Annotated in this window: 56 protein-coding genes and 1 tRNA gene (2 of these 57 only partly in view); 37 read left to right on the top strand and 20 right to left on the bottom strand. The window is 66.9% G+C overall.

Translation table 11 applies throughout. The annotated features are described in order from the left end of the window. Nucleotides 1-502 carry the final stretch of an NAD-dependent succinate-semialdehyde dehydrogenase gene (locus tag EGT50_RS09555; protein ID WP_127953470.1) on the top strand. 962 nt of this gene lie to the left of the window's left edge, so only the last 502 of its 1464 coding nucleotides appear in the window; the start codon falls outside the window, past its left edge; the stop codon is at nt 500-502. 40 nt (nt 503-542) lie between these two features. On the opposite strand, the gene EGT50_RS09550 is transcribed toward EGT50_RS09555, so the two are convergent. Then, nucleotides 543-836 carry a chorismate mutase gene (locus EGT50_RS09550; protein WP_127953467.1) on the bottom strand — a complete coding sequence of 98 codons (294 nt, stop codon included), beginning with the start codon at nt 834-836 and terminating at the stop codon, nt 543-545. A 336-nt stretch (nt 837-1172) separates the two neighbouring features. Here EGT50_RS09550 and pcrA point away from each other — a divergent pair, with 336 nt between their 5' ends. Then, nucleotides 1173-3587 carry a DNA helicase PcrA gene (gene pcrA, locus EGT50_RS09545; RefSeq protein WP_127953464.1) on the top strand — a complete coding sequence of 805 codons (2415 nt, stop codon included), beginning with the start codon at nt 1173-1175 and terminating at the stop codon, nt 3585-3587. 65 nt (nt 3588-3652) lie between these two features. On the opposite strand, the gene EGT50_RS09540 is transcribed toward pcrA, so the two are convergent. Next, on the bottom strand, nt 3653-4711 hold the full coding sequence (locus EGT50_RS09540) for a M23 family metallopeptidase (RefSeq protein ID WP_127953461.1): 1059 nt from the start codon (nt 4709-4711) through the stop codon (nt 3653-3655). Nucleotides 4712-5135: 424 nt separating this feature from the next. On the opposite strand from EGT50_RS09540, the gene sucC reads away from it, so the two are divergent. Both sucC and sucD read left to right on the top strand, forming a co-directional pair. Beyond that, a complete protein-coding gene (sucC, locus tag EGT50_RS09535; protein ID WP_127953458.1) occupies nt 5136-6305 on the top strand; it encodes an ADP-forming succinate--CoA ligase subunit beta in 1170 nt (389 codons plus the stop codon). Between the two features lie 15 nt (nt 6306-6320). Continuing rightward, nucleotides 6321-7223 carry a succinate--CoA ligase subunit alpha gene (gene sucD / locus EGT50_RS09530; protein WP_127953455.1) on the top strand — a complete coding sequence of 301 codons (903 nt, stop codon included), beginning with the start codon at nt 6321-6323 and terminating at the stop codon, nt 7221-7223. Between the two features lie 70 nt (nt 7224-7293). Here sucD and EGT50_RS09525 read toward each other — a convergent pair whose 3' ends face one another. Beyond that, complete coding sequence (locus EGT50_RS09525; protein WP_127953452.1) at nt 7294-7929, bottom strand: IMPACT family protein; 636 nt, start codon at nt 7927-7929, stop codon at nt 7294-7296. A gap of 151 nt (nt 7930-8080) precedes the next feature. Between EGT50_RS09525 and EGT50_RS17360 the strand changes: the two genes are divergently transcribed. The 4 genes from EGT50_RS17360 to purH all read left to right on the top strand — a co-directional run bounded on the left by EGT50_RS17360 (nt 8081) and on the right by purH (nt 12885). Next, nucleotides 8081-9025, top strand: a complete 945-nt coding sequence (locus EGT50_RS17360) for a DUF5336 domain-containing protein (protein ID WP_127953449.1) — start codon at nt 8081-8083, stop codon at nt 9023-9025. Between the two features lie 70 nt (nt 9026-9095). Then, a complete protein-coding gene (locus EGT50_RS09515) occupies nt 9096-10595 on the top strand; it encodes a cell division protein PerM (protein WP_127953447.1) in 1500 nt (499 codons plus the stop codon). A gap of 78 nt (nt 10596-10673) precedes the next feature. Further along, nucleotides 10674-11294, top strand: a complete 621-nt coding sequence (gene purN, locus EGT50_RS09510; RefSeq protein WP_235870662.1) for a phosphoribosylglycinamide formyltransferase — start codon at nt 10674-10676, stop codon at nt 11292-11294. Continuing rightward, the gene (gene purH / locus EGT50_RS09505; RefSeq protein WP_127953444.1) at nt 11287-12885 is read left to right on the top strand and encodes a bifunctional phosphoribosylaminoimidazolecarboxamide formyltransferase/IMP cyclohydrolase; all 1599 of its coding nucleotides are present in this window, start codon (nt 11287-11289) and stop codon (nt 12883-12885) included. The genes purN and purH overlap by 8 nt, the downstream gene beginning before the upstream one ends. A 6-nt stretch (nt 12886-12891) precedes the next feature. Here the strand turns inward: purH and EGT50_RS09500 are convergent, their stop codons facing one another. Continuing rightward, nucleotides 12892-13857, bottom strand: coding sequence for an alpha/beta hydrolase family protein (locus tag EGT50_RS09500; RefSeq protein ID WP_127953441.1), 966 nt, complete (start codon nt 13855-13857; stop codon nt 12892-12894). 85 nt (nt 13858-13942) lie between these two features. Here EGT50_RS09500 and EGT50_RS09495 point away from each other — a divergent pair, with 85 nt between their 5' ends. Together EGT50_RS09495 and EGT50_RS09490 are read left to right on the top strand one after the other, a co-directional pair. Further along, nucleotides 13943-15337 carry an ATP-binding protein gene (locus EGT50_RS09495; RefSeq protein ID WP_408014625.1) on the top strand — a complete coding sequence of 465 codons (1395 nt, stop codon included), beginning with the start codon at nt 13943-13945 and terminating at the stop codon, nt 15335-15337. A gap of 24 nt (nt 15338-15361) precedes the next feature. Then, complete coding sequence (locus EGT50_RS09490; protein WP_127953438.1) at nt 15362-17305, top strand: vWA domain-containing protein; 1944 nt, start codon at nt 15362-15364, stop codon at nt 17303-17305. Nucleotides 17306-17331: 26 nt separating this feature from the next. Here the strand turns inward: EGT50_RS09490 and EGT50_RS09485 are convergent, their stop codons facing one another. The 5 genes from EGT50_RS09485 to rpmB form a co-directional block, all read right to left on the bottom strand. Then, nucleotides 17332-18258 carry an AEC family transporter gene (locus tag EGT50_RS09485; protein WP_127953434.1) on the bottom strand — a complete coding sequence of 309 codons (927 nt, stop codon included), beginning with the start codon at nt 18256-18258 and terminating at the stop codon, nt 17332-17334. 123 nt (nt 18259-18381) lie between these two features. Continuing rightward, nucleotides 18382-18636 carry a 30S ribosomal protein S18 gene (gene rpsR, locus EGT50_RS09480; protein ID WP_127945452.1) on the bottom strand — a complete coding sequence of 85 codons (255 nt, stop codon included), beginning with the start codon at nt 18634-18636 and terminating at the stop codon, nt 18382-18384. Nucleotides 18637-18646: 10 nt separating this feature from the next. Then, nucleotides 18647-18952: a 30S ribosomal protein S14 gene (gene rpsN, locus EGT50_RS09475; RefSeq protein ID WP_127953432.1), complete on the bottom strand. Its 306-nt coding sequence runs from the start codon at nt 18950-18952 to the stop codon at nt 18647-18649. 4 nt (nt 18953-18956) lie between these two features. Then, nucleotides 18957-19121, bottom strand: a complete 165-nt coding sequence (gene rpmG, locus EGT50_RS09470) for a 50S ribosomal protein L33 (protein WP_127945447.1) — start codon at nt 19119-19121, stop codon at nt 18957-18959. Between the two features lie 4 nt (nt 19122-19125). Continuing rightward, the gene (rpmB, locus tag EGT50_RS09465) at nt 19126-19362 is read right to left on the bottom strand and encodes a 50S ribosomal protein L28 (protein WP_127953429.1); all 237 of its coding nucleotides are present in this window, start codon (nt 19360-19362) and stop codon (nt 19126-19128) included. 131 nt (nt 19363-19493) lie between these two features. Here rpmB and mrf point away from each other — a divergent pair, with 131 nt between their 5' ends. The 8 genes from mrf to EGT50_RS09425 all read left to right on the top strand — a co-directional run bounded on the left by mrf (nt 19494) and on the right by EGT50_RS09425 (nt 25970). Next, nucleotides 19494-20765 (top strand): ribosome hibernation factor-recruiting GTPase MRF, encoded by a 1272-nt coding sequence (mrf, locus tag EGT50_RS09460; protein WP_408014624.1) that lies wholly within the window; start codon nt 19494-19496, stop codon nt 20763-20765. Continuing rightward, on the top strand, nt 20762-21031 hold the full coding sequence (locus EGT50_RS09455; protein ID WP_127953423.1) for a type B 50S ribosomal protein L31: 270 nt from the start codon (nt 20762-20764) through the stop codon (nt 21029-21031). Before mrf ends, EGT50_RS09455 begins: the two co-directional genes overlap by 4 nt. A gap of 3 nt (nt 21032-21034) precedes the next feature. Continuing rightward, the gene (gene rpmF, locus EGT50_RS09450; RefSeq protein WP_127953420.1) at nt 21035-21208 is read left to right on the top strand and encodes a 50S ribosomal protein L32; all 174 of its coding nucleotides are present in this window, start codon (nt 21035-21037) and stop codon (nt 21206-21208) included. Nucleotides 21209-21408: 200 nt separating this feature from the next. After that, the gene (locus EGT50_RS09445; RefSeq protein ID WP_127953418.1) at nt 21409-22095 is read left to right on the top strand and encodes a response regulator transcription factor; all 687 of its coding nucleotides are present in this window, start codon (nt 21409-21411) and stop codon (nt 22093-22095) included. Beyond that, nucleotides 22095-23564, top strand: a complete 1470-nt coding sequence (locus EGT50_RS09440) for an ATP-binding protein (RefSeq protein ID WP_408014623.1) — start codon at nt 22095-22097, stop codon at nt 23562-23564. Before EGT50_RS09445 ends, EGT50_RS09440 begins: the two co-directional genes overlap by 1 nt. Nucleotides 23565-23726: 162 nt before the next feature. Further along, complete coding sequence (locus EGT50_RS09435; protein WP_127953415.1) at nt 23727-25154, top strand: trypsin-like peptidase domain-containing protein; 1428 nt, start codon at nt 23727-23729, stop codon at nt 25152-25154. A 95-nt stretch (nt 25155-25249) separates the two neighbouring features. Then, nucleotides 25250-25744, top strand: a complete 495-nt coding sequence (locus EGT50_RS09430; RefSeq protein WP_235870661.1) for a MogA/MoaB family molybdenum cofactor biosynthesis protein — start codon at nt 25250-25252, stop codon at nt 25742-25744. 10 nt (nt 25745-25754) lie between these two features. Next, the gene (locus EGT50_RS09425; RefSeq protein ID WP_127953412.1) at nt 25755-25970 is read left to right on the top strand and encodes a hypothetical protein; all 216 of its coding nucleotides are present in this window, start codon (nt 25755-25757) and stop codon (nt 25968-25970) included. Between the two features lie 73 nt (nt 25971-26043). Here EGT50_RS09425 and EGT50_RS09420 read toward each other — a convergent pair whose 3' ends face one another. The 3 genes from EGT50_RS09420 to EGT50_RS09410 all read right to left on the bottom strand — a co-directional run bounded on the left by EGT50_RS09420 (nt 26044) and on the right by EGT50_RS09410 (nt 27867). Beyond that, nucleotides 26044-26736 carry an SAF domain-containing protein gene (locus EGT50_RS09420; protein WP_127953409.1) on the bottom strand — a complete coding sequence of 231 codons (693 nt, stop codon included), beginning with the start codon at nt 26734-26736 and terminating at the stop codon, nt 26044-26046. Nucleotides 26737-26840: 104 nt separating this feature from the next. Beyond that, a complete protein-coding gene (locus EGT50_RS09415) occupies nt 26841-27149 on the bottom strand; it encodes an FmdB family zinc ribbon protein (RefSeq protein ID WP_127953406.1) in 309 nt (102 codons plus the stop codon). A gap of 91 nt (nt 27150-27240) precedes the next feature. Beyond that, entirely contained in the window at nt 27241-27867 is a 627-nt protein-coding gene (locus EGT50_RS09410) for a 5-formyltetrahydrofolate cyclo-ligase (RefSeq protein ID WP_127953941.1), read from the bottom strand. Between the two features lie 59 nt (nt 27868-27926). Here EGT50_RS09410 and EGT50_RS09405 point away from each other — a divergent pair, with 59 nt between their 5' ends. The 3 genes from EGT50_RS09405 to EGT50_RS09395 are packed head-to-tail and all read left to right on the top strand — an operon-like array spanning nt 27927 to nt 30805. Further along, a complete protein-coding gene (locus EGT50_RS09405) occupies nt 27927-28850 on the top strand; it encodes a UTP--glucose-1-phosphate uridylyltransferase (protein ID WP_127953404.1) in 924 nt (307 codons plus the stop codon). Nucleotides 28851-28902: 52 nt separating this feature from the next. Beyond that, nucleotides 28903-30162 carry a molybdotransferase-like divisome protein Glp gene (gene glp, locus EGT50_RS09400; protein ID WP_127953400.1) on the top strand — a complete coding sequence of 420 codons (1260 nt, stop codon included), beginning with the start codon at nt 28903-28905 and terminating at the stop codon, nt 30160-30162. Nucleotides 30163-30169: 7 nt separating this feature from the next. Further along, nucleotides 30170-30805, top strand: a complete 636-nt coding sequence (locus EGT50_RS09395; protein WP_127953397.1) for a GNAT family N-acetyltransferase — start codon at nt 30170-30172, stop codon at nt 30803-30805. Between the two features lie 72 nt (nt 30806-30877). Here EGT50_RS09395 and EGT50_RS09390 read toward each other — a convergent pair whose 3' ends face one another. Beyond that, a complete protein-coding gene (locus EGT50_RS09390; protein WP_127953394.1) occupies nt 30878-31591 on the bottom strand; it encodes an MspA family porin in 714 nt (237 codons plus the stop codon). A 414-nt stretch (nt 31592-32005) separates the two neighbouring features. Here EGT50_RS09390 and sepX point away from each other — a divergent pair, with 414 nt between their 5' ends. Both sepX and EGT50_RS09380 read left to right on the top strand, forming a co-directional pair. Further along, nucleotides 32006-32833: a divisome protein SepX/GlpR gene (sepX, locus tag EGT50_RS09385; protein WP_127953391.1), complete on the top strand. Its 828-nt coding sequence runs from the start codon at nt 32006-32008 to the stop codon at nt 32831-32833. 167 nt (nt 32834-33000) lie between these two features. Further along, a tRNA-Ala gene (locus EGT50_RS09380) sits at nt 33001-33076 on the top strand. An 81-nt stretch (nt 33077-33157) separates the two neighbouring features. Here the strand turns inward: EGT50_RS09380 and EGT50_RS09375 are convergent. Continuing rightward, on the bottom strand, nt 33158-33574 hold the full coding sequence (locus EGT50_RS09375) for a helix-turn-helix domain-containing protein (RefSeq protein WP_127953388.1): 417 nt from the start codon (nt 33572-33574) through the stop codon (nt 33158-33160). A gap of 232 nt (nt 33575-33806) precedes the next feature. Between EGT50_RS09375 and EGT50_RS17000 the strand changes: the two genes are divergently transcribed. Together EGT50_RS17000 and EGT50_RS09370 are read left to right on the top strand one after the other, a co-directional pair. Next, nucleotides 33807-33950, top strand: a complete 144-nt coding sequence (locus EGT50_RS17000) for a hypothetical protein (protein ID WP_164873360.1) — start codon at nt 33807-33809, stop codon at nt 33948-33950. 114 nt (nt 33951-34064) lie between these two features. Then, nucleotides 34065-34904 carry an SDR family oxidoreductase gene (locus tag EGT50_RS09370; protein WP_127953385.1) on the top strand — a complete coding sequence of 280 codons (840 nt, stop codon included), beginning with the start codon at nt 34065-34067 and terminating at the stop codon, nt 34902-34904. 95 nt (nt 34905-34999) lie between these two features. On the opposite strand, the gene soxR is transcribed toward EGT50_RS09370, so the two are convergent. After that, nucleotides 35000-35455: a redox-sensitive transcriptional activator SoxR gene (gene soxR, locus EGT50_RS09365; RefSeq protein ID WP_127953938.1), complete on the bottom strand. Its 456-nt coding sequence runs from the start codon at nt 35453-35455 to the stop codon at nt 35000-35002. A 92-nt stretch (nt 35456-35547) separates the two neighbouring features. On the opposite strand from soxR, the gene EGT50_RS09360 reads away from it, so the two are divergent. Further along, the gene (locus tag EGT50_RS09360; RefSeq protein WP_164873372.1) at nt 35548-36774 is read left to right on the top strand and encodes an arginine deiminase; all 1227 of its coding nucleotides are present in this window, start codon (nt 35548-35550) and stop codon (nt 36772-36774) included. Nucleotides 36775-36782: 8 nt separating this feature from the next. Here EGT50_RS09360 and arsC read toward each other — a convergent pair whose 3' ends face one another. Further along, nucleotides 36783-37148, bottom strand: coding sequence for an arsenate reductase (glutaredoxin) (gene arsC / locus EGT50_RS09355; RefSeq protein ID WP_127953382.1), 366 nt, complete (start codon nt 37146-37148; stop codon nt 36783-36785). Between the two features lie 71 nt (nt 37149-37219). Between arsC and EGT50_RS09350 the strand changes: the two genes are divergently transcribed. The 3 genes from EGT50_RS09350 to EGT50_RS09340 all read left to right on the top strand — a co-directional run bounded on the left by EGT50_RS09350 (nt 37220) and on the right by EGT50_RS09340 (nt 38860). After that, nucleotides 37220-37906: an NAD(P)-binding oxidoreductase gene (locus tag EGT50_RS09350; protein WP_127953379.1), complete on the top strand. Its 687-nt coding sequence runs from the start codon at nt 37220-37222 to the stop codon at nt 37904-37906. 41 nt (nt 37907-37947) lie between these two features. Beyond that, nucleotides 37948-38307 (top strand): GntR family transcriptional regulator, encoded by a 360-nt coding sequence (locus EGT50_RS09345; RefSeq protein ID WP_127945402.1) that lies wholly within the window; start codon nt 37948-37950, stop codon nt 38305-38307. Nucleotides 38308-38431: 124 nt separating this feature from the next. After that, nucleotides 38432-38860 (top strand): DoxX family protein, encoded by a 429-nt coding sequence (locus EGT50_RS09340; RefSeq protein ID WP_127953376.1) that lies wholly within the window; start codon nt 38432-38434, stop codon nt 38858-38860. A 75-nt stretch (nt 38861-38935) separates the two neighbouring features. Here the strand turns inward: EGT50_RS09340 and EGT50_RS09335 are convergent, their stop codons facing one another. Next, nucleotides 38936-40495, bottom strand: coding sequence for a dolichyl-phosphate-mannose--protein mannosyltransferase (locus tag EGT50_RS09335; protein ID WP_408014622.1), 1560 nt, complete (start codon nt 40493-40495; stop codon nt 38936-38938). Nucleotides 40496-40518: 23 nt separating this feature from the next. On the opposite strand from EGT50_RS09335, the gene rsmI reads away from it, so the two are divergent. Both rsmI and EGT50_RS09325 read left to right on the top strand, forming a co-directional pair. Further along, nucleotides 40519-41349, top strand: a complete 831-nt coding sequence (gene rsmI, locus EGT50_RS09330) for a 16S rRNA (cytidine(1402)-2'-O)-methyltransferase (RefSeq protein ID WP_127953374.1) — start codon at nt 40519-40521, stop codon at nt 41347-41349. Nucleotides 41350-41793: 444 nt separating this feature from the next. Beyond that, the gene (locus EGT50_RS09325) at nt 41794-45849 is read left to right on the top strand and encodes an nSTAND1 domain-containing NTPase (protein WP_127953371.1); all 4056 of its coding nucleotides are present in this window, start codon (nt 41794-41796) and stop codon (nt 45847-45849) included. Here the strand turns inward: EGT50_RS09325 and EGT50_RS09320 are convergent. The 3 genes from EGT50_RS09320 to metG form a co-directional block, all read right to left on the bottom strand. Further along, nucleotides 45770-47065: an aminodeoxychorismate synthase component I gene (locus EGT50_RS09320; RefSeq protein WP_127953367.1), complete on the bottom strand. Its 1296-nt coding sequence runs from the start codon at nt 47063-47065 to the stop codon at nt 45770-45772. The genes EGT50_RS09325 and EGT50_RS09320 overlap by 80 nt on opposite strands. Nucleotides 47066-47146: 81 nt before the next feature. Continuing rightward, entirely contained in the window at nt 47147-48337 is a 1191-nt protein-coding gene (locus EGT50_RS09315) for a DUF2786 domain-containing protein (protein ID WP_127953364.1), read from the bottom strand. 70 nt (nt 48338-48407) lie between these two features. Then, nucleotides 48408-49985, bottom strand: coding sequence for a methionine--tRNA ligase (gene metG, locus EGT50_RS09310; protein WP_127953361.1), 1578 nt, complete (start codon nt 49983-49985; stop codon nt 48408-48410). Between the two features lie 20 nt (nt 49986-50005). Between metG and EGT50_RS09305 the strand changes: the two genes are divergently transcribed. From EGT50_RS09305 to lppU (EGT50_RS09280), 6 genes are all read left to right on the top strand, one after another. Further along, on the top strand, nt 50006-50845 hold the full coding sequence (locus EGT50_RS09305) for a TatD family hydrolase (protein WP_127953358.1): 840 nt from the start codon (nt 50006-50008) through the stop codon (nt 50843-50845). Nucleotides 50846-51075: 230 nt separating this feature from the next. Next, nucleotides 51076-52203 (top strand): resuscitation-promoting factor, encoded by a 1128-nt coding sequence (locus EGT50_RS09300; RefSeq protein ID WP_127953356.1) that lies wholly within the window; start codon nt 51076-51078, stop codon nt 52201-52203. Nucleotides 52204-52212: 9 nt separating this feature from the next. Then, nucleotides 52213-53340, top strand: coding sequence for a resuscitation-promoting factor (locus EGT50_RS09295; RefSeq protein ID WP_127953353.1), 1128 nt, complete (start codon nt 52213-52215; stop codon nt 53338-53340). Nucleotides 53341-53369: 29 nt separating this feature from the next. Then, nucleotides 53370-54269: a 16S rRNA (adenine(1518)-N(6)/adenine(1519)-N(6))-dimethyltransferase RsmA gene (rsmA, locus tag EGT50_RS09290; RefSeq protein ID WP_127953350.1), complete on the top strand. Its 900-nt coding sequence runs from the start codon at nt 53370-53372 to the stop codon at nt 54267-54269. A gap of 125 nt (nt 54270-54394) precedes the next feature. Next, entirely contained in the window at nt 54395-54985 is a 591-nt protein-coding gene (gene lppU / locus EGT50_RS09285) for an LppU family putative lipoprotein (RefSeq protein WP_127953348.1), read from the top strand. 241 nt (nt 54986-55226) lie between these two features. After that, on the top strand, nt 55227-55468 hold the beginning of the coding sequence (gene lppU, locus EGT50_RS09280) for an LppU family putative lipoprotein (protein ID WP_127953345.1). Its footprint extends 355 nt past the window's final position; 242 of the gene's 597 nt are visible here — the first part of the coding sequence; it begins with the start codon at nt 55227-55229; its stop codon lies off the right edge, out of view.

Genomic DNA, 55468 nt, shown 5'->3' with positions numbered 1-55468 from the left:
GGCGAAGCTGGGGCCCGGAATCGACCCCGAGACGACACTCGGGCCCCTGATCAACGCCGACCAGCTCGCCACCGTCACCGAACTGGTCGACGACGCGGTACAGGCCGGTGCGAAGATCCTTCTCGGCGGGACAGCTCCCGGCGGCCCGGGTTGGTTCTATCCCGCGACCGTGCTGGCCGACGTGCCCGCGTCGGCGCGGATACTGCGTGAGGAGGTGTTCGGTCCGGTCGCGGCGATCTCCGGTTTCGACACCGAAGAGGAGGCGATCGCGGCCGCGAACGACACCGAGTTCGGGCTCACCGCGTACATCTATACCCGCGACCTCGATCGTGCGCTACGGGTCTGCGACGCCCTCGAGACCGGGATGGTCGGCGTCAACCGTGGCGTCATCTCCGACACCGCGGCGCCGTTCGGTGGCGTCAAGGAGTCCGGTTTCGGTCGGGAGGGCGGTAGCGAGGGCATCGCAGAGTATCTCGACACCAAGTACATAGCGCTCACCTGACCGGATCGCCGGATCGGGAGTCCAGTGAAGGAGGCTCTGGTCAGTGCCCCAGCCGCCCGCGTCCGAGGCGCAGCAGCAGCATCGCGAGGGTGTGGCCCTCCTGGCCGAGCTCGCTGAAGCGCTCGATGACCTTCATCTCGCGGCTGTGCACCAGACGCGGGCCACCGGACGCCATGCGGGTGCGGCCGATCATCTGCGAGACCTCGCTGCGCCGCTTGATGGCGGCGAGGATCTCGGCGTCGAGCCTGTCGATCTCCTTGCGGAGTTCGTTGATTTCGGCCTTGCTCGACGGCACCGGTGATTGGGATGAAGGAGTTGCGGTTCGGCTGCTCATGGTTTTCTCCTCGTGTCAGAACTTTGGTTCGTTCGAGTCCCTCGGACCGTTACGAATCCGGGTCCCGTTCACACAAGAACGCCCCGGGATCCGGTGTGGACCTCGGGGCTCGCGGGGGATCAAGCCGCGGGCACCGTCGGTCGGTACCCGCTGAGAAATCGCCGGTGCTCCTGGGGCGAGCACCATCGGGCACTCGGCTGGGGTTCCTGCACAGCGGAGATCATCGCTCCAGTTTGCCACGCGAACGAGTCCAACCCAAGCGGGTTGGCGCGTTCTCTCCCAGTGGCATCGGTCTTGTGCCACGGTGTCGGCTTTCGCCGGTAGCGTTGACAGACGATGAACACGATTTCAGGCTCCCCGGCGGTGCCTTCGTCTGCGTCCCTGCTCGAAGGTCTCAATCCCCAGCAGCGGGAGGCCGTCCTGCATTCGGGATCGCCGCTACTCATCGTCGCGGGCGCAGGGTCCGGCAAGACTGCCGTCCTGACCCGCCGTATCGCTTATCTGCTGGCCGAGCGGGGTGTGATGCCGGGGCAGATCCTGGCGATCACGTTCACCAACAAGGCTGCCGCAGAGATGCGCGAGCGGGTTGCGGGATTGGTGGGTCCGCGCGCAAACAGCATGTGGGTGTCGACGTTCCATTCGAGCTGCGTGCGCATCCTCCGTGCCCAGTCGGGTCTGCTGCCCGGCTTGAATTCGAACTTCTCGATCTACGACGCGGATGACTCGCGCCGCCTGCTGACGATGATCTCGAAGGATCTCGACATCGACACCAAGCGCTACTCCGCGCGACTGTTCGCCACCAAGATCTCGAGCCTCAAGAACGAGCTGATCGGCCCGCAGGAGGCAGCGGCAGCCGCCGACCGTGGCTCAATTGACGGAGAGTCCAACGACCTCGACAAGCTCGTAGCACGCGTGTACGCGCAGTACCAGGAGCGCCTACGGGCCGCGAATGCGCTCGACTTCGACGACCTGATCGGTGAGACGGTCTCGCTGCTGCAATCGCACCCACAGGTCGCCGAGTACTACCGGCGCAGGTTCAGGCACGTGCTCGTCGACGAGTACCAGGACACCAACCACGCCCAGTACGTGCTGGTGCGTGAGCTGGTAGGCGAGGTGACCGACGACCCGGATGCCGTGACGCCGGCCGAACTGTGCGTCGTCGGCGACGCCGACCAGTCGATCTACGCATTCCGGGGCGCAACGATCCGCAACATCGAGGAGTTCGAGCGGGACTACCCCCAAGCCCAGACCATCCTGCTCGAACAGAACTACCGGTCGACGCAGAACATCCTGTCGGCCGCCAACTCGGTCATCTCCCGCAATGCCGGGCGTCGTGAGAAGCGGCTGTGGACCGACTCCGGCGAGGGCGAACTGATCATCGGCTACGTCGCCGACAACGAGCACGACGAGGCCCAGTTCGTGGCGTCCGAGATCGATCGTCTGGTCGACGCCGGTGAGGTGAAGTTCAACGACGTCGCGGTGTTCTACCGGACCAACAACTCGTCACGCTCGCTGGAGGAGATCTTCATCCGCCTCGGCATCCCCTACAAGGTGGTCGGGGGAACGCGCTTCTACGAGCGCAAGGAGGTACGCGACATCGTTGCGTACCTGCGTGTGCTCGCCAACGAGGACGACGCGGTCAGCCTGCGGCGCATCCTCAACACCCCGCGCCGTGGCATCGGCGACCGCGCCGAAGCGTGCGTGTCCGTGTACGCAGAGCAGAAGGGGATCGGCTTCGCGCAGGCACTGCGCGCCGGAGCCGCGGGCGCCGTGCCGCTGCTGGGCACTCGGGCGCAGAAGGCGATCGCGTCATTCGTCGAGTTGCTCGACGGGCTGCGCGTCCTGATGGCGACCACCGATGCGGACGGCAACGACCTGACCGACATCGGCGAGATCATCGAGGCGGTCCTCGACCGTACCGGGTACTTGCGGGTGCTCCAAGCCAGCAGTGATCCGCAGGACGGTGCCCGTCTCGATAATCTCAACGAATTAGTCAGTGTTGCAAGGGAATTCAGCTCCGACGCCCGCAATGCGGCTGCGTTCGCCGCGAACGATGCGGACGACCTGGATCCCGGTGAGGTGGTCGACGACGAGGGCCTGCCCGACCCGGGTTCGCTCGCGGCATTCCTCGAACGGGTGTCGCTGGTCGCGGACTCCGACCAACTGCCCGACGAGGGAGACGGTGTCGTCACCCTGATGACACTGCACACCGCGAAGGGTCTCGAGTTCCCCGTCGTATTCGTCACGGGCTGGGAGGACGGCCAGTTCCCCCACATGCGGGCGCTCGGAGATCCGGCCGAGTTGTCGGAGGAGCGGCGCCTGGCATACGTGGGCATAACCAGGGCACGTCACCGGCTGTACCTCACCCGTGCCGTTGTCCGCTCGGCGTGGGGACAACCGGTCACGAACCCGGAATCACGTTTCCTGCAAGAGATTCCAGCGGAGCTGGTGAACTGGCAACGCGAGGATCCGGGCATACTCGGCGGTGGCGGAGCGATCGGTGCCGGCCGCCCGCGTGGGCAAGGTCTCGGCGCGTCCGGATACGGCGGTTCGGGATTCGGGGCCTCGCGCGGACGCGGCAACAATCTCGTTCTCGCGGTTGGCGACCGGGTCAACCACGACAAATACGGCCTCGGCAAGGTGCTCGAGACGAAGGGGAGCGGACCGACCGCCACCGTCACGATCGACTTCGGCTCCGCTGGCAAGGTGCGATTGATGCTGATCGGCGGCGTGCCGATGGTCAAGCTCTGAGGCGGGATCCGCCGAAGGCGCGCCCCGGGCGCCGAAGCTACTGCTCGGAGGGTCCGAGGCTACCTTTAGGAGGAGCCGAGGCTGATTCCACGTGTAGCGAGCCACGGAACCGGGTCGGTCTTGTTCGCGCCGCCGAGGTGGACCTCGAAGTGAAGGTGCGGGCCAGTGGAGTAGCCGGTGTTGCCCATGGTGGCGATCTGGTCGCCGGCCATGACCCTCTGGCCCACCGTGACCACCTCGGAGTTGAGATGGCCGTAGAGCGTGACGGTGCCATCGTCGTGTTGGAGACGAACCCACCTGCCGAAGCCGGAAACCGGCCCGGCGTCGATGACTTCGCCGTCGGCCACCGCGTAGATCGGGGTACCGAGCGCGTTCGCGATGTCGACGCCGGCGTGCAAGGTTCCCCACCGGTAGCCGAAATGCGAGGTGAAGGTGCCCGTGGCAGGTAGCACGAACAGCGGGCGGCGGGCGGCGGCCTCCCGGGCGGCCCGCTCCTCGCTGAACCGCTGTCCCTTGGCGAGGAGGTTCGAGAACTCGCCCAGATCGGTCGGTTTTGCCAGTGCGAGCACCTGCGGTGCGGATTCGTCTGAGGCGGACTGGGTTACGTCGCTGAACTGGGCGGCCTGCGGAGCTGCAGTGGCGACGACAGAGTCGGCGGCGGTGAGCTCGACCTCGGTCTGGTCGGATTTCTTCGCTGGGCCATCGGTCGCTGCCTGGCCTGCCGCGACGACGGCGCCGGCGGCGACCGCAACGACAGCGGCACGGCCTTTGAGGGCGGACGGGGGAGCGGGGAGGCGGTGCTGGCCACTGCGGCGGGGAGCAACGACATCTGCCGTCGGATTCTCGGTTCCGCCGGGCCCGACCTCAGGGTCGGCGGGGTTGTCGAGCTCGGAGCTGTGATCGGAGATTTCGGCTTCGGTGTAACGAACCGACGAGCCTGTCGGATATCTGGTCGTGACACCGTCCCGCTCCACAAGCCCGTCCGGAGATTGCTCCGTCGCAGGATTGCGGCGCTCGAACTCGTGAAGGCGCTTGAACTCGTGAACTGGTGTGGCCGGGGACGCAGTGCTTTCCGGGGCAGTCTGAGCGAAGCGGCTGGCGCTGAACTGAGTGCGGTGGCGCATTTGCCCTGCAGCCCTCCTGCCCGTGACCTGTCCGTGACTTAGACGAGGCGACGGTAACGAAATGGTTGCGATGGGGCAACCTGTAGGACCGGACAAACCGGGAGATGTGACTGTCGTCACAACGCGAGCTGGGAGGATGTCAAACATCCCAAATGGTCCCGTTCATCTAGCGGGCTACCTCGCTGCGTTGCATTCCCGGTCCACATCCGGTCGCGCGAAGGGAAGAATGCCCGGCCGGACGGGTGCGTCGTGGTGGCCGACGCTACCGGATTTCATCGATTTCTCAGAGGGCGCAGCTGCCGTCGCGTGACATATGCCACATAGCATGTGGGCGAGCGATAGCTGATTGATTGAACTCGTTAGAGTCCGAACGGACCCGCTCCTACCCCTGAGCGGGCGTCAACGCAGACGAGACGGTGAGCAGATGGATCTCTTCGAATACCAGGCGAAGGAGCTCTTCGCCAAGCATCACGTACCGACGTCCGCCGGACGTGTCACCGACACCGTTGCCGGTGCCCGCGCGATCGCCGAGGAAATCGGCAAGCCCGTGATGGTCAAGGCGCAGGTCAAGGTCGGTGGCCGTGGCAAGGCCGGTGGCGTGAAGTACGCCGCCACCGCGGACGATGCGCAGACCCACGCCGACAACATCCTCGGGCTCGACATCAAGGGTCACCTCGTCAAGAAGCTTCTCGTCGCCGAGGCCAGCGAGATCGCCGAGGAGTACTACATCTCCTTCCTGCTGGACCGCACCAACCGCACCTACCTGGCGATGTGCTCGGTCGAGGGGGGCGTGGAGATCGAAGAGGTCGCCGCCACCAAGCCGGAGCGTCTTGCCAAGGTCCCCGTCGACGCCGTCACGGGCGTCGATCTCGCGTTCGCGCGCAGCATCGCCGAGCAGGGACACCTGCCCGCCGAGGTGCTCGACGCCGCCGCGGTCACCATCCAGAAGCTCTGGGAGGTCTTCGTCAAGGAGGACGCGCTCCTCGTCGAGGTCAACCCTCTCGTCCGCACTCCTGACGACCAGATCCTCGCCCTCGACGGCAAGGTCACGCTCGACGCCAACGCCGACTTCCGTCAGCCCGGCCACCTCGAGTTCGAGGACAGGGACGCGACGGATCCGCTCGAACTCAAGGCCAAGGAGCACGACCTCAACTACGTCAAGCTCGACGGTGAGGTCGGTGTCATCGGTAACGGCGCCGGTCTGGTCATGTCCACGCTGGACGTCGTCGCGTACGCCGGGGAAAAGCACGGCAACGTCAAGCCGGCCAACTTCCTCGACATCGGCGGCGGCGCATCTGCAGAGGTCATGGCTGCGGGTCTGGACGTCATCCTCGGTGACCAGCAGGTCAAGAGCGTGTTCGTGAACGTCTTCGGCGGCATCACCGCGTGTGACGCGGTCGCCAACGGCATCGTGGGTGCGCTGAAGACGCTGGGCGACGAGGCCAACAAGCCGCTCGTCGTGCGCCTGGACGGCAACAACGTCGAAGAGGGTCGTCGCATCCTCGCCGAAGCCAACCACCCGCTGGTAACGGTCGTCGCAACCATGGACGAGGCCGCCGACAAGGCCGCCGAGCTCGCCTTCGCAGCGAAGTAAGGGACACACAGAACAATGGCTATCTTCCTGACCAAGGACTCCAAGGTCATCGTCCAGGGCATCACCGGCGGCGAAGGCACCAAGCACACCGCCCTGATGTTGAAGGCCGGCACCCAGGTCGTCGGTGGCGTCAATGCTCGCAAGGCCGGCACCACGGTCTCGCACACCGACAAGGACGGCAACCCGGTCGAGCTGCCGGTCTTCGCAACCGTCGCGGAGGCCATGAAGGAGACCGGCGCGGACGTGTCGATCGCGTTCGTTCCCCCGGCCTTCTCGAAGGACGCCATCGTCGAGGCCATCGACGCGGAGATCTCGCTACTCGTGGTCATCACCGAGGGCATCCCGGTGCAGGACTCCGCGTACGCGTGGGCCTACAACGTCGAGAAGGGCAACAAGACCCGCATCATCGGCCCCAACTGCCCCGGAATCATCACCCCGGGCGAGGCGCTCGTCGGCATTACCCCGGCCAACATCACGGGCAAGGGCCCGGTCGGCCTGGTCTCCAAGTCGGGCACCCTGACTTACCAGATGATGTTCGAGCTGCGTGAGTTCGGCTTCTCCACCGCCATCGGTATCGGCGGTGACCCGGTCATCGGTACCACTCACATCGACGCGATCGAGGCATTCGAGAAGGATCCCGAGACCAAGGTCATCGTGATGATCGGTGAGATCGGTGGCGATGCCGAGGAACGTGCCGCCGACTACATCAAGGCCAACGTCACCAAGCCGGTCGTCGGCTACGTGGCAGGCTTCACCGCTCCGGAGGGCAAGACCATGGGCCACGCTGGTGCCATCGTCTCGGGTTCCTCGGGCACCGCGCAGGCCAAGAAGGATGCCCTCGAGGCGGCCGGCGTCAAGGTCGGCAAGACGCCGTCCGAGACCGCGACTCTCGCTCGGGAGATCCTGAAGAACCTCTGATCGATTTCAGATCACGCGAACGGCGCTCGCCGCCAGGGCATTTCGCCCGGCAGCGGGCGTCGTTCGCGTCTCAGGTGTCCACCCAGCGAACGCCCACCGGTACGAGTTCCCTCCTGCCGACGGTGAGTTCGGCGACGACAGCGGCCAGGTGCTCGGGATCCCGCGTCGCGAGCGTGAAGGTCACCGCAGTGGCGTAATCCGTGCCGACCACGATCACCCCTCGGCCGCGGAGTTCGGCCTCGACGCGGCCGGCGGTGTCGTGTCCCACCACGAGGGACAACAGTTGGAGACGTTCTCGGCTGACCAACCGCGATTCCTCGGTCGCCCAGTCGACCGCCGCCGCCACGGCGCCCGAATAGGCGCGCACGAGCCCGCCGGCACCGAGCTTGATACCGCCGAAGTGCCGGGTGACGACTGCCGCGACATCGACCAACTCGCGGGCCCGTAGCACCTGCAGCATCGGCAGCCCGGCAGTCCCGCCTGGCTCCCCATCGTCACTCGACCGCTCCGCACGTTCGGATGGTTCGTTGCCGGTGACGTACGCCCAGCAATGATGCCGCGCATCGGGATGCAACCGCCGCTGCTCGTCGACGAAGTCTCGAGCGCCTGCCGGGCTGTCCACCCGCCGCAGTGTCGCGACGAACCGGGAGTGCTTCACCACGGTCTCCACGATCACATCCGAACCAGTGGTCAGGGTGGAAGGCATGGCTCATCTTCCCTGTCCGCCTACCTCAGCTTCCTAGCGGGGAGACAATTGGTCGATACCGGCACAAGCCAGGCAGCCTTGCAGACGTTGCGGGTAGCGTTCATGGGGCCTGTGATTCCCCTACCCCGCGATTCCCCTATTAGGAGCAGACATGACTTATTCCGACGGAGGGTCAGGCTTCGGTCAGCCCTCGCAGACGCCGGCTATGAGCGGGGGCCGGGGGCTGTTGTTCTACCTCGGCCTCGGAGTGCTGGTGCTCGGCGTGGTGAACTTCCTGCTCGGGTTCGCGCCGTACCTGGAGAACACCCCCAACGTCGGCTCCCCGTTCTTGTTCACGGCGAACGCGTTCGAAAGTGTTGGAGCCCTCCCGCTGGCCTTCCTTCTGACGGGCGGCCTGCTGGCTGGAATCTCGCTGTTGCCCGAGCAGGACTACGTGGCTCCGGCGGCGGTTGCGTCGCTTGTCGGCTTCCTGGTGTCGTTCGTGTTCACGCTGAGCCTCTCTAGTGGACAAAGTCTGGCAGGCGGAGGGATCGCGATCCTGGTCATCGGGTTCATCCAGGCCGTCGTTGCGGTATCGGTCTTCCTGTTCGCCTCGGGAATCGTGAAGATGCCGCAGGGGCGACCGTCGAGCACGCACGTACATCCGGCAGCCTATGGTCACCCACAGGGCTACGGTGGCCCTCAGACGCCACCGGGCTACGGAGCCCCTCAGGGCTACGGTGGTTCTCCGGGTTATCCTGCCCCGCAGGGTTATTCGCAGCCGATGCCGGGGTACGGCCAGCCCACGGGACACTCCATGCAGGAGCCTCCGCCGGGCTATCCGCAGCAACCGGCGACACCGTACGGACAGTTCCAGGCGTACCAGGCGCAGCAGCCGGCACAGCAGATGCCGCAGCAGATGCCGCAGCAGACGCCGACACCGCCGATGGGGCAGCAGCCACCGTCGCAGCAGGGTGCGCCGTCGCCGGACGCGGCCGCTGCACCGACGCAGGCATTCGAAACTCTGCCTGCACAGGAGGGCAAGGCCGACAAGACGGACGACGAGGCCGACAACACGGACGTCAAGGACGACAAGGCCGACGACGAGAGCAAGTGATCGTGTGGGGCGCACCACGGCTCGGCGCGCCTGAGCGGTGTCGCTGGGCGTGGGTGCGACCCTCGATCCGATGACTTCTCTGCTTGCTCGCGGCAACCGCCGCGACATCCCCAGCCGTCCCGGCTCGGACCGGGCCCGGGCGTTGCTCGCGGTGGCGCTACGCCCGACGGGCGGCGCGGTCGCCATCATCTGCGTCCTCGTCGTGGCCACGTTGGTGTCGTCGAACAGTGACCTGGCAGGCGCCGCCGGCGCCGTCGCCGCGAGTTGGCTTGCGTTGCATCAGGTTTCGCTCACCATCGCTGATGGACCGCTAGGGGTCATGCCTCTCTTGCCCACGGCATTGCTGGTGTGGGCGGTCTCGCGTGGTTGCGCACGTGCGGTGACGCGGGAGACCGATCTTCGCGAGGCGAGCCGGGTGGTCGCAGCGGCAGTCGCCGGACCGTTCGCGGCGACGCTCGTTGCACTTGCCGTCATCGCCGACGCCGCGGCCGTTACCCCGCTGGAGACGCCGAACGCGTTCCTGGCGCTTGCGTCGGTCGGCGTCATCCACCTCGGTGCGGCCTGTGTTGGCGTCGCTTGGGTCGTCGGGCGGTCCGAGTGTGTCCGGTTGGGGGCACCGGATTGGGTTCCCGAGGTAGTGCGTCCAGCGGCGCGGGCGGCTGGACTGCTGTTCGCGGCCGGCGCCGCGGCGACGGCGGTGTCGCTGATGCAGTCGTGGTCCGAGGTCGGCGAGCTGATGGACGGCGACTTCGGCTTCGTCGGGGTGCTCGGGCAGGTCGTGCTGTCGGTGCTTTACCTGCCCAATGTCGCGGTCGGGGCGGCGGCGGTGCTCGTCGGCGGCGCCGCGCAGGTTGGCGGGACGTCGATCAGCCTCTTCGAGGTCGTCCCCGGGCCGGTGCCGCCAGTTCCGGTCCTGGGAGGAATCCCCGCCGAGATGGTAGGCGGCGCGTGGCCCGTCCTGCTCGTTGCACCGGTGGTGGTCGGCGCCCTGCTCGGCCGTGACTGCGGGCGTTCGAGACTGCCCATGCAGGAAACCGCGTACTTGGTCGCATCGGCGGCGGCCGGTGTCGGTGTGCTCGCCGCCCTGCTGGGATTCCTGGCCGGCGGCAACGTCGGGTCTTTCGGATATGTCGGGGTGGTTCCCGGCGTCTTCGGATTGATCACATTCGCGTGGCTGGTCGTGCCCGGGCTGGTGGTGGGGGCCCTCGTCGCCCGACGCAACCGCATCAAGTCCGACACACGCCGGACGGGGTCGGCGGAGGGGGCCGCCGCGAAGGACGGGGCACCCGCCGACGGTGACGACCCGGTCTTCGAGGTCAAACGCCTCGAACGGCCCGCGGTGCGGTACCGCGCGGCTGCCGAACCGGAGCCAGAACCGGAGTCGGAACCGGCGCAGGCGGGCACCACATCGGATCCGGCGCCGCGCACCGAGACGGCGGAGACCACGGCGGAGACCACCTCGCAGTCACTGTCCGAGACGGCCGCCGAGACCGATAGCGTCGAGGAGACGGAGACTCCGTCGATTGTTGACGACGACCTGCCGAACGGTCCCGCACCCCGGGGAGACTAGGCTCTTACCCGGCCTGCGAGAAGGCCGGAACCGTCTTGCGAAACCAGGAGTAGTGCGCTGACTGCCACGCGTGACCTGTTGCGGCCTGCAGTGCCCGCCCGGATCGTTGTACTTGCATCGGGGACGGGCAGCCTGCTGCAGGCGCTCGCCGCCGCCACGCAGGCCGACGGCTATCCCGCGAACATTGTCGCGGTCGTGGTCGATCGGGACTGCGCGGCCGCGGAGCACGCCGCCGACGCGGGTATCCCGAACTTCAGCGTGGCGCTGCGCGACCACGCCGACCGCGGTGCGTGGGACATCGCATTGACCGAGGCCGTCGCCGCACACGAACCCGACCTCGTCGTCAGTGCCGGTTTCATGAAGATCCTGGGCCCCGCGTTCATCGAGCGCTTCGGGGGCCGCATCCTCAACGCGCATCCTGCCCTGCTGCCGGCGTTTCCCGGCGCACGCGCGGTGCATGACGCGCTCGCATATGGCGTCAGGGTGACCGGAGCGACGGTCCACCTGGTCGACAGCGGCATCGACACTGGCCCGATCCTGGCGCAGGAGCCGGTCGAGGTCCGGGCCGACGACGACGAGGCCACATTGCACGAGCGCATCAAGACTGTCGAACGGCGACTGTTGGCCGAGGTCGTGGCTGCCGTTGCTCTTCGAGGTGTTGTTTCCGACGGACGAAAGGCCGTGATCCCAAGTGAGTGAACGCAAGGCTGTGCGCCGTGCACTCGTCAGCGTCTACGACAAGAACGGCCTGGTCGAACTGGCTACCGGCCTGCACCAGGCCGGTGTCGAGCTGGTCTCCACCGGCTCCACCGCCGCCACCATCGGCGAAGCCGGTGTTCCGGTCACCAAAGTCGAGGACCTGACCGGCTTCCCCGAATGCCTCGAGGGACGGGTCAAGACGTTGCACCCGCGGGTACACGCCGGCGTCCTCGCCGATACGCGAAAGCCGGAGCACTTGGCGCAGCTCGAGGAGTTGGGCATCGAGGCGTTCGAGTTGGTGGTCGTCAACCTGTACCCGTTCACCCAGACCGTGGCGTCCGGTGCCACCCCGGACGACTGCGTCGAGCAGATCGACATCGGCGGCCCGTCGATGGTGCGTGCAGCTGCCAAGAACCACCCGTCCGTCGCGGTGGTCGTCGATCCGAGGAGGTACGACGACGTGCTCGCTTCGGTTGCGGCCGGAGGATTCACGCTGGCCGAACGCACCGCGCTGGCCGCGCAGGCCTTCCAGCACACCGCGTCGTACGACGTCGCGGTCGCCACCTGGATGACGTCGACGATGGTCGAGTCCGTCACGGGTGAAGCTGCTGCTGATTCTTCGGGTGCGGATTCGGCACCGTCGCGTTTCCCCGCGTGGGTCGGTGTGACGTGGGACCGTTCGGCCGTACTGCGCTACGGGGAGAACCCGCATCAGGCGGCCGCCCTGTACGACAGCCCGGCCGGCCCGGCGGGCCTCGCGCAGGCGAAGCAACTGCACGGCAAGGAGATGTCGTACAACAACTACACCGACGGAGACGCTGCGTGGCGCGCCGCCTACGACCACTCCGAGCCGGCCGTCGCGATCATCAAGCACGCCAACCCGTGCGGCATCGCGGTCGGCGCCGACATCGCCGAGGCGCACCGCAAGGCGCACGCCTGCGATCCGGTCAGTGCCTTCGGTGGGGTCGTCGCAGCCAACCGCACGGTGACGGTCGAGATGGCCGAGCAGGTGGCCGAGATCTTCACCGAGGTGGTCATTGCGCCGTCGTACGCGCCGGGTGCAGTCGAGGTGCTCACACGCAAGAAGAACATCCGGGTGCTCGAGGCGGCTGCGCCCATCGCGACCGGCGTCGAACTGCGTCCGATCTCCGGTGGCGCGTTGCTGCAGGACCGTGACGTCCTCGACGCCGATGGCGACAACGCGGCCAACTGGACGCTCGTGACCGGTGAGGCCGCCGACGAGAAGACACTTGCGGACCTCGAGTTCGCGTGGCGCGCATGTCGGGCCGTCAAGTCCAACGCGATCCTGCTCGCGCACGACGGAGCCTCGGTGGGCGTCGGTATGGGCCAGGTCAACCGTGTCGACTCCGCGCACCTGGCCGTTCAGCGCGCCGGCGATCGTGCCCAGGGGTCGGTGGCCGCGTCGGATGCGTTCTTCCCATTTCCGGACGGACTCCAGGTCCTGCTCGATGCCGGTGTCCGCGCCGTGGTCCAGCCTGGCGGTTCGGTCCGTGACAACGAGGTGATCGAGGCCGCCCGCGAAGCCGGTGTGGCGCTCTACTTGACCGGTGCGCGCCACTTCGCGCACTGATCGTGCTCAGAGCGTGCCGAGCCAGCCCTCGAACCCATCGGTGAACTCGGTCGACCACGGCAGCGCCTGCACGTAGTCGGCGCCGGTGGAGACGGCGTCACCGATCTCCTTGAGCACGTGATTGGAGGTCGTCATGCGCACCGATGTCAGCGTGGTGTGGGCGAGGGCGGCGTCGAGCGCGTCGATGTGGCCGGGTATCAGCTGAATGTCCTTGGCGGAGCTGCTCGTGACGACTGGTAGGCCGGCGGGCAACCGGCTGGCGAGCTCGCGTGGGTCGAGCGCGTCCTCCTCCGCGAGTGCCCGGGCGTTCGCCGGTACCAGACCGGCGGCGCGCAGCGGATCGGGCAGATCGTCGCTCAGCGTCGTTTCGGTACGCAGCGACTCGACGGCGCCGGCGAGCGCTAGACGAAGGTCGTCGGCCAGTTCGACCGGGAGTTGTCCAGCTGCGACGACCGCGGTCAGCTGGCTGTCGATCTGGGCCGTCAGCAGATCGAGCAACCGCACGCCCATGGGCTCGAGGAGGCCCAGACCCGCGATGTCTGTCCCCCTGTCGGCGAGTGCGAGTCCGATGAGCGCACCCTCGCTGTGGCCGACGACGTACATCCGCTTCGGGTCGACCGCGTCCCGGTCACCGAGGAATTCGAGCCCACTGGCCGCGGCGTCGACGAACACCGAGAACCCGAGATCACCGATGTCCTCGAGATCGTACGGGCCGAGCCCGGTGGCCCCGCTGCCGAGCTTGTCGTACCGGAGGCTCGCGAAACCATGCCGCTCGAGTAGCTCCGCAAGGTACTCGAGCGTGCCAATCGAACCGGGAAGTAGCGCACTGTCGCCATTGCGGTCGGTCGGTCCGCTGCCGGCGAGCAGCAACACAGCGGGTGCGGGCGTGTCGCGGCCGGAACCCGCCGGGAGGCGAAGGCTACCGTGCAGGGTGATGTCGCCTGTGGTGAACGTGATCTCGTTGTCGCCCATGACCCTGTGTCTATCAGAGCGGGCAAACACCGGCGCGTGGGAGCCCCGACGAGGTGCCGAATTGCAAGAACACTCGTAGCTTGGAGTGGTGACTGCCACACCGCCCGCCCACCTGGCCCGGACCGTAGGCGACCTCCGCGCGTCCGGCCACATCCAGCGTTCGGTCAAGGACGAGATGCGGGAGAACCTGCTCGCAGCCCTGCGCGACGGGGTCGACCCGTGGCCCGGCATCGTGGGTTTCGAGGAAACGGTGCTGCCCCAGCTCGAGCGGGGGCTCATCGCAGGACACGACGTCGTCCTGCTCGGTGAGCGCGGTCAGGGCAAGACGCGCCTGCTTCGCACCCTGCACCTTCTGCTGGACGAGTGGACACCCGTGATCGCCGGCTCCGAGTTGGGCGAGCATCCGTACGAGCCGATTACCCCGATCTCGCTGCGCAGGGCCGCCGAGCTCGGGGACACCCTGCCGGTTGCATGGCGACACCGTAGCGAGCGGTACGCCGAGAAGCTCGCGACGCCGGACACGTCGGTAGCTGACCTCGTCGGTGACGTCGACCCCGTCAAAGTCGCGGAAGGACGCAGTCTCGGTGACCCCGAGACCATCCACTTCGGCCTGGTGCCGCGAGCCCACCGCGGAATCGTTGCGATCAACGAGTTGCCTGACCTCGCCGAGCGAATCCAGGTGTCGCTGTTGAATGTGATGGAAGAACGCGACATCCAGGTCCGTGGATACACATTGCGGCTGCCACTGGACGTCCTGTTGGTGGCGAGCGCGAACCCGGAGGACTACACCAACCGCGGCCGCATCATCACGCCGCTCAAGGACCGCTTCGGGGCGGAGATCCACACGCACTACCCGTCACTGCTCGGGGACGAGATCGCGGTGATCGAGCAGGAGGCGAACCTGCACGCGGTCGTGCCGCACTATCTGTTCGAGGTGCTGGCCCGGTTCACCCGGCTACTGCGCGAGTCGACGTCGGTGGATCAGCGGTCGGGTGTCTCGGCCCGCTTCGCGGTGGCCGGTGCCGAGACGGTGAGCGCGGCCGCAGTGCATCGCAGCGCGGTACTCGGAGAGGCCGACGCCGTAGCCCGGCCGATCGACCTCGGCACGGTTGTCGAGGTGCTGCGCGGCAAGGTGGAGTTCGAGTCGGGGGAGGAGGGGCGCGAACTCGAGATCCTCGAACACCTGCTCCGACGTGCCACCGCCGACACAGTCCGCGCCCGACTGGGAGGAATCGACCTCGCACCGTTGGTGAACGCCATCGAACATGGGCAACCGGTAGTGACCGGCGAACGTGTCACCGCGAAGGCGCTGCTCGGAGAATTGCCGGAACTCGAGGTGCTCGACCAGGTAGCGGACAGGCTCGGGGCGGGTACCGACGGGGAACGGGCGTCAGCCGCCGAACTTGCCCTCGAGGGCCTGTATCTGGCCCGGCGGATCTCGAAGAACCCGGACGAAAATGGGCAGACGATCTATTCGTAGTCGGCATTCGTACAGGGAGGCATGATGTCCCGCGGCGCACGCTACGGACCGTACGAGGGCGGCGATCCGCTGGCGCCTCCGGTGGACCTGCGGGAGGCGTTGGCCGCGATCGGCGACGATGTCCTCGAGGGCGCCTCGCCGCGGCAGGCACTGCGGGAGTTGCTGCGACGCGGGTTCGACGGTCGGCGCGGACTCGACGACCTCGCGGCGCGGGCCAACCAACGACGGCGAGAATTACTGTCACGCAACAACCTCGACGGAACACTCGACGAGGTTCGCAAGTTGCTCGACCGCGCCGTCCTCGAGGAACGCAAGACCCTGGCCCGTGCCCTCGACGACGACGCCCGGTTCGCGGAGATGAGGATCGAGGAATTGCCACCGTCGACCGCGCAGGCGGTCGCGGACCTCGCCGACTACGACTGGCGCAGCAGCACGGCCAGGGAGGACTACGACAAGATCCGCGATCTGCTGGGACGGGAGCTGCTCGATCAGCGGTTCGCTGGGATGAAGCGACAGCTCGAGGGGGCGACCGATGCCGACCGCGAGCGGATACGGGAGATGCTCGAGGATCTGAACTCCTTGCTGGACAGCCATGCTCGTGGTGAGGACACCGCCCAACAGTTCGACGACTTCATGCGCAAACACGGTGAGTACTTCCCGGAGAACCCGCGCAACACCGAGGAACTGCTGGACTCGCTGTCACGTCGAGCAGCCGCCGCCCAGCGGTTGCGGAACTCGCTCACACCCAACCAGCGTGCGGAGCTGGATGCATTGGCACAGTATGCTTTCGGCGATCCTTCGCTCATGGACCAACTGAACCGGCTGGATGCACACCTCCAGGCTGCACGTCCGGCCGAGGACTGGAACGGTTCGGCACAGTTCCGGGGTGACGAGAGCCTCGGCCTGGGGGACGGGACGTCGGCCGTTGAGGACGTCGCCGACCTCGAACGACTGTCCGAGCAACTGTCGCAACAGTATCCGGGTGCACAACTCGACGATATCGACACGGAAGCACTGGCCCGGCACCTCGGAGACGAGGCGGTCGTCGATGCTCGCACGCTCGCCGACCTCGAGCGGGCCCTGCAGCAGCAGGGATTCTTCGACCGTGGCTCGGACGGGCAGTGGCGGCTCTCGCCCAAAGCGATGCGGCAACTCGGGCAGACGGCTCTGCGAGACGTGGCCGGACGCCTGTCGAACCGCGACGGCCAACGCGAGACCCGCCGCGCCGGCGCAATGGGGGAGCCGACGGGGGCGTCACGGCCCTGGGAGTTCGGCGACACCGAGTCGTGGGACGTCACGCGGACGCTGACCAACGCGATCTTGCGCGAGCCGGGGCGGATACCGGTGCGGATGACGGTGGCCGACGTCGAGACCGCGGAGACCGAGCAGCGGGCGCAGGCCGCGGTGGCTCTGCTGGTGGACACGTCGTTCTCGATGGTGATGGACGGACGTTGGGTACCGATGAAACGCACCGCGCTCGCGCTGAACCACCTGGTGACCACGAGGTTCCGAAGAGATGCGTTGCAGCTCATCGGGTTCGGTCGCTATGCCGAGACGCTGTCAGCGGCGGAACTCGCGGGCCTCGACGGGGCATGGGACCAAGGCACCAACCTGCACCATGCACTGCTGCTGGCGGCCCGGCACCTGCGCCGTCACCCGAATGCACAGCCGGTTGTGCTCATCGTCACCGACGGCGAACCGACCGCACACCTCGAGCCAGGCGGGGAGGCGTTCTTCGACTACCCGCCCAGCGTCCGGACCCTGGGCTTGACGGTGCGTGAGCTCGACACCCTCGCTCGACTGGGTGCACAGGTGACGATCTTCCGGCTCGGTGACGATCCCGGCCTGGCGCGTGTGGTCGACCGAATGGCGCAACGGGTCGGGGGCCGGGTCGTCGCGCCCGACCTGGACGGACTGGGGGCCGCGCTCGTCAGCGACTACATGCGGCTGCGTCGTCCTGGGCGGTGATCGGGCTCTGCCTGCTCGAATTCGACTCAGGTCAGCAGCAGCGCGACGAGAGCGATCGCGGGTATCGACGCCAAGGTCGTGACGAAGGCGGCGTCGCGGGCGAGCACCATCCCGCGCTGGTAGCGGCTGGCGAAGACGAAGACGTTCTGCGCGGTGGGTAGCGTCGAGACGACGACGATGGCGAACAGTTGGTGGCCGTCGAGCCCGAACAGATAGCGGGCCATCAGGTACCCGAGAACCGGTTGGACGCAGATCTTGAGTACCGAAGCGAGAGCGACGTCTCGGCGGGGACTCGCCCCTTTCTCGAGCACCCGTACTCCGTACAGGGACAACCCGAAGGCCAGAAGAGCGCCGGGCACCGAGGCGCCGCCGATCAGGCTGAACGGCTGCATCAACGCCTCCGGCGGGGTCCAACCCGACACCGCAACGGCGAGCCCGGCCGCGCCCGCCAGCACGATCGGGTTCTTGAGCGGCGCGGTGATCGTCTCGATCCGGGACGTGGTCTGGCGCATCGTGCTGATGTCGAGCACCGTCAATGCGATCGGCGAGAAGATCAGGATCTGGAACAGAAGCAGCGGCGCGACGAACGACGCATCACCGAGGACGAAGACGGCGATCGGGATGCCGAGGTTCGCCGAGTTCACATACGACGACGCGAGCGCGCCGATCGTGAGTTCCGGTAGTGGCCGACGCAGCCACAGGCGCGCGACCAGCAGATAGATTCCGGCGACCGCGAACGCGGTGGCGGACGCGACCGCGAGGGTGGTGGAGAAGACGACCGACAGGTCGGCATTCACGAGCGTGTCGAACAGCAGCGCCGGGGTCGCGACGAAGAACACCAGCCGGCTCAGGACGAACTGTCCGTGGTCTCCGAGGGTGCCGCTGCGGCCGAGGAAGAACCCGACCGCGATGACGACGAAGATGACCGTGAAGCCGGCGACCACACCCGACACGCGGCGGGCACCTCCAAAACCGAACGAGAACTCGGCGAGAGTCTAGACCGGGCCCCGAGGCCTGGATCGATGCACGCCGCTGCGCCGACCGTCAGCCGGCCGGGGTCTCCGTGGTGTCGTGGCTTATCTGCTGGTGAACGGCAGCAACGCCATCTCGCGGGCGTTCTTCACCGCGGTGGCGACCTGACGCTGTTGCTGGGGGGTCAAGCCCGTGACGCGGCGGCTGCGGATCTTGCCGCGGTCCGAGATGAACGTGCGCAGGAGGTTGATGTCCTTGTAGTCGACGGTATCGATGCCGGCCGCGATCAGCGGGTTCTTCTTGGGGCGGCGGCCCTGCTCGCTGCGCGCCTTCTTCGACGGTGCCCTCTTGACTGCCATTGTTCTTCCTTCACCAGCTCGACTTGTGTACGCCTGGCAGCTCCCCGCGGTGAGCCATCTCGCGGACCCGCACACGGGAGAGGCCGAACTTTCGCAGGTAGCCGCGCGGACGTCCATCCGCGGCGTCTCGATTGCGCAATCGTACCGGACTCGCGTCCCGAGGCAGCCGCGCCAACCGGGACTGCGCTGCTGCTCGCTCCTCGGGTGTGCTGGATGGTCGCCGGATCGTCTCCTTCAACTCTGCCCGCAGCGGGGCGTACCTGGCGACGATTCGCTTGCGCTGTTCGTTCTTGGCGATCTTCGACTTCTTGGCCATGTGTTCAACGCTCCTCTCGGAAGTCGACGTGCCGACGCAGCACCGGGTCGTAACGGCGGAGCACCAGGCGGTCGGGATCGTTGCGCCGGTTCTTCCGCGTGTAGTACCGGTAGCCGGTTCCCGCTGTCGAGACGAGCTTGACCAGGGGGCGAATTTCGTTGCGTGCCATGTCTTCAGATCTTCTCTCCGGAGGCCCGCATGCGGGCAACGACGGCCTCGATGCCGTCGCGGTCGATGGTCCGTATCCCCTTCGGGGTCAGGCGCAGGGTGATCCGGCGGCCCTCTCCCGGCAGGAAGTACGTCTTGGTTTGGAGGTTCGGGTTCCAGCGCCGGGAGGTCCGGCGGTGGGAGTGCGAGACGGATCGGCCGAAGCCGGGTCGCCTGCCGGTCACCTGGCAGCGAGCGGACACGGGTGCTCCTTTCCGGCCTGGGCGGCCGAGTTGATGAAAAACCGAGTTGATGAAAATCATTGTCGTTAGCCGACGGTCGAGTGTAGTGTCTTCAGTCGGTAATGACAATCGTTTTCGAAAGGTGCTCGCTTGTGGCTGCTGATCCGAAGAGCCGCACTCCGCTGATCGTGGTGAGCGGGCGGAGTGGACCGGTAGAGGCGACGGCGCGGTCCTTCCTCGGCGACCGGGAGGCATCCACCTTGGTGGTGCGTCACGACCTAGGAGATCTAGGTCAGGGCATCGTGCGCCGGACCCTCACGACGGGGTCGGTGGATGCGCAGGAGACGACCACCGAGGTGCTCGAACTGGCCCACGGTTGCGTGTCGTGCACGCTTCGTCACGACCTGCTGCCGCTGCTGCGGAGGCTGCACTCGCGCAGTTCCGTCGACCGGATCGTTCTCCAACTCGACTCCGCGCTCGAGCCGGAAGCGGTGTGCTGGGCGGTCGAACATGTGCCGGTGGTCGATGTGGTCGGGCAGATCGACGGTCCCGCCGGCCGGGACGTCCGCATCGAGGCAGTCGTGACCTGCCTCGATGTCGAGCCGTGGTGGGAGGAGGTGACCGGTGACGAGGACCTCGATGACGACCGGACCGTCGCACAGGTCGCCGTCGGGCAGGTGGCGTTCGCCGACGCGCTCGTCGTCGACAGCCACACCGCGGATCCCTGGCTCGCGCACAAGGTGTCTGCGGTGCTCACGAGGCTCGCTCCCGGCGCCCCGACCTCTGCCGTGCCGGACGGTCCTGACCTGCTGTCGCGTGTCGGGGTCGATGCCCGGCGCGGTCGCGTCGACGGAGCCCACTCGCCGCTGCTGCGAGGCCACCCACCCCTGGACGCCGACCATGGAGTCGCACTGGTCGAGTTCGCTGCGCGGCGACCGTTCCACCCGGGACGGTTGCACGAGGCTATCGACGTCCTGCTCGACGGCGTCGTGGCCGCGCGCGGCAGGTTCTGGCTCGCCACCCGGCCCGACATCGCGCTATGGCTCGAATCCGCCGGTGAAGGACTGCGGGTGGCCGCCGCCGACCGTTGGCTCGCCGACATGACGGACGACGAACTGCTCGACGTGGATCCAGAACGGCGGGCGCTCGCCGCCGTGGGCTGGGACGAGCGCTTCGGCGACCGGGACACCTCGCTGGTGATTCTGGTCCACGACGCTGAACCTGAGGCGATCAGCGCGGCGCTCAGCTGGGCATTGCTCACCGAGCGCGAACTCGTCGACGAGCTGTCGTGGTCCACATGGGACGACCCGTTCGGCGACTTCCATACCGATCCGTGCGCCGACATCCCGCCCGGCCCCCTAGAGAAGAACAAAGAAGCCGAGATGACCAGAGAAGTCGAGAAGAACGGAGAAATCGCATCGTGAAACCCGGCATTCACCCCGACTACCGCCCCGTCGTGTTCCGGGACGCCACCACCGGAACAGCCTTCCTCACCAGGTCCACGGCCCGGACCGAGCAAACCGTGGAATGGGAGGATGGGCACACCTACCCGCTCGTCGTCGTCGACGTCACCAGCGCATCCCACCCGTTCTGGACCGGAACGGACCGCCTCGTCGACACCGCGGGTCGCGTCGAGAAGTTCGAGCGCCGCTACGGGCGGCGGGTGCGTCGCGGGACTCGGGAGGTCTGAGCAATGGCGGTACCCAAGCGGCGCATGTCTCGCGCCAACACTCGCAGCCGCCGCGCGCAGTGGAAGGCGTCCGTGCCGGACCTAGTGACCGTTACCGTCGGTGGCCAGGCGTTTCGCGTCCCCCGCCGACTGGTGCGCGGCATCCGGCTCGGCGTGATCGATCCGACGCGCCTGTGATCGGGGGCGGCGGGTCCGTGCTGTGCTGGAGGCACTGTGGCGCTCGCCGTGGCGGGAGCCCCGGTCGGGGTCAGCGGACGCTTCGACGCGGAGGAACTGGAGCCTGCCGGGTCCCCGGATAGCGTCGACCGAGCCGACACGCCGTCTGCTTCACCGTGACCTCTCAGCGGGATCTCAGCAGTTCAGGCCAAAATGTCGGTATGCGCGTTTTAGTGGTCGACGACGACCGGGCGGTCCGAGAGTCGCTGCGGCGGTCCTTGAGCTTCAACGGCTACACGATCGATCTCGCCGTCGACGGTGTCGAAGCGCTGGAAAAGGTCGCCGGGTCACGCCCCGACGCTCTCGTGCTCGACGTCATGATGCCTCGCCTCGATGGGCTCGAGGTGTGCCGACGGCTCCGGAGCACGGGCGATGACTTGCCAATCCTCGTTCTCACGGCCCGTGATTCCGTCTCCGAACGGGTGGCCGGCCTCGACGCAGGTGCCGACGACTACCTGCCCAAGCCGTTCGCCCTCGAAGAACTGTTGGCCCGGTTGCGGGCGCTGCTTCGGCGCGCGGCCCCCACCGTGGGAGATGACTCGGAGACGATGCGATTCGAGGACCTGACCCTCGACCCCGTAACGCGCGAGGTGACTCGTGACGGCCGGTCGATCAGCCTCACCCGCACCGAGTTCGCGCTCCTGGAGATGTTGATGGCAAACCCGCGCCGAGTGCTCTCGCGCAGCCGGATCCTCGAAGAGGTGTGGGGCTACGACTTCCCGACGTCGGGCAACGCGCTCGAGGTGTACGTCGGGTACCTCCGGCGCAAGACCGAGTCCGATGGTGAGTCCCGGTTGATCCACACGGTGCGCGGAGTCGGCTACGTCCTGCGGGAGACACCGCCGTGATGACCGCCCCATTCGGCAGCGCGGGTGCCGGCCGTCCGAAAGGGCGGGGCAAGCCGATCGGCCCGATGCCGCCGAACCGGCAGGAGATGCGCCCGCCGATGCCGTTGACGCGATCGGTGTCGCTGCGGTGGAGGGTTACGCTCCTCGCGGCGACGGTTGTGGCCATCGCCGTCGCAGTAATGGCCGTCGCCGCTTATGCGGTCGTATCGCGTGCGCTCTACGCCGACGTCGACAAACAGCTGCAGTCGAGGGCCGCGGCGATCGTCGACAACGACCTCATCACCTTCGACCCACGGTACATCGCGGGTGCGACGCTCTACACGAGCGATATCAGTGTTGCGCTTATCTTCTCGGATCTGAACAAGTACGTCCCGCCGGGTTCCGTCGTCCCGATCGGTCCACCTGAGCTCGCGGTCGCCGGTGGCCAACGCGACCTGTCGTTGCGGACCGTCGGGGGGAACCGGGTCTTGGCCGAGCGAACCCGAGACGGCAGCACACTGGTGATCGCGCAGCGACTCCAGCCCACCAAGGACGTCCTCGACCGTCTCGCGTGGGTGCTGTTCGTCGTCGGCGGATGCGGCGTCGTACTGGCGGCGGCTGCCGGAACCACGGTAGGACGTACCGGTTTGAGACCGATCGCACGACTGACCGCGGCTACGGAACGCGTGGCTCGTACCGACGACCTCACGCCCATACCCGTCACCGGCAACGACGAACTAGCCCGTCTGACAACAAGTTTCAATACGATGCTCCGAGCGCTCGCGGAGTCTCGGGCACGGCAGGGTCGGTTGGTAGCCGATGCCGGGCACGAGTTACGAACCCCGCTCACGTCGCTGCGTACCAACATGGAACTGCTGATCGCTTCGAGTCGTCCTGGGGCGCCGACCATTCCGGACCAGGACATGGTAGATCTCCGTTCCGATGTCATCGCTCAGATCGAGGAGTTGTCCACGCTCGTTGGTGATCTCGTTGATCTCGCCCGCGAGGACGCGCCGGAGACAGTCTTCGAGCTCGTCGATCTCAGCGACGTAGTGGACCGGTCACTCGAGAAGGCGCGGCGGCGCCGAAACGAGATCGACTTCGAGGCGGTGACCACCCCCTGGTACATCTACGGCGACCAGGGCGGACTCTCCCGTGCAGTGCTGAACGTCCTCGACAACGCCGCGAAGTGGAGTCCGTCGGGCGAGCGGGTCGACGTGAGGATGCGGCAGGTAGGTGACCGCCTGCTCGAACTGACTGTCGACGATGCCGGTCCCGGGATCCCGCCCGAGGAGCGTGAACTCGTCTTCGAGCGCTTCTATCGGTCCACCGCGTCCCGTTCGATGCCCGGATCGGGTTTGGGTCTGGCCATTGTCCGGCAGGTCGTCGTCAAGCACGGTGGCACGATCGCCGTCGAGACGTCCGAGCGTGGCGGTGCACTCATCCGGATCGTCCTGCCGGGCGAACCGGACACCGACCAAGCCCGCTGAGCAGGGTGTTTCGGGCACCTGTGAACGGTGCGGGTGGAATCCGAAGCGAGGGCACGGGAAACTGGAAGCAGGGTCTCAGGGGCTTCTCAGCTGCGACAGGCAATCTGAAGTCGACGACCGGACCAGAGCCCTACACAGGCGGTCATGACAGAAGGTGGTGCAATGACCGACGACCGTAACCCGCACGGTGACCCCGACCAGGGTGCCCCGCAGCAGGACAACTCGCAGCAGCACGGCAGCCCACAGCCCGGGAGCCCACAGCATGGCAGCCCACAGCATGGAACTCCTTATCTGGGCTCGGGGCACCAGTTCGGGCCTCAGAACCCGTGGCAGCCGGGCGGCGCCTACCAGCCGCAGAACCAGGGGTACCCGGGTGCGCCGGGTCAGGGCTACCCGCAACATGGGTACCGGTCCGAGCACCAGCCCACCGAACAGTTCCCCGGTGTCGGTACGACGGGAGTGCTCCCGACGGCCGGTGCGGCCGCCGACGACGAACCGCGTCGGGTGGGCAGGACAGCGCTGGTCGCCGGTGCGATCGCCCTGGCAGTGCTGAGCGGCGGCATCGGCGGAGTGGTCGGTTCGCTGGCTACGTCGAACAACGTGAGCACCGCGCCGGTGACGAACGCACTGGAGGCCCCCAAGCCCCCCATGAGCAATGCATCCACCGCGCCCGCGGACTCCATCGAGGCGGTTGCCGCGAAGGTCGTCCCGAGTGTCGTCCAGATTCAGGTCTCCGGGAGCCGCGGCCAGGGTGAGGGGTCGGGTGTCGTCCTCTCCTCCGACGGTCTGATCATGACCAACAATCACGTCGTCTCCGGCGGTGGACCCGGCAGCCAGCTCGTGGTCGCCTTCTCCGACGGCACGACCGCTCCCGCCACGCTGGTGGGAGCAGATCCGACGTCGGACATCGCGGTGATCAAGGCGGACGGCAAGTCCGGCCTGACTCCCATCGAGCTGGGGTCGTCCGACAGCGTCGCGGTCGGTGAGCAGGTGCTCGCCGTCGGCTCGCCGCTCGGTCTGGCCGGGACCGTCACCTCGGGCATCATCTCGGCAGTTGACCGGCCGGTTTCGACCAGTGGTGAGGCCGGCAACCAAAACACGGTCATCGACGCGATCCAGACCGACGCCGCGATCAACCCTGGCAACTCGGGTGGTGCCCTCGTCAACATGGACGGCCAGCTCATCGGCGTCAACACCGCGATCGCCACGGCTGGCGGTCAGGGCGGTTCGATCGGCCTCGGCTTCGCCATTCCGGTCGACCAGGCCCGCCGGATAGCAGACGAGCTCTCCAAGACCGGCACCGCGACACAGCCGATCATCGGAGTTCAGGTGTCTGCGAGGGGCACCGATTCGGATGGTGCGGTCGTGCTGGACGTCACCCCGGGCGGCCCAGCGGAGAAGGCCGGCATTCCGCCGGGAGCCGTCGTCACGAAAGTCGATGATCGGGTCGTGACGACCGGTGATTCCCTCATCGCGGCTATCCGGTCGCACGCGCCCGGTGACACGGTGACAGTGGCCTACAAGGATCGGTCTGGCGACATGAAGACGGTCGACGTTCAGCTCGCCTCACAGCCCCAGGGCGGCCGCTGATGAAGGACGGACAGCGGATGATGTTGCGCAGTATTCTTCAGCAGGTTCCGACGGTGGCGGGTGCAGCCGCGGACGTGGCCACTACGGTAGGGGCCATGGAACTCGAAGCACCGCTGGTCGGACGTGCGCTCGTGGTAATCGTCGACGATCGGACCGCGCACGGCGACGTCGACTCGACCGGCCCGCTCGTGACCGAACTACTGACCGAAGCCGGATTCCTGGTCGACGCGACTGTCGCGGTGGCCGCTGACGAGGTGGAGATCCGCAACGCGCTCAACACGGCGGTGATCGGTGGCGTCGATTTGGTGATCTCGGTCGGCGGTACCGGTGTCTCACCGCGCGACGTTACGCCCGATGCCACTGCGGACGTACTCGATCGGGAACTGCCTGGTATCAGCGAGGCACTTCGGTCGTCCGGCCTCGCCAGCGGCGCCGTCGACGCGGTCATCTCACGCGGCCTCGCCGGGATCTCGGGCAGCACCCTGGTGGTGAACCTCGCGTCGTCGCGAGCGGCGGTGCGAGACGGGATGGCCACGCTCAATCCGTTGGCGAGCCACGTCATCGGGCAACTGTCGAGCATCGAGGACTGAGGCGGCAAGCATGCCGCCGGAGGAGAACGGACCCGGCGCGACGACGGAGGCTCGGCGGTCTCCGTCGTCCGGTCGGCCCCGCATCGACCGGGCGCGCCTGGATGCCGTCTTCGGGGCGATCCTGCCGGAGCAGACCTCGGATGAGAGTTCCCCCGACGGCGTGCCGGTGTCGGATGGTGGACAGGACGAATGGCTGCGGCGCCAGGTGCCACCGCATCACGGTTGAGTTCGGCATCGTTTGGTTCACGCGCACGGATTGGTTTTCACGCACACGGCTGGGCTGGTGGCGGATGTCGGCACTAGTGCAGTGTCACGGTGATCGCGTCGGTCAACGACGCCGCCGCAACTGCGCTCGCCGCGGGCGCCGGGAGCGCGAGCATCACGACCCGGTCCCGACGGCCCGTCGACGGGTGCTCGGGCGCCACCAGCACTACCGTCGCAGCGGAGGCTAGAACGGTGGCCCCTGCCGGCTGCGCGTCGACGTCTCGGGCCCTGCCGACAGTTAGGACGTCCACGCGATCGCCTTCGCGGATCAACTCGGCGAGACCGGAGTCCGACAGCCGGACGGGCACGACACGGGCGTCGGAGGACCCGACGGCCGCCTCGGCTAGACGGGGGCCGAGCAGCCGGACGTCGGTGAGGATCTCGCCACTGCGGACCGGGGAGGCCACGGTGCGTCCGACGGCTTCCTCCTGATTCCGCGTTGCGCCGCCGGGAACCTCGGTGAGTGCACGGTTGACGGTCCGGACGTCCTCGGCACCGAGAATGTGGCCTGGCGTGAGATCGCGCGCCGCGACGACGACGGGTTCTCCGGTCTCCCTACGGCCGTCGCGTATCAGCATGACAAGCGCCAGGAACGCGAGGAGTCCGGCGGCAACTCTTCGAACGGTGTCCGCCCGAGCCCAGTCCGGGCGCACCAATCTTCCAATGCGGCCACCGAGGGTCGGCGCCAGGGATCCGGCGTCACGCCGACGGAACACATCGCGGGGCATGACGGAACCATAGGCCCGGGAGCGGGACCGGAACCCGCCCTAACCGGTGTTCGGATCCCGCATGTGGACGAACGGCGGGCTGTGGAGAACCGCGCTGGCGGGGTCTAGCCGGCGGCAGCGGTGGGTGAGCTGGACGACGCGCCGGAGGGCGATGTGGAGGTGCTCGCAGGTGAGTCGCTCGCCTTGCTCGCAGTGGAGTCGCTCGCCTTGGCCGACTCGCTTGCGGTGCTCGATCCGCCACGACTGTCGGTGCGGTAGAAGCCACTGCCCTTGAAGACGATGCCGACCGAATTGAACAGTTTGCGGAGTTTGCCGGAGCACTCCGGGCAGGCGGTCAGCGTGTCGTCAGTGAAAGACTGCACAATGTCGAACCGGTTGTCGCACTCGGTGCAGGCGTAGGAGTAGGTGGGCACAGGTGTCCTCCGCAGGTGTAGCTCATTGTGTAGTCGAACGGCAGGTGTCGGCACTCTACAGTCGACAGTGCCAACAGCGCGAGTCAGTCGGCTATTCCGGCGACGCGCTGGCCTCCCCGGAGTTGCCAACTGGCAGGGGTACCAATCCCCGCTCCGGCGTCAGAGCGTGAGTCATCGCCACATCGTGCGGGTCGGCCGGTAAGGACATGACCAGTTCGCTGTCCCGGACCACGGCCACGAGCGCGGCGTCCGGTGCGGCCAGTCCCAGGGTGCGATCGTAGAAGCCGGCACCGCGGCCGAGCCGGACCCCGTGTTCGTCGACAGCCAGAGCGGGAACGAACACCACCGACGCGGCTCCGACCTCGCTCGAAGGCAACACCGGTCCGCTCGGCTCACGCAGTCCGTAGCGTGCCCGGACCAGATCGTGTGAGCCGGTGAATTCCGCCCACTCCAGCGGCCCCGGTTCTCTGGTGACGGGTACCAGCACCCGCCATCCGGCGTCGCGGAGCGCAGCGAGCATCTCCACCGAGCCGGGTTCCGAGCCGACGGGGACGTACGCGCACACGGTTCGGTTGCTGCCGACGTCGGCCAGCTCGGCGACCGCCGATGTGATCGAAGAGACCAGGGCCGTGGTCTCGGCTGCGCGGACGCTCCCGTCGAGCTCGTGACGCTCGTTGAGCACGTGCGTCCGCCATTCCTCCTTGGAGGGCAATATCATGATCGTCACCTTAGGTTCGCTCCACCGGCTCCGGGGCCTGGTGGATAGGGTGTTGAGTTATGACAAATGCCGTCACCAATGACAACAGGTACTTTCGGACGGCGGTCGTTCCCGCTGCGGGAATGGGAACACGGTTCCTGCCTGCAACGAAGACCGTTCCGAAAGAGTTGCTCCCGGTAGTCGACACACCGGGGATCGAACTGGTGGCGGGAGAGGCAGCCGACTCCGGAGCGAATCGTCTCGTCATCGTGACATCGCCTGGCAAGGACGGTGTGGTCGCGCACTTCGTCGAGGACCTCGTCTTGGAGAGCAAGCTCGAGGCCAGTGGGAAACACCATTTGCTCGAGAAGGTGCGGAAGGCTCCGGGATTGCTCGAGGTCGAATCCGTCGTCCAGGAGCAGCCCCTCGGACTCGGGCATGCCGTCGGGTGTGCCGAGTCCGTGCTCGACGATGACGAGGACGCGATCGCTGTCCTGCTGCCGGACGACCTGGTGATGCCGCGTGGCGTGCTCGAGACGATGGGTCGGGTCCGGGCCAAGCGTGGTGGCACGGTCCTGTGCGCGATCGACGTACCCAAGGAACAGGTCAGCGCCTACGGCGTCTTCGAGGTCGAGACCGTGCCGGACGCGACCAACCCGGACGTCCTCAAGGTCACGGGCATGGTGGAGAAGCCCGCGATGGAGGACGCGCCGTCTACGTATGCGGCGGCAGGCCGGTATCTACTCGATCGAGCCATCTTCGACGCGCTGCGCCGGATCGCACCGGGCGCCGGCGGTGAGTTGCAGCTCACCGACGCCATCGCGCTGCTGATCGAGGAGGGCCACCCGGTTCACGTCGTCGTGCACCGCGGATCCCGACACGATCTGGGAAATCCCGGCGGCTACCTACGTGCTGCGGTTGACTTTGCGTTGGACAGCGAGGAGTACGGCCCGTCTCTGCGCGAGTGGCTGATCGATCGTCTGAACCAGCCGTCTGGCGAGTGACATTCCGGTAGCACAGGGTCGGGTGGACGGGGTGGGGAGGACGAGGTACCACATGCGCTCGGTTGAGGAGCAGCAATCGCGAGTGACAGCTGCCGCGGTGGCGCCCCGGCCAGTCCGGGTTGCGATCTCCGAGGCCCAAGGATTGTTGTGCGCCGAAGAAGTGGTGACCGAGAGGCCACTACCCAGCTTCGACCAGGCCGCTATCGACGGTTACGCGGTGCGCAGCGTCGACGTCCTCTCCGCGGGCACCGACATCCGTGGAGACGATGGTGAGCCCGCCGAACTCACCCTCCCCGTTGTCGGGGAGGTGGCGGCGGGCTCGCGGCGGCCGATCCGGTTGCAACCGCGTCAGGCCGTGCGGGTCAACACGGGCGCTCCACTGCCGACGCTGGCGGACGCGGTGCTACCGATGGACCGCACCGACGGCGGGCATGCCCGCATCAAGGTCTACAAGCCGGTCCGTTCCGGCGACTACGTTCGCCGCGCCGGCGACGACGTACAGCCCGGCGACGTCGCGGTGCGGGCGGGCACGATCATCGGTGCAGCCCAGGTGGGACTGCTGGCGGCGGTCGGCCGGGACAAGGTGCTCGTGCACCCGCGTCCACGCCTGTCGGTCATCTCGGTCGGGGGTGAACTCGTCGACATCCACCGCACACCGGGACCGGGCCAGGTCTACGACGTCAATTCTTACGCGCTAGCGGCCGCCGCTCGCGACGCCGGAGCCGACGTCAACCGGGTCGGTATCGCGATGATGGATCCCCGGCATCTACGGGAGGTCGTCGAGGGCCAGCTGGTCCGCTCGGAGATCGTGGTGATCGCCGGTGCAGTCGGCGGAGGAGCCTCCGACGAGGTCCGTGAGGCATTGTCCGGCCTCGGCGACCTCACGGTCGATCGTGTGGCCATGCACCCGGGTTCGGTGCAAGGATTCGGTCTGCTCGGCCACGACGAGGTGCCCACCTTCCTGTTGCCGTCGAACCCGGTGAGCGCGCTCGTGGTTTTCGAGGTCATGGTGAGACCGATCATCCGGATCGCGCTGGGCCGTCGTCAGCCGATGCGGAGGATCGTCACCGCCCGCGCGGTGGCTCCGATCACCTCCATCGCGAACCGGAAGGGATTCCTGCGCGGTCAGCTCATGCGGGACGAAGAGACGGGCGGATATCTGGTGCAGGCGCTCGGTGGAGCGCCTGGCGCCTCGTCGCACCTGCTGGCGACGTTGGCGGAGGCCAACTGTCTGGTTCACTTGGAGCCGGAGGTTACCGAGATTCGTGCCGGAGAAGAGGTTGAAGTCGCCTTCCTTGCACAGCGGGGCTGAGCGGAAGATGTCCGTTCATCCGGGTTGGCCGGCCCGGGTCGGTCCGCTGCGGGTTCGGGCCGGCCGAGTGACCCTGCGTCCCATTCGATTACGGGATGCTGGTGTGTGGAGCAGGCTGCGGATCGAGAATCGGGAGCACCTCGAGCCGTGGGAACCGACTGGGCAGGCGTCGTGGGCGGACCGGCACCACGTCACGGCGTGGCCCGGACTGTGCTCGAGCCTGCGAGCGGAGGCACGCCGGGGGCGGATGCTGCCGATGGCTATCGATGTCGATGGCTCCTTCCGCGGCCAGATCACGGTCGGAAACATTGTCCGCGGGGCATTGTTCTCGGCCTGGATCGGCTACTGGGTCGACCAAGCGGTGAGCGGCCAGGGAGTCGCAACGGCGGCGCTCGCCCTCGGCCTGGACCACAGTTTCGGTCCGATGGGTCTGCATCGGGTCGAGGCCACCGTGCGGCCCGAGAACGTCGCGAGCCGCGCGGTCCTGCAGCACGTCGGTTTCCGCGAGGAAGGCCTGTTGCGGCGATACCTCGACGTCGACGGTAAGTGGCGGGATCACGTGCTGGTGGCGATGACTGTCGAGGAAGTGCCCGGTTCAGTGTCCGATCGACTGGTCCGCGCCGGACGCGCCAGCTGGGCGTAGTCCCCGGCGCGGAAACGGCCCCGCCGGTGTCCCTACCCGGCGGGGCCGTTGGCCCATGTCACATGATGACTGTCAAACGACGATCGCGGGCCCGTAGCTCATGAGGACGTCGTCCGAGATGTCCGTCGTGGAGGTGAACAGTGCGTACGAGCGCACGGACACCAACCCGAGGGCGCCGTCGAGATCGAGGTGGATGTCACGTAGCGTGATCGCGCACTGGGTGTACGCGCATTCCTTCCGCTGCACCGCGACGGTCGCGATCTCGCCGGGGAGGACCTCCACCACGATGGCACCTTCGATCGGGGTCTCGATGGCGAACTCGACCGCCGCCTCGCCGAGGCCGAGGAGCGGGTCGAGGATGTCGAAGCCGAGGCTTCCGACTTCGACGGCCGCGGCTGGTGTCACTCCGGCGCCGGCTTCGAGAATGGCGCCGGCGAAGTCCACCTGGTAGCCGATCTGATAGCCGACCTCGAGCACGCCGCCGGTGTACGGGACTCTGCCTTCCCCGCCGACGGTCGCGAGGGCGCGCTGGGTCGCGAACATGTCACGTGAGGTGGGGACACCCGACAGCGGCGGAACACTGTTGATGGACTGTCCGGTCTGCAGGAGATTCAGTTCCCAGCCGTCGATGGTTGTGAGTTGGGCGAAGCTGTCTGGCTGATAGGTGATTGCGGCGCCGGCGGAGCCGACGGAAACGGTCAGCATCACCGCCGCGGCCCCTGCGATGACGGCGGTGCCGGAACGGGCGAGCCTACGGCGGAGAGAAGACCGGTGATTCACGTGCATGGGAATTCCTTGTCTTGAGTTTCGGCCGGCAGGCGCCGACCTCGGCCATAGTCGGGACGGCTGCCGAGTGGCTTTCGTCCGGTTCAGTATCCATTCTTTGTCACTGATTCGTATGATTTCGGCTACATGTTGCGCGGAATTCGATGACGAAAGTGCACAATTTCGAGTTACCTCTGTCCGTTACCTCCCTCTGGAGCGTGTTGCCGGATTTGCTGCCCCGGCGGCCAGTGGCCGGCGCACCGGAACTCGAGACCGCGATCTCCCTATTTCCCGAGAAGATGGTTGAGTGACGGGTGTGACTCCTGCGAAATTTGAGTCGGCGCGCCTGCGACAATGAGTGGGTCGATGCCACTACCCTGAACAGGGCCTTGGCGCCATCAGTGCTGGTCGACGAATGAGAGGGGGTCGCCGGGTATGCCGAGTTCCTCGATCATCTGGATCGCGCTGGTCGCCGTCTGGCTGTTCGTCCTGGTTCCGATGCTTGTCAACAAGCGGCCCCGCATCCGCCAGACGACGGATGCGGCGCTCGCAACTCGAGTGCTGTTCCAGGGTGGTGGCGAGCGTCCCGCGCGAGGTCTGGCTATCGGACATCGCTGGGGTGCGAACTGGCACTACGGACCTACCAGTCACAGCGATGACATCGACGGTGACGACATGTACGGCATACACGCGGAGGACCGAATGGACGTTCACACCGATTCCGAGGGGATGGATTCCGAGATGATGAACGTCGCGGACGACCGTGAGCGCGGCGCCGCGTGGGACTACGTACCGACCCGGCGCGGACGCGGCGGATTCGACCCCGAGGCCGACGCGATCGCGAGTGTGGCGCGGTACCAGTTCCGGCAGCGAGCAGTCCTCGGACTGGTGTTCGCCGCGATTCTCGCAGCAGCGCTGGCGATCGCTCTGAGCCCCGCGATCTGGTGGGCCTTCACGGCCTTTGGCTGCGGCCTCGTCGGCTACCTGACCTATCTGCGGCGCCAGGTCAATCTGGAGCAGGAGATCCGCCGCCGCCGGACAGCTCGCCTGGCCCGCTCACGCCTCGGCGTGGAATCGGACTCCGATGAGGAATTGCGCCTTGTGCCTTCGCGACTGCGTCGTCCCGGCGCCGTGGTACTCGAGGTCGACGACGGAGATCCAGCCTTCGAACATCTCGAGTACTTCGAGGAGACCGACGAGTACGAGGAGTATGCCGTAGACGACGAGTACGGCGACGCGATGCGGCGCGCGTCCGGCATGTGATGCGGACGCCTGAGCGGCAAAGCTCTCGGCTACCCCGGTGACCTTGCTACCCCGGCGACCTCGCATTGCTCTCTTGGTCGGCATGTGAAGCCTGAACAGGGGATTCGTTGTCCGAGGTCGTGTCCTGTTAGAGTTTGCGGGCGGTCAGCGCTAGTGGGCCGCGGCTCGGGGCTGTGGCGCAGTTGGTAGCGCGCTTCGTTCGCATCGAAGAGGTCAGGGGTTCGATTCCCCTCAGCTCCACCAGCAAGAGGACCCCCTCCTAGTAGGAGGGGGTCATTTTCTGGCCTCGGTCGCGCGGTATGGAGTGCTTCCGCCCGCCTCTGTTCAGGTCGATGCGTCTGGCGGAATCTCCGGGAGGCCCTCCGCTGCACGCAGCTTCTCTGCAAGTGTGGTCAGGAGTGACTGTGACTCCTCGGACAGGTCGAATGCGCGGGTCGTGAGTCTGCGTAGCGCGTAGCCCTGCAACTGCGACAGGAGTTCGAGGTCGTGGTCGACCTTCGCGGCGTAGATATCGTTGAAGAAGTACGCCGGCTTCACCTTGAAGAACTTCGCGAAGGCTGCGACCGTCTCGTCGGAGGGGTTGCTCCGCTGCCCCGAACGCAACTGCGAGATGTACGGCTTCGAGATCTTGTGACCGTCTGCGATGAGCGCGTTCGCCACTTCCGCGTTCGTGTGTGGCTTCCGTCCCGGGGGATGGACGCTCTCGAAGAGCCTGTTGAGCCGCGCGGCGAAGTCAGACATCGCGACGATAGTAGCACCAGAGATAGCCATAGGGTAGCTCGAAAATGGTGATTGATCGATTGTTCGATTCATCGCCGCCTCACTCCGCCCGCGACAGTGGAACATTCCTTTGAATGCCCAATAGCCTTGTGATAGCTCGATCGGCTCCGGGGTGGGGCGACGACCGCGTGACGCCGCGGAGGTCTGGAAAATGGCGGTGTCTGTAAGGAATATTGGATCCATGGACCGCAGAATGAGCGACAACGAATTGCGCAGGGCGATTCGAGTGCTTCGTGAGCGCGCGGATGAAGCCCGCACCCACGGGCGTCCCGAGGACGCGGAGGGAATCGAAAAGACCATCCGCGACTATCAGGACGAGATGACACACCGCCTCTGAAGCTTCCGCTCTTCGTCTTGGATCGGTGCCGAAGATCGCCCGGCACCGATCGCGGCACGTACACTGCCGGTCACGGATCGAATCAGATCGGCGAAGGTGGGGGAACAACAGGCGATGGCGATCAAAACGCTCGACGGTAAGAAGTGTCTGGTCACCGGGGCTGCCAGTGGTATCGGGCGCGCCACCGCGCTCGCTGCCGCTGCCCGGGGCGCGGAGCTGTTCCTCACCGACGTCAACGAGGTGGGCCTCGCGGAGACGGTCGCGGCAGTCGGCCGCGCGGGCGGCACGGTGAGTTTCTCGCGCGCGTTCGATATCTCCGACTTCGACGCGGTCACCGCCTTCGCGGACGCGATCCACGAGCAGTTCGGCAGTCTCGACGTGGTGATGAACGTTGCCGGGATCTCCGCGTGGGGCACCGTGGAGAACCTCGAGCACCGGCACTGGAAGTCGATGGTCGATGTGAACCTGATGGGGCCGATCCACGTCATCGAGCGATTCGTGCCCCCCATGATCGCGGCCGGACGGGGCGGCCATCTGGTGAATGTCTCATCGGCGGCCGGCCTGCTGGCGCTGCCCTGGCACGCCGCATACAGCGCCAGCAAGTTCGGACTGCGTGGTGTGTCCGAGGTGCTGCGCTTCGACCTCAAGCGACATGGCATCGGTGTGAGCCTCGTCGTTCCTGGAGGGGTTCGTACGCCCCTCGTGGGCACGGTCGAGATCGCGGGCGTGGACCGCTCCGATCCGCGGATCGTGAAGCTCACCAGCCGATTCGAGAAGCGCGCCGTCACACCTGAGAGGGTGGCCGATTGCATCCTCGAAGGCATCGAGAAGAACCGCTTCATGGTGTACACGTCCAGGGACATCCGGTTCGGGTATTGGTGGGCCCGAAAATTCGCCCCGCCGTACGAGTTCGTGATGCAGAAGGCCAACGACCAGTTCAGCAAACTGCTGTAGGCCTCGGAGTGAACTGCAGTCCCTGTGCGCCGCGGCACGCCGGCGGTCGAGACCGAACCTCGTGACGGAACGGCAACAGCCGCAACACTTCAGGTTCAGTCCAGGTCGACGTCAAGGTCTCGGGCGCCCGGCCCGGCCTCTCCCAGTTCGTCGTGCGGGTTCGCCAGCGCGCAATCGGGGAGGGAGAGACATCCACAGCCGATGCAGTTGGTCAGATGGTCGCGCAGCCGCGTGAGCTGCTCTATCCGGCGGTTGAGGTCGGCGTGCCAGCGGCTGGACAGGCGGGCCCAGTCGTCGAGGGTGGGCGTGTGGCCGTCGGGCAGGGTCGAGAGCGCGTCGTGGATCTCGGGGAGCGGGATGCCGACACGCTGTGACACCCGTATGAACGCGACCCTGCGCAGCATGTCCCGCTTGTATCGGCGCTGGTTGCCGCTTGTGCGGCGGCTCGAGATCAGCCCCTCTCGCTCGTAGAAGAGCAGCGCCGAGACCGCCACTCCGCTGCGGTCGGACAGCTCCGCCGGGGTGAGCTCCTTGGCGTTCGATTCCTGCATGGCCACGACGTCGGCCCTCCAGTGCCGATAGCCCCGACGATAGTCCTGGATTGCGGGGTGCCGAGAGTCGTGCGCGGGACTACCGTTTACCCATGAGCGTGCGAGAACGTCCCGCGTTGGGCGTCGACACCGAAGTGGGAACGCTGCGGGCGGTGCTGCTGCATCGGCCCGGCGACGAACTCAGGCGCCTCACGCCCCGCAACAATGATCAACTTCTGTTCGACGGACTACCTTGGGTGGATCGCGCCCAGGACGAGCATGATGCGTTCGCCGATCTGCTGCGCGATCACGGGGTAGAGGTGCTGCTGCTCGCCGACCTGCTCACCGAAACCCTGACGACGAGCGGGGCGGCGCGCATGCAGGGCATCGCGGCCGCTGTGGACCCACGCAAGCTCGGACACGCGTTGGCCGAGGACCTGGCCGCCCACCTGCGCGGTGTACCTGCCGTCGAACTGTCCTCGATCCTGACCGCCGGTATGACGTTCGACGAGTTGCCGATCGGCACCGGCGCCGCGACACCCTCGTTGGTGCGTCTGATGCATCACGGTGCCGACTTCGTCATCGACCCGCTGCCCAATCTGCTCTTCACGCGGGACTCGTCGTTCTGGGTCGGTGGCCGGGTCGCAATCACCTCGCTAGCACTCCCGGCGCGGGTGCGGGAGGCGTCTCTGACCGATCTGATCTACGCGCACCACCCGCGATTTCGCGGAACGCGGCGGGCATACGAGTCGCACACCGCGCCGGTCGAAGGTGGAGACGTGTTGTTACTGGCACCCGGTGTGATCGCCGTGGGAGTCGGGGAACGTACCACGCCGGCGGGTGCGGAAGCGTTGGCACGCAGTGTGTTCGAGGACGAACTCGCGCACACCGTGCTTGCGGTACCCATCGAGCAGAGCCGAGCGTCGATGCACCTCGACACGGTGCTGACCATGGTCGACTCCGACACCGCGGTGATGTATCCCGTGGTGCGGGATACATTGTCGGCGTACACGATTCGCTACGATGACGGGCTGGTCGCCATTGGTGGGCCGGAGCCGTTCCTCGAGGCCGCGGCGTCCGCGATGGGCATCGACAAGCTCAAGGTGATCGACACAGGGCTGGACCACGTTGTCGCCGAACGTGAGCAGTGGGACGACGGGAACAACACCCTCGCGCTCACGCCCGGTGTCGTGGTGGCCTATGAGCGTAACGTCGAGACGAATGCCCGGATGGAGGCGTCCGACATCGAGGTGCTGCGGATCGCCGGATCCGAGCTGGGGTCGGGCCGGGGCGGACCACGGTGTATGGCGTGTCCACTTGCTCGCGATCCGCTGACCTGACCGCCGATCTAGAGGATCTCGCGCACCTTTTCGTAGGGGCGCGCCAGGACGGTGCCGCGATCGGTTACGACGATCGGCCGTTCGATCAGGATCGGGTGGTCGACCATCGCTTCGAGCAACTCGTCCTCCGACGCCGTCGCCAGACCGAGTTCTTTGTACAGCGCCTCCTTCTTACGGATGGCCTCGCTCGGGCGCAGGCCGGCGTCGTCGAGGAGCTTGCGCAGGCCGTCGCGCGAAGGCGGCGTCTCGAGGTACTTGACGACGGTCGCCTCGATGCCGGCTTCCTCGATGAGCTTCAGCGTGTTCCGCGAAGTACTACAGCGGGGGTTGTGGTAGATCGTTGCGGTCTTCGCGGTGTCCTCAGTGCCTGCCATGCAGCCATTGTGCACGGGACAATGGGCAGTGAGCGCGTACGTCATGCCGAACCGAACCCAAGGAGTCCACCATGACCGATCGACGGATCGTCATCGCAGGCGGCCACGGCAAGATCGCCCGGCACCTGATCAAGTTGCTCACCGCCTCGGGAGACCGCGCAGTGGCGCTGATCCGAAATCCCGAACACGAGGGCCCGGTGCGTGCGCTCGGGGCATATCCGGCGATAGTGGACCTCGAGAACGCCACCGTCGACGAGGTCGCGGAGTTGCTGCACGGCGCCGACGCTGTGGTGTTCGCGGCCGGCGCCGGACCGGGCAGCGGTGCCGCTCGCAAGGACACAGTCGACCGCGGTGCGGCGGTGCTGACCGCGGAAGCCGCCGAGCGTGCTGGGGTGCGGCGTTACCTGCAGGTCAGCTCGTTCGGTGCCGGGGAGGCGATCCCTGGGGGCATCGACGAGGTGTTCGCCGCATACCTCGAGGCGAAGACGGCGGCCGAGGAAGACCTGCGCCAGCGCGACGGCCTGGACTGGACGATCCTGCGTCCGGGAGGTCTTACTGACGAGGACCCGACCGATGAGGTGACGCTCACCGAGCCTCCGCTCGAGCGCGGGACCGTGTCGCGGGCCGACGTCGCCGCGGTCATCGCGGCCCTCCTCGGGTCGGGAGAGGACAGCCGCGCGCCCGCGGCCGTGGGCCGGACGTTGATGCTGACGGAAGGCACGACGCCAGTCCACGACGCGGTGGCCGCGTTACCGTGAATCCATGAGTTCTTACGGCGGCTGCGACGAAAGGGGTGTCCGTGGAGATCGAGATCGACCACGACTCGGGTGTACCGCCGTTCGAGCAGCTGCGGGTACGCATCCTCGAACTCGTGCGAAGTGAGGAGCTGGTCGCGGGAACGAAGATTCCCACCGTGCGCAAACTGGCCGCCGACCTGGGCATCGCGCCCAATACTGTGGCCCGAACGTATCGGGAACTCGAGCAGCTCGGGGTGATCGAGACACGAGGGCGCCTGGGGTCCTTCGTCGCAACGTGCGGCGACCCGACGCGGGCGAAGGCACAGCAGGCGGCTACGGAGTACGTCGCGGCGGTCCGTCGGATGGGGATTTCCGACGAGGATGCGGCGACCTTTGTCCTGACCGCGCTCAAGGGGCCCTGAATCCGCGGGTCGAATCAGAATCCGCGGGTCGAATCAGAATCCGCGGGTCGAATCAGTAAGTTCAAGTCCGTAAGTCTCCAGCGGGCAGCTGCCCCGCGTGTCCATTCTCATCCGGAGGACTCTCATGAACTCGGTAGCGTTCCGTGATGTCACCCTGCTTCTCGGCCGCATCGGAATCGGCGTCATCTTCATCGCTCACGGTTGGCAGAAGTTCTTCGACTTGGGCATCAGCGGCACTCAGGCCATGTTCACGGACATGAGCGTCCCACTCGCCGACATTGCCGCGATCATCGCCGCGACATTCGAGTTGGTCGGCGGAATCGCGCTGCTGATCGGATTCGCGGCCCGCATCGCGGGCGTCCTGTTGTTCCTGGTCATGCTAGGAGCGTTCTCGTTTGTTCACATCGACAACGGCATCTTCGTCGGCGATGGCGGCTATGAGTTGGTGCTTGCACTCGGCGCCGGGTCGCTGCTGATCGCCGGGGTGGGAGCCGGTCGTATCAGCGTCGATGCGTTCGCCGGCAAGAACTCCCGCATCCTTTCCCCGTCGTGATCGAGGCCCGTCGTGGTCGAGGCACCGTCATGATCGAGGCCCCGTCATGATCGAGGCACAGCCGAGCGCCCACCGTCAACGCCAGCTCGGAAGCCACAGCTCCCACTGCCACATCTGTTGAGTGATCGGCAGGGCCGTGAGGATCGGGAACAGCCACACGAAATTCGCGACCACGAGCCCTATGTACAAGCAGACGGCGAGCAGTCCAGTGCCACGTCGCTCGGGTGAGGCACTCGCTTTGCCGAGGATCTCGCCAAGGATGAGCGCGATCGCCATCACGAAGAAGGGGGCCAGCGGGACCGCGTAGAAGTAGTACATCTGCCGGTCCAGCGTCGCGAACCAGGGCAGGAGTGCGGCGGCGTAGCCGGTGAGCACCGTCGCGTACCGCCAGTCGCGGCTGATGAACGTGCGCCACAGCGCCCACCCGAGCACCGGCACCGCCAGCCACCACATCGCGGGGGTGCCGATCAGCATCACTGCTTTGACGCAGTCCGATCCGCCGCACCCGGACACGCGGTCGCCTTCGGCGAAGTAGTACAGCATGGGGCGCAGCCCCATCGGCCACGTCCACGGCTTCGACTCCCACGGATGGTGGTTGCCCGCCGAATTCGTCAGGCCCGAATGGAAGTCGAGCACCTTGCCGCTGTAGTACCACAGCGACCGCAGCGCGTCAGGAACGAACGAGAACGATCCTCCGGTGCCTATCTGGTTGCCGACCGCATGCCGGTCCACACCGGTTTCGCTCGCGAACCACGGGCTGTAGGTCGCGAGGTAGACGACCAGGGGCACGAGCACCAGCGCGTACAAGGACGGGCCGATGTCCCGAACGGCGGTCCCGACCCAGGCTCGGCGAACCCCGTACGCGCGGCGCGCGGCGATGTCGAAGCCGACACACATCAGTCCGAAGAACGCGATGAAGTACAGGCCGGACCATTTGGTGCCGACCGCCAGCCCGAGCATGATGCCCGCGCCGAACCGCCACCACCGCACGCCGAGGCGAGGTCCGAGGTCCGAGACTGCGATCCGGCCCTCGGAGCGGACCTTGGCCATTCGCTCGCGTACCTGATCGCGATCGACGACGAGGCAGCCGAGCGCCGCGACGGCGAACAGTGTCAGGAAGATGTCGAGCATCCCGAGACGAGACGAGACGAACGTGACGCCGTCGACGATCAGAAGAACGCCTGCGATGGCGCCGATCAGGGTCGATCGGCTGAGGCGCCTGACGATCCGGACCACGAGCAGCACCAGGATCGTCCCGGCGACAGCCGACGCGAAGCGCCAGCCCCACGCGTTGTAGCCGAACAGCGCCTCGCCAATCGCGATCAGCTGCTTGCCGACTGGGGGATGCACCACCAGCCCGTAGCCCGGGTTGTCCTCGAGTCCGCCACCGGTGAGTACTTGCCAGGCCTGCGGTGCATAGTGCTTCTCGTCGAAGACTGGCGTTCCGCCGTCGGTGGGGTAGTTGAGCATCGCGAACCGCGTGATCGCGGCGAGCGTCGTCACGATCAAGGTGACGACCCACCCCCGCATGCGGTCGGTGGGCCCGAAGTCGGGGGCGGGTGCGAGCGGTGCCGGACTCGCAAAATGGGTGCTGTCGGACGACGGCACGGGACGCTCGTCCGTCAGCTGGGTCACGTGTCGATCGTAGGCTGTCACCCATGGCTGGTCGTCTCATCCTCGCCGCGACTCCGATGGGCGACATCGGTGACGCCTCCGATCGGTTGCGCGCCGCACTCGGATCCGCCGACGTCGTCGCAGCGGAGGACACCCGCCGAACCAAGGCACTCGCGGCCGCGCTGGGGGTCACCGTTGCCGGGCGAGTCGTGAGTTTCTACGACCAGGTCGAGGTCACCCGGTTGCCTGCCCTCGTCGCGGACATCGAACAGGGACGCACGGTCTTGCTCGTCACCGATGCGGGAATGCCCTCGGTGAGCGATCCGGGCTACCGACTCGTCGCCGCGTGTGTCGAGCACGACCTGCCGGTGACGTGCTTACCCGGACCGTCCGCGGTCACGACGGCGCTGGCGCTGTCGGGGTTGCCGGTCGAGCGGTTCTGTTTCGACGGATTTGCTCCGCGGAAGCAGGGGCAGCGTCGCGCGTGGCTGGAGACGTTGCGGACCGAGTCGCGCGCATGCGTCTTCTTCGAGGCGCCACACCGTTTGGCGGGCTGTCTCGCCGACGCGGTGGACGTCCTCGGCGGGGAACGTCGTGCAGCTGTCTGTAGGGAGCTGACGAAGACCTACGAAGAGGTCCGCCGCGGCTCCCTTGCCGAGTTGGCCGACTGGGCGGTCGGAGGTGCCCGAGGGGAGATCACAGTCGTCCTCGAGGGCGCACGACCGGCCTCGGTGGCTCCCGAGGATCTGGTCGCGGAGGTAGAGGGCCTCGTTGCCGACGGCGTCCGACTCAAGGATGCGTGCGCACAGGTCGCAACCAATGGCGTCTCGAAGAGAGAGTTGTACGAGACCGTGCTTGCCGCCCGCCGGGACTGAAGTCGCCGGGTTGTGTGATTGGGGGCCCCGCCGCCCCCCGCCGAGCGACGTATCCGCGTATAGGAGCCTCGACCGAAATCGAAGCCCGCTCGTCGGAGTCGCCGGCCGCATCGGCGGGGCCGCACCCAACGGCAACGTCAGGCCCCAAAATCGCAAGCTGTTCCGGCTGGGACTACCCCTCGTTGCTTCAGCCCCGGCCGGAAACACGCTCCGACCCGTGGCCGTCGTGCCTCGAAATCGACTTTGCCCCGTTTCATCCATGGCCCGAAACCGAAGAGTCCGCACGAGACGCTATCATCGCAGCTCGCGTGCGGTGAGGAATTTTTCCGCAGCGGAACTCGACCGGATGTCCGCGCCCTCGGAGGGCGCGGACATCGTGTCGAGTAGACGGAAACCGGGTCCGCGGATCGGCGCGGAACGGGGATCGAGGAGGAACACGGGGCGATGGCGTCCGAGAAGGAACTGCAGTCCAACGCACAGCAGGACAGTGCGTCGGCGCGCTTGTTGTTCGCCGACCAACTGCGGCTGCTATTCGCGACCGCTGGTGGCCCACCGCTCAAGAAAGTCGTGTCCGACGCTACGGCACTCAACCGGTCGATGGGTGGGGACAAGCCTGCGTCGATCCAGCGGGTGAGTGACTGGCGGTCCGGCAAACGGGTACCGGCCACATTCGACTCCGTCCGGCCGGTCCTCCTGGCGCTCATCCAGACTGCCCGTTCGCTCCACGATGGCCCGCCGCCGACGGACGGACTCTTCTCGATGAAGCAGTGGGAGGCATGGTGGCGAAGTGCCAACGCGGTCGCCTCCTCGCGGTCAGTCGGCGGCAATGCCGAACCGATCGCCCAGACGCTTCCCGAGGGCGTGCGGCCCTATCGAGGACTCGCGCCCTACCGAGAAAAGGACGCGCGGCTGTTCTTCGGACGACAGCCCAGCGTCGACAGACTCGCCAGCACCGTGCTGTCGGCTCGAGGCCAAGGCATGGTCGTGGTCACCGGCGCGTCCGGCGTCGGCAAGTCGTCACTCGTACAGGCGGGGCTGATTCCGGAACTGCGTGGTCGCGACGGTGGTAACGAGCACGAAGCCCCTTTCGTGCCCATCGTGTTCACGCCCGGGGCACACCCGCTTGCCGCGCTCGTCGCTGCAGTTCCCGAACTGGGCGACTGCGTCGCAGCGCCCGATCATGAGCAGGTCGGGCAAGCTCTGCGCAACGCGGCGGACCGGGTGAAAGGCAACCAACTGCTCCTCGTCGTCGACCAGATCGAGGAACTCTTCACCCAGTGTTCCGACCCGGAGGAGCGAACGCGGTTCTTGACGGTGCTCGATCACGCCGCGATCGAACTGCCCGATCATGATCCTTCCGAGACAGCCTCCGTCGTCGCGACCATGCGATCTGACTTCTACGCGCAGGCGCTCTCCTTCCCCGTGCTCGCGTCCGCACTGGAACAGCGCAGCAAGACGGTCTCGCCACTGCGCTGCGAAGACGTCGCCGAGGTCATTACGCAGCCCGCCCGGATGATCGGGCTCAAACTCGAGGCCGGCCTGGTCGACCTGATCCTCAGCGATCTCGGTGTGCTCGCCGCCGGTGAGGGGAGCAGCACGGTACTGCCACTGGTTTCCCACCTTCTCGACACGATGTGGGAACGACGCAACGGTGGCCAGCTGACGGTCGCGGATTACCGCGAGACCGGCGGCGTGCAAGGCTCCATCAAGTCGGCCGCCGAGCGTGCGTGGGAGCAACTCGGCGACCGGGAACGTGCCCTCGCCAGAGCGATGATGGTGGGCCTCGTTTATGTCACGAACACCGGCACCGACGTGAAGAACCGTCGTACGCTCGCGCAGCTTGTTGCCGTCGAGGGCGACGACACCGGCGCCGGCCGCCGAGTGATCGACCACTTCGTCAACGCGAGGGTGCTCGTGGTCGACGGTGACGACGTCGAGTTGATTCACGACGCGGTGATCGCCGCCTGGCCCCGGCTCGCACAATGGATCAAGGAAGACCGCTCGTGCTCGGCGCTACGTCAACAGGTCGAGACTGATGCTCTCCACTGGGAGGAATCGAACCGCAGTAGCAGCCTGCTCTACCAACGCGGTCGGCTCGACCTGATTGCCGAGCAGGCAACCAAGCAGTCCGACACCACGGCACCCCCCGCGTCCTGGCTGCCTGAGGTTACGGGGTCGCTGACGCCCGCGGCCGCCGACTTCCTCGACGCGTCCGCGCGTCAGGTTCGCCGGCAGGCGTGGCTGGAGCGGACTGTGATGCTGGCTCTCACCTTCTCGACCGTCATCGCGGTCGTCATGGGTGTTGCAGCACTCGGAGCCAAGTCGCGTGCCGAGAACGAGCGCAGTACCGCGCAGTTCCAGCAGGTCGTGGCTCTGGCCGATGCCCTCCGCGAGAGCGACCCGACCACTTCGGCGCAGTTGTCGCTCGAGGCTTGGCAGATGCGCCCCGGCAGTGACGACGCCTTCTCCAGGCTGGTTGCCACCGAGAACACCCCGATCTCACGCACCCTGGCTGGCCACACCGGCCCCATCTATGGGGTGGCCATTTCGCCAGACGGGCGTCTGCTCGCGACCGCGAGCGACGACCGGACGGTGCGGTTGTGGGATTTTTCCAATCCCTCCGACCCCGTCCAGGTGGGAAGCAACCTGAGCGGATCCGAACAGTACATGGCCTCGGTGTCGTTCAGCCACGACGGCCGACTGCTCGCGGCGGGCAGCGGCGACGGGAAGATCTGGATCTGGGACATATCCAACCCTTCGGAACCGAGAGCGCTCGTCGACGGGGTTCGGACGGCGTCCGGCGCGGTCCACAACGTGCGATTCAGCCCCGAGGGTCGATCGCTCGCGGTTCCCCACGACGACGGCTCCGTCACGCTGTTCGATACCTCCGCCCCTGCCGCCGGCAAGTTGCCCACCTGGACGCTGCGGGGTCATTCCGGCGCGGTGCGGACGGTCTCGTTCCGTGGTGAGTCGATCCTTGCGACGTCGAGCGACGACCGGACCATCCGGTTGTGGAACATCACCGACCCCGCGCGCCCGGTCCAGATCGGGCGTGAGCTGTCGGGCTTCGACGACGTCGTGCACTCGGTCGCGTTCAGTCCCGATGGTCGCAGCCTCGCCGCCAGTAGCGATGACGGACTGATCCGCATCTTCGACACCACCGACCTTGCCAAGGTGCGGCTGATCGGTGCACCCGTCTCGGCGCATACCGGCGGGATCTGGACCATCGCGTTCGCGCCCGATGGGGCGACGCTGGCGAGTGCGTCGTGGGACGGGACCGCGAAACTGTGGTCGGTCGATCCGTCGACTCGCGCGCTGCGTGAGATGAAGCCGGATCTCACCGGAAACGGTGGTGGTGTGCCCGCGCTCGCATTCTCCCCGGACGGGTCCACGATCGTGACCGGCGGTCAGGATTCGATGGTCCGGATCTGGACACTGGCACCCGGCACTGTCCCGGTGTCCGGTGCGGCGATGACGTTGCCCTCGATGAGTCGAGACGGAACGCTGCTCGTGACCGCCGGGTACGACGCAGCGGTGCGACTGTGGTCGATCGACAAGCGGGGCCAAGTGGAGCCGATCGGGGAGATAGAGGTTCCGCGTCCCTTCGGTGGTGCGAACGTCGCGGTGCTTTCTCCGAACGGCAGGATCCTCGCGACCACAAAGACCTCGGGTGGCCAGGTCCGGTTGTGGGACGTTCACGACCCGGACCGACCGGTGCCGTTCGGGCCGCCGATTCCGACGGAGACCCGGTTCACGTTCGAGATGGCGTTCAGCCCCGATGGGCGGACACTCGCGATCGGCGACGACGACTTCAGCGTCGCGCTGTGGAATATCGAGGATCCCGGTTCCCCAGTCCGTTTGGGGCCAAGCCTGACAGGGCCGGGCAATCTCGTGCGGACCGCGCAGTTCAGCCCGGACGGCGACCTGCTCGTGGCGGCAAGCGCGGACGACAATGACGTCCATGTGTGGGATGTCACCGACCCTTCCGCTCCCGCCCCGCGCCCGCTGCGCGGCGCCGGGCACGAGGGTGGCGTGAACGCTCTCTCATTCAGCCCCGACGGTTCGACACTGGTCACCGCGAGTGACGATCACACGCTCCTGCTGTGGGATCGCGACGACGACGGTGGGTTCACCCAGCGTCCGGGGCCTCTGCGCGGGCACACCGGCACCGTGTACAGCGTCGCGTTCAGCAGCGACGGTTCGCGTGTCGTCAGCGGATCTGTCGACGGCTCGGTCCGCTTGTGGAGCGTCGCGGACGACAATGGCGAGGCGGTCGGCGGACCGTTGACGACGATCGGCAAGGGTCGGTGGCAGGTGGCGTTCCTACCGAAGGTCGACCTGGTGGTCGCCGGTGGCGGTGACGGTGTATTGCGCACGTGGCGACTTGATGCGGACGCCGTCTCGACCCGGATCTGCAGCGCTACGTCCGAGCCGGAACCGGATCGGTCCGGGCACATCGAGATGCCGGAGTTAGGTCTTCGTGCGTGTGGGAAGACGTGAGTGTCACGATGCTCTTCGCCTTGTCGAGGCACTCCTGCCATTCGGCATCGGGATCCGAATCGATCGTGATCCCGCCGCCGACGCCGAGTCCCACGTCGCCGTTCACATCGAACTCGACGGTGCGTATAGCGACGTTGAGTTCGAGGCCAGCGACGGGGCTGTGCATTCCGACCGTGCCGCAGTAGACACCGCGCGGGTCCGGCTCCCAGGCCGACAGCAGTTGTCGAGCAGAGTGTTTGGGACACCCGGTGACGGACGCCGGTGGGAAGGCGGCCTGCAGTAGTTCCGAGGTATCGACCGAGTCCGGAACCGTCGATGCCACGGTGGAGACCAGATGCCACACCCCGGGAGCCGGTTTGACGCGCAAGAGGTCGGTCACGCGGACCGATCCAGGTTCCGCGACCTTTCCCAGGTCGTTTCGGACGAGATCGACGATCATCACGTTCTCGGCGACATCCTTGACCGAGTTGCGCAGGAGCGCGGGATCCGCGTCGAGGGGGAGGGTGCCCTTGATGGGGCTCGACGTGACGGTCCGGCCGCGCCGCGAGAGGAAGAGTTCCGGTGACAGCGAGGCGACGGCACCCCACCGGCCCTGCACGAACGCCGCACGGGCGGGCCGGGTCCGATCGACCGCGTCGGAGAAGAAATCGACGGGTAGACCGGAACTAGTGCCGTGGAACCGTGCGCACACGCACGCCTGGTAGACGTCTCCGCGGGCGATCGCGTCCAGGCAGTCTTCGACGCCCCGGCGGTGCGCCTGCCGGTCTGGTTCGGTCCAGTCGATGTGCCACGGCGCCGGGGGGACCTCCGGGCGGCGCACCGCCTGCGCGACATCGACCGGGCACGGCTCGTCGAGAAGGCTCTCGAACCACCAGCATCCCGACGAGTCCAGGCGCACAACGTAATCGGTCCAACCGCCGGCCGCGGTCGGCAGTGCGCCCCTCCGGTCCGGATAGCCGAGGTAGCCGATCCATCCGCCGCCGATGAGTGGCCCGTCGGCTGCCGGAGCCTCAGGTGTGACGTAGGGCGGAAGGGTGAACGCGGTGTCGGGTTCGCATGGTTCCGCCCGGACGCTGGGTGCGATGACGGCAGCGGTGTCGAACCATCGCCCGATCAGGCCTGCCGGCGGTGGAAGCTGCCGCGACCGGGCCCGCCGAGCCAGTGCGCGGAGGACGTCGGCGGCGCGACCACCGTCTCCCAGTCGCTCGATCCGCATTGGTCCAGCTTTCCATGAGCCAGCGGTTCCGCCCTCACCGGTCCGTGGCTGCGGCCCGACAGGCACACGGGATGCAGCGCGTCACCGGGTGATCCCGCATTCGCCTGCTGTCACCGAGGCTCGATCGGCGGCTGACTGACCGGCGTGCCATCCGTCGGCGTCCACGCGTCGATTTCGGGACGTCCTAGTTGCCGGGAACAAGCGATCGAACTCGGCGTCGACGGCCGCGGAGCGCGAGGCCAACACCGGGAGCAGGTCGTCGATCTGCACATTCGCGTCCACGGCAGCCTCGGCGGTGGCACGGCTGTCGGTCTCCTCGAGTCGCTGGCCGATGCGCACCGCGAAACCGAACAGGAACGCCTTGCGAAATGACCCAGTCCGGGATGTTCCCCGCTCGCCCGCGCCAGCCGTATGCATTGCCCGCGTCGCCTGGACCGACAGCGACGTGAACAGCAGGTCGACCTGCTCGAGGTCGATTGGGTTGCCGACGACGGTTGCGATCGCGAACCTGTCGAACCACACCGTCCGTACCCGGTTCGCCTCACCGATCGCGGTCAGTAGATGCACCTTCTCCCGTACGTACGGGTTGTCGAGGTGAATGCGACGGCTGCGCACCGCCGGGGACGGCGGGTCGACGCTGTTGAGGAGCGCGGCACCTATCGCGTACCGCGTCATGAGCTCCTGCGCCTTAGCCGTGAGAGTCTCCGCCTCCTCGACGAACTCGGTGGCCTCGGCCTTGGCCAGCAGTCCGCGGACCCTGCTCAGAGCTCGGGGGTCGGTGGCGTCGGCGCTGGGTACGTCGTGTTGGACTTGCGCGCGAGTCCAAGCCGACGGTGGCTCGCACAGCCGGTTCAGGCGGGGAAACTCGAGCCAGAGCACCGTCAAGTCGAGCCACTCGCGCACCCCGATCTGCCAGCTGGCTGCCTCCAGGGCCGCTGCGAAATCGTCGGGCTCGCAGTGCGCGGGCAGTCCCTCGGCGAACCGTGCAGCATCAGGTTCGGCGTCCGCGATCCGCGAGAGCTGCACCCGCCAGTCCTGCGGTGCCAGGGTCCATGCGCGCGACGCCCGTGCCTGGAACAGCAGCGCGGCGGCAGCAGTCGGGGCGGTCCTGGTACCCAGTGCACGACGGGTGACGTGCAGGACGTCGGCCGGCTGCCAGCCGCGCTCATACGCGTCGGCGAGCGCGGTGATGAGTCCTGCCGCCGACCGATGTCGTGGCGGCACGTCGGCGAAGCGTTCCTCTGTTCGAAAGTATGTTCTATTTCTCCCCATGCGCGCGAGTGTGCACGAGTGGACCGACAACTTTCGGTGAGTGACTACAACTCCTGGCCGCTCGCAGCGATCACTCCGCGGTCGACTCCTCGACGAAGCGGGGGAACACGCCAACCGGCTTCGGGAGCGCTGTGCCAGGCACGATGCGGCTGCCAAGATCCGCGAAGGTCCGTGCGTCGGGGGCCTGGCCGACGAGGTCGAGGAGCTTCTCGGCGGATCCAGGCATTACCGGCTGGACAAGGATGCCGACGATGCGCACCACCTCGAGCGTCACGTACAGCACCGTCGCCATCCGGGCGGGGTCGGTCTTGCGCAGTACCCAGGGCTGCTGCTGCGAAAAATACCGGTTGGTCTCGCCCAGTACGTGCCAGATGGCGTCCAATGCGAGGTGGAGGGCCTGCACGTCGATCTCCGCACGGACCTTCTCGAGCAGTGCATCGGCTTGCGCCAGCAGAGTGCTGTCCTCGTCGGTGAGCTCGCCGGGTGTCGGGACCTGCGCGTCGCAGTTCTTCGCCACCATCGACAGCGAGCGCTGTGCCAGATTGCCCAGCTCGTTCGCCAGGTCCGTGTTCATTCGGGTGACGATCGCCTCATGGCTGTAGCTGCCGTCCTGGCCGTACGAGATCTCGCGCAGCAGGAAGAAACGGACCGCGTCGAGGCCGTACTGCTCCACCATCGCGAGCGGGTCGACGACATTCCCGACCGACTTCGACATCTTCTCGCCCCTGTTGAACAGGAAGCCGTGGACGAAGACACGCATCGGTAGCTCGATGCCCGCCGACATCAGGAACGCCGGCCAGTACACGGTGTGGAACCGGGTGATGTCCTTGCCGATGATGTGCAGGTTCGCGGGCCAGTATTTGCGGAACGCCTCCGACTGGGTGTCCGGGAACCCGGCGCCCGTCAGATAGTTGGTGAGCGCATCGACCCACACGTACATGACGTGTTCCGGGTTGCCCGGCACCTGGACGCCCCAGTCGAACGTGGTCCGCGAGATCGACAGATCCTTCAGTCCGCTCTTGACGAAGCTGAGGATCTCGTTGCGGCGCGTGGCCGGGGCGATGAAGTCGGGATTCTCCTCGTACAGCGCTAGGAGGCGATCCTGGTATTTGGACAGCCGGAACGTGTAGTTCGACTCCTCGGTCCACTCGACCGGTGTGCCGGTCTCATTGGCCTCACGCGTCCCGTCGGCGAGGATGGTGGTCTCTTCCTCGGCATGGAAGGCCTCGTCACGGACCGAATACCAGCCCGAGTAGGTGTCGAGGTAGATGTCGCCCGCCTCGACCATGCGCTCCCAGATCGCCCTGCTCGCCTCGATGTGGTCGGCGTCCGTCGTCCGGATGAACCGGTCGTACGAGATGCCGAGGGCCTGATCCATCGCCTCGAACACGTCCGAGTTGCGCGCGGCGAGGTCGCGGACGTCGATGCCCTCTTTGGAGGCGGTCTGCTGCATCTTCAGGCCGTGCTCGTCGGTGCCGGTCATGAAGAACACGTCGTATCCGTCGAGGCGCTTGAAGCGCGCGATCGCGTCGGACGAGATGTACTCGTAGGCGTGCCCGATGTGTGGGGCGCCGTTGGGGTACGCGATGGCGGTCGTCAGATAGAACGGGGGCCGCGACGGCTGGGCAGGCGAGGAGGGCACAGTCATGGTGCGCCTACTCTATCGGCGTGCCCAAAGATCGTCCCGCCCCGGACCTGCCCGAGCCGCTCTCTCCGCTCGTCGACGCACACACCCACCTGGACGCGTGCGGTGCGACCGATGCCGCGACGGTAGCTGAGATCGTCGACCGCGCTGCGTCTGTCGGCGTCGAGCGGGTCGTCACCGTGGCCGACGATCTGGCGGCCGCACGGTTCGCCGTCGACGCTGCGAACTGGGACGGACGAGTGTTCGCGGCGGTCGCGATCCATCCGACGCGGGCCAACACACTCGACGACGCCACCAAGGCCGAGGTCGAGCGCCTCGCCGCGGACCCGCGGGTGGTGGCGGTGGGAGAGACCGGCCTGGACCTGTACTGGCCGGGCAAACTCGAGGGCTGTGCCACCCCAGAAGAGCAGGAAGATGGCTTCCGCTGGCACATCGACCTCGCGAAGCGGCTCGGAAAGCCGCTGATGCTCCACAACCGCGAGGCCGACGCCGACCTGCTGCGGGTCCTCAACGAGGAGGGCGCACCCGAGTCCGTGATCTTCCACTGCTTCTCGTCCGACGCGGCGATGGCGCGAGCCTGCGTGGAGGCCGGTTACGTGCTGAGCTTCTCCGGCACAGTCAGTTTCAAGAACGCGAAGGCGTTGCGAGAGGCCGCGCTTCTGGTCCCTGCCGATCAGCTGTTGGTCGAGACGGACGCGCCCTACTTGACCCCGCATCCGTTCCGAGGGGCACCCAACCAGTCCTACTGCCTGCCGTATACCTTGCGGGCGCTGGCCGAGGTGCGTGGCGAGGATCCGGTCGAGTTGGCCAAGGAGTCGACAGCGACGGCCGAGCGCGTCTACCGGCTGCCGGCGCGCAGTTGACTCTCGGCCGCACCGCCCATTCTTGACCGTGACATGCGGGTTCCCGCGTGTCGGGATGAAGGCTGGGCATCCAGGCTGACAGCGGAACCGTAGCCATTTCGTGGCTGACAGGCGATGTGGTAGAGATCTTCGTGGTGACAAATGTGGCGACCGACACGGAATAGTTGCCAGATCAACGCCCTGTCGTTACCTTGCTGTTATCGAACTTGCTGTCGGCCCCAGGACTTCACGTGTCGCTCTTCGCTCGGATCAACACCACAAGGTCTCCGCTTCTCTATGTCGTGGTTGCTTCACTCTTCGCGACGCTGCTGGTCGGTGGCGGTCTGGTCGTTGCCCGACACAAGACGATCACCCTGAACGTCGACGGCGAATCCATCTCGCTCACCACACTGCAGTCCGAGGTCGGGTCCGCCGTCGAAGCCGCGGGCTACCCGATTGGCGAGCACGACGCGGTCGCTCCCAACGCCGACTCGACTCTGTCCGACGGCGACACCGTTGTCCTTCGGCGCGCCCGTGAGATCGCGCTGACGGTCGACGGCGAACCGCGCACGGTGTGGTCGACGGCCCTGACCGTCGACGACGCGATGCGCCAATTCAGCCTCGCCAGCGATGCCTACGTATCGGCATCACGTGGCGAGCGGATCCCGATCGAGGGTATCGCGCTCGACGTCGTCAACGCCAAGACCGTGAAGGTATCCGACGGTGGGGCCCCGTCCATCGAGACGCGGGCCGCCGCACCGACGGTCGGCGAGTTCCTCGCCGTCACCGACGCGTCGCTCGAGCAGGGCGACACGGTCGAGCCGGCCCACGACACCGAGCTCACGGATGGCCTCGACATCGTCGTAACCCGCAACCGCACCGAGACGCGCACGGAGACAGAGCCCGTCCCGGCGCCCGAGCATCGCGTCGACGACCCCGAGCTGACCGAGGGTCAGACGACCGTGGAGACCCCAGGGGTGCCCGGCGAGCGCACCGTGACGATGACGGTCACGACCGTCAACGGTGTCGAGACGGATCGGCAGGAGCTGTCGTCTTCGTTGCTCCGTGAGGCCATTCCGGCGGTCGTACGGGTCGGCACCAAGCCCCGGCCGTCGGCACCGTCCGTGTCGGACGGCTCGGTGTGGGACCTGCTCGCTCAGTGTGAGGCGACGGGCAACTGGGCGATCAACACCGGCAACGGGTTCTACGGCGGCCTCCAGTTCACCCAGCGCACTTGGGCCGGATTCGGTGGAACGCAGTACGCGGCGCGCGCGGATCAGGCGACACGGGAGGAGCAGATCGCTGTCGCCATGAAGGTGCAGGCAACGCAGGGCTGGGGTGCGTGGCCAGCTTGTACGCGCAAGTTGGGTCTCCGGTAAGGGATCACGATGTCGTCGCTGGCGAAGATCAACTCGAGCCGCTCGCCGCTGCTGTACAGCGTGGCGGCTGCGACGTTCGCGACCCTGACCGTCGGTGGCGGAATCGCGGTGGCGCAGCACAAGACCGTCACCGTCGACGTGGACGGGGAATTGATCACGCTGGGCACCATGTCATCGGACGTCGGTGGCGCGATCTCGGCGGCCGGGTATTCACTCGGTGACCACGACCTCGTTGCTCCCGCATCGGATGCGTCCCTGCGTGACGGAGACACGGTAGTCCTACGTCGCGGCCGGGAGCTCGTGCTCACCGTGGACGGTCAGGAGCGCACGGTGTGGACCACGGCGATCACCGTCGACGAAGCACTCAACCAGTTCCACCTCGCCGCCGACGTGCACGTCTCCGCCTCCCGTTCGCAACGCCTCCCACTGGAGGGCGCGGATCTCGAGGTCCTCAATCCGCGCTCGGTGAACCTGGCCGACGGCGCCGCCGACCCTGAGGTGGTCCGGCTCGCGGCACCCACTGTGGGCGAGTTCCTCGCCGCACACGGCAGTCCGCTCGAGCAGGCCGATACCGTCGTTCCCCCTGCAGATACCTCACTCACTGACGGCATGACGATCAGTGTGACCCGTTCCCGGGTCGAGACCCTGGTGCTCACGGAGCCGGTCGAGCCGCCGGAAGAACGATTCGAGGACCCGACGATGAACATGAGCCGTTCGGTCGTCGAGGACCCGGGCGTTCCGGGCGTGGCAGAAGTCACATATGAGATCACCACCGTCAACGGGGTCGAGACCGGCCGCCAATCGGTGGCGACCACGGTCACGACGCCGGCCCAAGCCGCCATAGTGCGGGTCGGCGCCAAGCCGGGCACCGAGGTGCCTCCGGTGGAGAACGGCGAAACGTGGGACGCGCTCGCGCAGTGCGAAGCGGGCGGGAACTGGGCGATCAACACCGGTAATGGCTACTACGGTGGGGTGCAGTTCAACCAGGGCACCTGGGAGCGGCAGGGCGGACTGAAGTACGCGCCGCGTGCGGATCTTGCGACCCGCGAGGAGCAGATCGCGATCGCGACCCGTACCCAGCTGACGCAGGGCTGGGGTGCGTGGCCTTCGTGCAGCAGTCGGTTGGGCCTGCGCTGACCATTCGCTGCGTGCGTTAGGTTCGTCGGGTGTCAGACGCCGCACCGCCCCCCGCCTCACCGCGCGGACTTGCCGCTCTGCTCGGTCCCGCCGAGGTTCGCACCCTCGCCGAGGAATTCGGGGTGCGCCCCACCAAGCAGCTCGGCCAAAACTTCGTTCATGACGCCAACACTGTCCGCCGGATCGTGACGTCGGCCGGTGTCGGCCCCCAGGACACCGTGCTCGAGGTCGGCCCGGGCCTCGGCTCGCTGACACTGGCGTTGCTCGACGTCGTCGACAAGGTGGTGGCCGTCGAGATCGATCCCCGACTGGCGGCGCGCCTACCCGAGACCGTCGCCGATCGCGCGCCCGAACTGGCTGATCGGCTGAGCGTGGTCGGCGCCGACGCGATGCGGGTGATGCCCCACGACGTTCCCGGCGAGCCCACCGCGCTGGTCGCGAACTTGCCCTACAACGTGGCGGTGCCGGTGCTGCTGCATCTGTTCGCGGAGTTCCCCGGAGTGCGCACCGCACTCGTGATGGTGCAGTCCGAGGTTGCGGACCGGCTGGCTGCGGCACCGGGTAGCAAGGTGTACGGCGTGCCGAGCGTGAAGGCCAACTTCTTCGGCACGGTCAAGCGCGCCGGAGCCGTGGGACGGGCCGTGTTCTGGCCCGTGCCGCAAGTAGAGTCCGGTCTGGTCCGCATCGATCGCTACACCGAGGAGCCGTGGCCGCTGGACGCCGGACACCGGCGTCGGGTTTTCGAGGTCATCGATGCAGCGTTTGCGCAGCGGCGCAAGACACTTCGCGCCGCGCTCGCCGGGTGGGCGGGATCGCCCGCGGAGGCGGAGCGACGTCTCGTCACCGCGGGTATCGAACCTTCCACGCGTGGTGAGAAGCTCGACGCGGCCGCTTTCGTGCGTTTGGCTGCGGCAGCGGAAGCTCCCTAGCACTCGACCTACTCGATTCGTGCCGAACGGTTCCTTCCATGACAATGATGCGCGCGATCGCTGCGTGAACGATCGTCGGAGCCTGGTCTCCGAGGAGTGAGTCGAGGGGAAGGGCTTGACAAGCAATGTGGGCGTTAGTGAGACGATCGATCGGTGCGGGCGCTGTGGCGGCGGCGACGATGCTGGCCGCGGCCTGCGGCGGATCCACGGAGGGTACTGCGACGGCGGCGGACGCAGCGTCTGAGTCCTCCTCGCCGAGCTCGGCGATGATTGCCGGCCAGGAAGGCAGCGACCTCGGTGGCGATATCGACCTCGATGTCGAGATCGGTGACTGCGTGCGCGTGGGTGGGTCCACGGATGACGCAACGATCGACGAAGCTGCCTGCGGCAGTGTCGAGTCCAACTACAAGGTGGTGGCCAAGGGGATGGAGAGCGAGCAGTGCCCGTCGGACGTCAACCAAATCATCTACTCCGAGAGCAGGTGGGGCAGTGAACTCGGCGTCCTGTGTCTCGACGTCGATTGGGTGTTGGGCGGGTGCATGAGCCTGGATGGCGAAGATCCGCAGCGTGTGGAGTGCGACGATCCGGACGCGCTAGGTATGGAGCGGGTCACAGAGATCCTCGAGGGTGTCGCCGACGCCGACCTTTGCCCGGACGGAGGATTCGTCTACGACGAACGAGAGTTCACGGTGTGTGCCGAAACTGTTCGCGCGTAGTAGCGAACGACGGGAAGGCCCGGAGGGAAAGGCGCCCTCCGGGCCTTCATTGCCGCGCGGTTCTATGACGACGAGCTGAACCGCGTTGGCGGCGGCAGTGGAGACCTTCTGGTCGCTCGACCTGCACGATTCGTGCCGAACGGTTTCCCTCTATCACAATGATGCGCGCGATCGCCGAGTGAACGATCGCCGGAGCATCGTCTCCGCAGGACTGATTCGAGGGGAAAGGTTTAGCAAGCGGATGTGGACGTTAGTAAAACGATCGATCGGTGCGGGCGCTGTGGCGGCGGCGACGATGCTGGCCGCGGCCTGCGGTGGATCCGCGGAGGGCACCGCGACGGCGGCAGACGCGGCACCTGAGTCCCCCTCGCCGAGCACGGAGACGGTTGCCGGCCAGGAAGGTAGCGACAGTGGTGGCCGGGTCGATATCGATGTCGAGATCGGTGACTGCGTGCGCCTGGGTGGGACCCAGGACGCCGCGAC

This window comes from Rhodococcus xishaensis, from assembly GCF_004011825.1.
Classification (GTDB): domain Bacteria; phylum Actinomycetota; class Actinomycetes; order Mycobacteriales; family Mycobacteriaceae; genus Prescottella; species Prescottella xishaensis.
The sequence above is the reverse complement of the archived record's forward strand: the minus strand, read 5'-3'. Positions and strand labels throughout refer to the sequence as shown.

What these genes read in the sequence shown, in the direction of transcription:
- EGT50_RS09315 (WP_127953364.1), bottom strand. Translation starts at nt 48,337, where the DNA reads ATGGGGAGAAATAGAACATACTTTCGAACAGAGGAACGCTTCGCCGAC.
- EGT50_RS09500 (WP_127953441.1), bottom strand. Translation starts at nt 13,857, where the DNA reads ATGGGCGACAACGAGATCACGTTCACCACAGGCGACATCACCCTGCAC.
- EGT50_RS09350 (WP_127953379.1), top strand. Translation starts at nt 37,220, where the DNA reads ATGACCGATCGACGGATCGTCATCGCAGGCGGCCACGGCAAGATCGCC.
- EGT50_RS09325 (WP_127953371.1), top strand. Translation starts at nt 41,794, where the DNA reads ATGGCGTCCGAGAAGGAACTGCAGTCCAACGCACAGCAGGACAGTGCG.
- EGT50_RS17360 (WP_127953449.1), top strand. Translation starts at nt 8,081, where the DNA reads ATGACTTATTCCGACGGAGGGTCAGGCTTCGGTCAGCCCTCGCAGACG.
- EGT50_RS09550 (WP_127953467.1), bottom strand. Translation starts at nt 836, where the DNA reads ATGAGCAGCCGAACCGCAACTCCTTCATCCCAATCACCGGTGCCGTCG.
- EGT50_RS17000 (WP_164873360.1), top strand. Translation starts at nt 33,807, where the DNA reads ATGAGCGACAACGAATTGCGCAGGGCGATTCGAGTGCTTCGTGAGCGC.
- lppU (WP_127953348.1), top strand. Translation starts at nt 54,395, where the DNA reads ATGTGGGCGTTAGTGAGACGATCGATCGGTGCGGGCGCTGTGGCGGCG.
- sucD (WP_127953455.1), top strand. Translation starts at nt 6,321, where the DNA reads ATGGCTATCTTCCTGACCAAGGACTCCAAGGTCATCGTCCAGGGCATC.
- EGT50_RS09420 (WP_127953409.1), bottom strand. Translation starts at nt 26,736, where the DNA reads ATGCCCCGCGATGTGTTCCGTCGGCGTGACGCCGGATCCCTGGCGCCG.
- EGT50_RS09405 (WP_127953404.1), top strand. Translation starts at nt 27,927, where the DNA reads ATGACAAATGCCGTCACCAATGACAACAGGTACTTTCGGACGGCGGTC.
- EGT50_RS09410 (WP_127953941.1), bottom strand. Translation starts at nt 27,867, where the DNA reads ATGATATTGCCCTCCAAGGAGGAATGGCGGACGCACGTGCTCAACGAG.
- EGT50_RS09295 (WP_127953353.1), top strand. Translation starts at nt 52,213, where the DNA reads ATGTCGTCGCTGGCGAAGATCAACTCGAGCCGCTCGCCGCTGCTGTAC.
- EGT50_RS09390 (WP_127953394.1), bottom strand. Translation starts at nt 31,591, where the DNA reads ATGCACGTGAATCACCGGTCTTCTCTCCGCCGTAGGCTCGCCCGTTCC.
- EGT50_RS09490 (WP_127953438.1), top strand. Translation starts at nt 15,362, where the DNA reads ATGTCCCGCGGCGCACGCTACGGACCGTACGAGGGCGGCGATCCGCTG.
- glp (WP_127953400.1), top strand. Translation starts at nt 28,903, where the DNA reads ATGCGCTCGGTTGAGGAGCAGCAATCGCGAGTGACAGCTGCCGCGGTG.
- arsC (WP_127953382.1), bottom strand. Translation starts at nt 37,148, where the DNA reads ATGGCAGGCACTGAGGACACCGCGAAGACCGCAACGATCTACCACAAC.
- EGT50_RS09425 (WP_127953412.1), top strand. Translation starts at nt 25,755, where the DNA reads ATGCCGCCGGAGGAGAACGGACCCGGCGCGACGACGGAGGCTCGGCGG.
- EGT50_RS09370 (WP_127953385.1), top strand. Translation starts at nt 34,065, where the DNA reads ATGGCGATCAAAACGCTCGACGGTAAGAAGTGTCTGGTCACCGGGGCT.
- soxR (WP_127953938.1), bottom strand. Translation starts at nt 35,455, where the DNA reads ATGCAGGAATCGAACGCCAAGGAGCTCACCCCGGCGGAGCTGTCCGAC.
- EGT50_RS09320 (WP_127953367.1), bottom strand. Translation starts at nt 47,065, where the DNA reads ATGCGGATCGAGCGACTGGGAGACGGTGGTCGCGCCGCCGACGTCCTC.
- EGT50_RS09515 (WP_127953447.1), top strand. Translation starts at nt 9,096, where the DNA reads ATGACTTCTCTGCTTGCTCGCGGCAACCGCCGCGACATCCCCAGCCGT.
- rpsR (WP_127945452.1), bottom strand. Translation starts at nt 18,636, where the DNA reads ATGGCAGTCAAGAGGGCACCGTCGAAGAAGGCGCGCAGCGAGCAGGGC.
- EGT50_RS09430 (WP_235870661.1), top strand. Translation starts at nt 25,250, where the DNA reads ATGGAACTCGAAGCACCGCTGGTCGGACGTGCGCTCGTGGTAATCGTC.
- rpmG (WP_127945447.1), bottom strand. Translation starts at nt 19,121, where the DNA reads ATGGCACGCAACGAAATTCGCCCCCTGGTCAAGCTCGTCTCGACAGCG.
- metG (WP_127953361.1), bottom strand. Translation starts at nt 49,985, where the DNA reads ATGACTGTGCCCTCCTCGCCTGCCCAGCCGTCGCGGCCCCCGTTCTAT.
- EGT50_RS09440 (WP_408014623.1), top strand. Translation starts at nt 22,095, where the DNA reads ATGACCGCCCCATTCGGCAGCGCGGGTGCCGGCCGTCCGAAAGGGCGG.
- rsmI (WP_127953374.1), top strand. Translation starts at nt 40,519, where the DNA reads ATGGCTGGTCGTCTCATCCTCGCCGCGACTCCGATGGGCGACATCGGT.
- EGT50_RS09540 (WP_127953461.1), bottom strand. Translation starts at nt 4,711, where the DNA reads ATGCGCCACCGCACTCAGTTCAGCGCCAGCCGCTTCGCTCAGACTGCC.
- pcrA (WP_127953464.1), top strand. Translation starts at nt 1,173, where the DNA reads ATGAACACGATTTCAGGCTCCCCGGCGGTGCCTTCGTCTGCGTCCCTG.
- rpsN (WP_127953432.1), bottom strand. Translation starts at nt 18,952, where the DNA reads ATGGCCAAGAAGTCGAAGATCGCCAAGAACGAACAGCGCAAGCGAATC.
- EGT50_RS09340 (WP_127953376.1), top strand. Translation starts at nt 38,432, where the DNA reads ATGAACTCGGTAGCGTTCCGTGATGTCACCCTGCTTCTCGGCCGCATC.
- rpmF (WP_127953420.1), top strand. Translation starts at nt 21,035, where the DNA reads ATGGCGGTACCCAAGCGGCGCATGTCTCGCGCCAACACTCGCAGCCGC.
- sucC (WP_127953458.1), top strand. Translation starts at nt 5,136, where the DNA reads ATGGATCTCTTCGAATACCAGGCGAAGGAGCTCTTCGCCAAGCATCAC.
- EGT50_RS09360 (WP_164873372.1), top strand. Translation starts at nt 35,548, where the DNA reads ATGAGCGTGCGAGAACGTCCCGCGTTGGGCGTCGACACCGAAGTGGGA.
- sepX (WP_127953391.1), top strand. Translation starts at nt 32,006, where the DNA reads ATGCCGAGTTCCTCGATCATCTGGATCGCGCTGGTCGCCGTCTGGCTG.
- EGT50_RS09445 (WP_127953418.1), top strand. Translation starts at nt 21,409, where the DNA reads ATGCGCGTTTTAGTGGTCGACGACGACCGGGCGGTCCGAGAGTCGCTG.
- EGT50_RS09435 (WP_127953415.1), top strand. Translation starts at nt 23,727, where the DNA reads ATGACCGACGACCGTAACCCGCACGGTGACCCCGACCAGGGTGCCCCG.
- EGT50_RS09525 (WP_127953452.1), bottom strand. Translation starts at nt 7,929, where the DNA reads ATGCCTTCCACCCTGACCACTGGTTCGGATGTGATCGTGGAGACCGTG.
- EGT50_RS09375 (WP_127953388.1), bottom strand. Translation starts at nt 33,574, where the DNA reads ATGTCTGACTTCGCCGCGCGGCTCAACAGGCTCTTCGAGAGCGTCCAT.
- EGT50_RS09395 (WP_127953397.1), top strand. Translation starts at nt 30,170, where the DNA reads ATGTCCGTTCATCCGGGTTGGCCGGCCCGGGTCGGTCCGCTGCGGGTT.